Consider the following 55,726-nt stretch of genomic DNA (forward strand, 5'->3'; position numbering starts at 1 on the left):
GGCGCCTTGGCCGCGACGAGGCCGGCCAGCGGCTCGGTGAGGGTCGAGTTCGGGGTGAAGGTGCCGAACAGATATTTGAAGCCCTGGTCGTAGACCTCGACCGAGGAGGCGGTCGGCGCGATCATCGGGATCTTGTAGCGTTCGGCGATGGCGCTGCCGGCCTTGGCGGCTCCCGAGCCGAAGGGCGAGAACAGGAACTGCACCTTCTCCTGGGAGACCAGGAAGTCGCAGGCCTGCACGCCGCGCGGGGTCGCCGACTGGTAGTCGGAATAGATGATCTTCACCGGCAGCTTGCGGCCGCCGACATCGACGCCGCCCTGCTTGGTGACCTCGGCCGCCCACAGGTCGTAGCCGCGCTTCTGCTTGCGGCCTTCCGGCGCCAGCGGTCCGGTCAGCGGCAGCGGGGCGCCGATGCGGATCTCGCTCGCCGCCTGGCCGAAAGCGAAGCCGGAGCCGAGCGCCGCGGCCGACAGGCCTCCGACCACCGACCGCCTGTTCATGATGACATTGCTCATCTGCGCCCCTCTATTTGACCCCGACCTCGCCAGGCTGGGTTTCCGACGGGAGTGTGACAGCGTGAGCCTCGTCAGGAAGCCCAATCTTGTGCATGACGTGTTGCCGGAATGAGAACGCGGCCGATTTCGCCGTCTCCGCCCGGTTTCGCGCACCGGTCAGCGGGGGCGCGGGAACAGTGGCGGCTGCCGCCGGTTGGTCATCGGAAGCAAGGGAGCTCAGTCATGACCATGGCATCGCCGCATCGTTTCGACGCGAATCCGGGCCGCAGGGCGGTCGTCGCCGGGAGCGGGCGCGGCGCGGGCAAGCGGCGCGGCGGCGAGCCGGGGCAGGCGGAGGACCTGGGCAAGCTGTGGCCGGGCGACGGCCAGGCCGATGCGCCCGGCAACGGCAACGCCAATGGCGACACGCGCCCGCCGTCCTTGCCGAAACAGCCGACGATGCCCGATCCGCGCGAGCGCAAGGAGATCGGCGAGGCGGTCGCCGATCTCGACTATCCGCCGCTCGAGCCGTCCCGCACCGGCGGTCGCAAGAGCTGACCAAGCCAGCCCGCGCATCGCGGCGTGTCGCTCATTGGGACAGGCGAACGGCGCCGGGCGCGGGGCACGCAATCGCCAGCCGAGCCTTCGGCATCGTTGCGCAACATTGCGCCATCATCTCCGGGGTGCATTCCGCAGCGTCATCAGGTGCGGTCTGACATCAATCCGGAGAGAACGCTTGACCCGTCCCATTGCCTTGTCGTTTGCCGCCTGTCTCGCGGTGCTGACCTTCGCCACCACAGCCGGCGCCTCCGCTTCCCGCGAGGCCTCTCCCGCCGGGCGGCCACCCGCCCTGGCGGAGCGCTTCGTGCAATCCCAGCTGCCGCGCTGCGTGCTCTACTCGTCTACGCAGCTGACGCCGCAGGGGCTGATGCGCTGCTCCTACCAGTGCGGCGACCGCATCGTGATCCATTCCTCCTACAACAGCTGCCCGTCCAGCATCGCCCGCCCGTCCGGCGGCTGACGGCCGCTGCTCGGCCCGCGCGCCCCCGACCGGTCAGTCCCAGGGCGCGCGGGCGCGCCAGCGCCGGTCGATGGCATCGACGAAGAGGCGCACCTTGGGCGAGAGATGACGCCGGGTCGGATAGACGGCACAGACCGGCGGGCCCGGCCGGACGAAGTCCTCCAGCACCGGCACGAGCGTGCCGTGCCTGATATCGGTGCTCACCAGATAGGCGCCGAGCTGGACGAGGCCGACGCCAGCCAGGGCGGCGTCGCGCAGGGCCTCCGTGCTGCTCATGCGCATGCGACCGGCAACCGAAACGTCTTGATCGATGCCGTTCGTGGTGAAGCGCCAGGGCATCGGCAGGTGCGCATGCGTGAAGACGAGCGTGTCGTGCCCGGCGAGCATGTCGGGGGTCGCCGGCGTTCCGCGCCGCGCGAGATAGGCGGGCGACGCGCAGACGACCAGCCGGTGCGCGGCGAGCACGCGGCGTACCAGGCGGCTGTCGTCATCGCCGCCGACGCGGATGGCGAGATCGATGCCGTCGCGGACGAGATCGCTGAACCTGTCGGAATAGGTCACGTCGGCCTCGAGCTCGGGCCAGTCGCCGAGGAATTGCTGCAGGATCGGCAGAACATGCATCCGCCCGAGCGAGACCGGCAGATCGAGGCGGAGCCGGCCGCGAGGTTGCCCGTTGCGGCCGGCCAGCGCGGCTTCGGCGTCGTCGACCTCGGCGAGAATGCGCAGGGCATGCTCATAGAACAGGCGGCCTTCTTCGCTGAGGCTGACATGGCGCGTGGTGCGGTGCACGAGACGGGTCGACAGACGGGCTTCGAGCCGCGCGACGCTCTTGCCGACCGCCGAGCGCGACAGGTTCAGCCGCTCGGCGGCGAGGGTGAAGCTCTTGAGATCGGCGACCCGGACGAAGGCGAGGAGGTCGCCGATATGGTCGATCGGCCCTGCGATCTGATTGTCCACGATTCGTCCCCTGTAATGCGCCGGACATGCAGTTTATCTCCCGTCGGGACCCGATAGAACAGCGCCTCCACCGCGCCGGCGCGGCTCTGCCGCCCGGATACGCACAAGGAGAGCGCCGATGTCGACCACGACCAGCCCTTTGCCGGCGGAGACGTGCCAGAGCGGACCGGCGCGCCCCTGGTTCGCCGTTGCGGCGGCGGGAGTTTCGACCTTCTCGGTGGTGACGACGGAAATGCTGCCGGTGGGGCTCCTGACGCGGATCGCCGCCGACCTGCAGGCGAGCGCCGGCACGACGGGCCTCGCCATGTCGATCCCGGCGCTGATGGCCGCGCTGTTCGCCCCGGTCGCGGTCGTTGCCGCCGGCGCCCGCGACCGCCGGCGGGTTCTGATCGGCCTTCTGGCCCTGCTGGCGGCGGCCAACCTTGCGTCGGCCCTGGCGCCGGGCATTGCCTGGCTGCTTGCGGTCCGGATCCTCGTCGGCCTGTGCATGGGCGGCATATGGGCGATCGCCGGCGGCCTGGCGGCACGGCTCGTGCCGCCGGCGCGCATCGGCACCGCCACGGCGGTGATCTTCGGCGGCGTCGCCGCCGCCTCCGTCCTCGGCGTGCCGCTCGGCGCGCTCGTCGGCGATCTCCTGGGCTGGCGCAGCGCCTTCGCCGCCATGGCGCTGGTCTGCCTGGTCGTGCTGGCCGCCAACTGGCGGGCCTTGCCGGCCCTGCCGATGACGGGCTCGATCCGGCTGGCCGACATTGCCGGCCAACTGCGGGTGAGCCGCCTGCGCCTCGGTCTCGCCGTCACGCTGCTCATCGTCGCCGGGCATTTCATGGCCTTCACCTTCGTGCGCCCGATGCTGCAAAGCGTCTCGCATCTTGCCGCGATCTGGGTCGGCCCCTTGCTCTTCGCCTATGGCCTGGCCGGCATTGCCGGCAATTTTCTCGCCGGCACGCTGGCGCAGCGCGAGGCCGGACCGCCGCTCGCGACCATCGTCGTGGCGCTCGCCGGAAGCCTGCTGCTGGTCATCGGCGCCGGCGCCAGCCCGGCCGGCGGTGCGCTGGCGCTCATCCTCTGGGGCGGCGCCTATGGCGGCGTGTCGGTCTCGCTGCAGACCTGGATCATGCGGGCGGCGCCCGGGATGGTGGAAGCCGGCACGGCCTTGTTCGTCGCGGCCTTCAATCTCGGCATAGCGGCCGGCTCGGCGGCCGGCGGGCTGGTCGTCGACGGCCATGGCCTGACGGCCAACCTGATCCTGGCCGCCGGAGTGACGATCATGGCGCTGGTGCCGGCGTTGCTGATCCGGCCGTCCGCTACGCCGCCAGGTCCGTGAAACGGGCGAGGCTCCCTCGTTCGGCCGGGTGGCACGCAGCGCAGCGACCGCTACACTCGCATCGATCCCGCCGCGAGGCCCCCGGCGACAGTCACGTCGTTTCGCAAGGGATCATTGCAGACAGCCTGCCCAAGACCTCCTTCGGCCCGCTCCCTCCGGATGCGGGCCGTTTTTCGTCAGCTCTTCCCGAGTTCAGGCCTGCCGGCGAGCGCCTCGCGCGCCTGGATCAGCTCGGCGAGCGCGCGCTCCTGCGCGGCCATGCGGTCGGCCGCGGCTTCTTCCGCCGCGATGCCGGTGAGAGCGGCCGACTGGGCGATCAACTGGCGGATATTGTCGCGTGTCACAGCAATCCGCCGGTCGATCTCGGCGATCCTGGCTGCCTTGTCGATCATTTCGTCCTTGTCTCCCATCGTTCAGCTCATGGTGACAACGCGCAGGCCGCCGCGCCGCGCCAGGACGTCGGCGACCACTTCCGCGCCGGTGCGGCGCAAGGCCACCGCGACAGAGCCGTCATTGACGGTCAGGCCGCGCAGCGTCACCTCCTGAAGGAAGTCCGGCATGACCGGCTGCTCGAACAGGATGTGGCCGGCGCCGATGTCGAAACCGAGCCCGAGGCAGGACTGAAGCAGCGACAGCGGCGTCGCGGCCGCCCAGGCCTGCGGCGCGCAGGCGACCGGATAGAAGGTCGGTCCATGGCCGGCCTGGCGCGGAAAGCCGCAGAACAGCTCAGGCAGCCGATTGAGGTCCATATAGGTGGACGCGGCGAACAGCCCCTCGAAAATGCGTGCCGCTTCGCTGCGGAATCCGTAGCGCGCAAAGCCCGCGGCGATCAGGGCATTGTCATGCGGCCAGACCGAGCCGTTGTGATAGCTCATCGGGTTGTAGCGGGCTTCGTTCGCCGCCAGCGTGCGGATGCCCCAGCCGGAGAAGCAGGCATTGGATGTCAGCGTCGCGACCACCGACGGCGCGCGTGTCGGATCGGCAATGCCGGTGAACAGGGCATGGCCGGCATTGGAGGTGCGCACCCGGCACGGCCGCTTGTCGCCGTCGAGCGCCAGCACATAGGTGCCGAGTTCCTCGTCGAAGAAGGTCTGGTCGAAATGGCCGCGCAGGATCTCGGCACGCGCCTCGAAGTCGATGGCCAGCGCCGCCTTGCCGAGCATCAGCGCGATGTCGGCGGCAGCCACCCAGGCGCCATAGACATAGGCCTGGACCTCGACGAGCGCGATCGGACCTTCGGCGAGCCGGCCGTCGGCGTGGAAGATGCTGTCGTGGCTGTCCTTCCAGCCCTGATTGACCAGGCCCTCGTCCGTCCGCCGCGAATATTCGACGAAGCCGTCGCCATCGCGGTCGCCATGGTTTTCGATCCAGCCGATGGCGGCCTCGATCTGGGGCCAGAGCTGCTGAATGGTCTCGGCGTCGCCGGTGCGCTTGAGATAGGCGCCGGCAAGCATGACGAACAGGGGCGTGGAGTCGATGCTGCCATAGTAGCGGCGGAAGGGGACCTCCCCGAGCTCGGCCATTTCGCCCTGGCGCGTCTCGTGCAGGATCTTGCCTGGTTCGGCGTCGGCGGCCGGGTCGAACGCGGTTGCCTGGTTCGCTGCGAGATAGCCGAGCACGCCGCGTGCGATGGCCGGATCGAGCCAGAGTGTCTGCAGGGCGGTGATCAGCGCGTCGCGCCCGAAGGCCGTCGAGAACCAGGGGATTCCGGCATAGGGATAGGGGCCCTGGGGCGTATCGGTCACCAGCATGTAGAGGTCTGCGACGCTGCGCCGGGCGACCTGATTGAAGATGTCGTTCGAGGAGCTGATCGCGGCAGCGCGCGCGGTCGAGACGCGCAGCGCGCGGCGCGACTCGCGCAGCGTGGCGAAAAAGGCACGGGCGGGGGACGGCTGGGCGCCTTCGGGATCGCAACGAACGGCCACGAACAGCACCCTGGTTTCGTGCGGGGCGAGGTCGAAGTCGAAGACGGCGAGTTCCGCGTCGACGGCGGTCGGCGCCGGCTCGAAGCTGAGCGTGGTGCTGCGCCGGCGCGCGTCCAGGCCGGTATAGGCCAGGGTCACGCCATCGGCGGTGACGATCGGCCGATGCGCCCGGCCACGGCGCGGGCGCGGGCTGCCGCGGACCTCGAAAAGATCGGCGAAGTCGGCCGCGAAGGCCAGTGTGACGCGTACCGTGCGGGGATGAAGGTCGAAGTTGCGCAACGCCAGCCGCTCATAGGCCGCGGCGTTCCAAAGGAAGCGCGACCGGCGGATATGGATGAGGTCGTGCGGCAGGACCAGCCGGCCCTGATCGTCGAAGAGATCCGGATTGGTCAGATCGCAGGTCAGCCCGGCATTGTCGTCGCGCAGGGTCGAGGACAGCAGCATGGGCCTTGCGCCACCGATCGTCAGATAGAGATGCGAGAGGTAGCGCGTGTCGCGGCAATAGATGCCCTCGGGGCTGCCCGGCCCGGCGAGTGCATCGCCGTTGTGGTCGAACAGCGCGAAGGTGTCGCCATGTTTCAGGGTGCGCGGCCGCCGCTCCTGCAGCGAGGCGGCGGCCGGGATGAAGAATTGCGCCACTGCCTGGCCGGCCGGGCCGGCCGGTGCCGGGGCGTGGGGAGCGGCATCAGCGCTCACGATCGACATGGGTTGCAAAGCCTCCTGCCTATCGTCCGTGTCTTCTCGTCGCCGCATAGCCGCCCGGATCAGATCCGCATGCCGCCCGCCTGCACCAGGTGCAGGCCGGCGCCATCCCCGGCCTGCCGCCGCGGCCGGCCGGCCTCGGCGCGGACGCCCGGCAGCGACCGGTAGATGTCGACATAGTCGCGGGCCATGCGCTCGACCGTGAAGCGCTGCTCGAAGGTGGCGCGCACGGCGGCGCGGTCCAGTGCATAGGCGGACGGCACCACCGCCGCGGCTTCCGCGATGGTGTCGACGATGAAGCCGGTGCGGCCGTGGTCGATGACCTCGGGGACGGAGCCGGAACGGAATGCGATGACCGGCGTGCCGCAAGCCATCGCCTCGATCATGGCAAGGCCGAAAGGTTCTGGCCAGTCGATCGGGAACAGCAACGCCCGCGCATTGCCCAGGAATTCCGACTTCTCCTGTTCGCTTATTTCGCCGATATAGTCGATCGAGGGATTGGCGGCGACCATCGGCTCGACCACGGTCTCCCAGTAGGCCTGGTCGACCTTGTCGACCTTGGCGGCGATCTTCAGCGGAACGCCGGCGGCGAGGGCGATTTCGATCGCGCGGTCCGGTCGCTTCTCGGGCGAGATGCGGCCAAGAAAGGCGAGATAGTCGCCACCCGGCTCGGCCGTGAAGTCGAGGGTCTCGGGCGGCAGGCCGTGCTGGACCATGCCGGCCCAGTTGAGCCTCGGCGGCATCGGGTTGCGCTGCTGATGCGAGATCGACACCAGCGGCGCCTGCGGGAACGCGGCATAGAACGGCTTCATGTCGGGCAGGTCCAGCCGGCCGTGCAGGGTGGTCAGCGTCCGGTCGGAAAAGGCCCGCACCATCGGATAGTGCAGGATGTCGATATGGAAGTGCAGGACGTCGAACGCGTCGGCGCGGCGCGCCACCTCATCGAGCATGATGACATGATATGGCAGGTAGTCCTTGACCGAAGGATCCAGCCGGAGCGCCATGTCGGAGCAGGCGACCAACTCGGCCGAGGTCTCGGAATCGCCACTGGCGAAGAGCGTGACATCGTGCCCCTGGCGCACCAGCTCCTCGGTCAGGTAGGACACGATCCGTTCGGTTCCGCCGTAGAAACGCGGGGGCACGCGCTCACAGAGCGGCGCAATCTGGGCGATCTTCATCAGCATGGTCTCCGAGATGGTCTCCTGGCGAAGGCCTGCCGCAACATCACGTGCGCCGCGCCCCGGTTCCCCGGCAGAAGGCGCATCGGCGATGATGCGTCCTTCGAGGGGGATCGTGGACCAGGGCGGCCCCGATGGCTGGTGATCTCGATCTGTCGCGCGGACTCCGGCATTGCGTCCAAGGGGCAACCCGCGCGACCTCGATCGGTTCCCGTGGCACTTGCGGCGATATGGAGGCAGCATTCCGAAGCGACGAGCGGGCCCCCGGGACGCATTTTTCGACGCCGCCATCTATCGCGAGGCCCTGCGGTCGGGCATTCAACAGGCACACGGCGGAAAAGCGATCGCGGTCGCGGCTCCAAAGTTCGCCTCCGGTCGACGGCGGATGCGGCGCTCCGGCGCCGCGTGCGTTTCGGTCACGAATACCGTTCCCGGTCATGTGATTAATCGGCCGTGCCTGGATCCGCAGCTTGCTCCCGTCCCGGCTTCGGGCGGCGCGAATGTCCGGTCCGGGACACGGGACGCCAACCCGAACTTGCGTGGTGAGAGCCCATGTCGTCTCCCGGCCAGGATCCGAATGTCACCCGTATCGGCCTCGACGTTCACAGCGTCGAACAGCTGTTCTCGACCTTCGATCCTTCACCCTTCCATGAATTCAGCCTGAACAGCACGGCTGCCCAATATGTCGCCTCGGAAGCCTGGTATGCGCCGCGGCGCAACCGTTTCGTCATCGAGCTCGGCCTCCGCGGCAAGCCGGCCGACCGGCGCGCCGTCGCCCGGCTGGGCGAGGTCCTGCGCGAGCATTTCCGGCGGGCGGCCGCAACGGAGGCGCAAAACCTGCGCAAGCTCCTGCGCACGGGGCTGATCTCGCTGGCGATCGGACTGGTCATCCTGGCGATCTGCACGGCGCTGGCGCGCGCTGTCGACGGGGCGCCGCTGCCGGACGGCTGGCGCGAGGGCATTCGCGACGGGATTTCGGTGTTCGGCTGGGTCGCCAACTGGCGGCCGGCGGAGATCCTGTTCTATGATTGGTGGCCGTTGCGCCGGTCGCGCAATCTTTATCGGCGTCTCGCCGAGGCCGAGGTCGTGGCGGCACAGCCTTCGCCGCACAGTCCGACCGAGGAAGCTGCGGCGCTCGACACCATGCCGATCGAAGCGGGCGGCGGGTGAGGCACCGCCGGACGATGGAGCCGATGGAGAAATCCATGCTGTCGATCATTCCGGACCTGGAGAGCCGCGGGACTTTCACGCCCGACGAGATCTCCATGATGCAGGTCATCTATCTCTCGGTCTGCGCGGAGCGCCGTGTGGCTCTCGACGACCATGCGACGCGCGAGGCGATCGCTCACGCCATCCTGCACGAGGTCGAACTCGGCAATTGGGATGTCACGGCGATCAGCGAGGTCGCCCGCGCGGCGAAGCGGCCGGCGAGTTGACGGCGGCGCGGGAACTGCCGGAGCGGCTGAACGTTGATGGACCGAAGGCGGCCCGCGGTGCCCTACGCCGCGCGATCGCCTTTCCAGAAAGACCCGAAAGGCTGATCAACATGTTTGCGGCGTCCGATGTCGAGCGACTGGCGCGTAAGCTTTTCCTCCAGGAATGTCTGATGAACGTCACGTGGGACGAATTGTCCGAGGTGGCGCGCGAGGCCTATCGCGCCGAGGCCCGGCGCATTCTCTATCGGGAACGGCAGTTCGCGGCCTGAGCAGCGGAGCGGGCCGGATCAATCGTCCGGCGCCGCCTTCTGCCAAGGGGCCGAAAGCCCCGGCTCCGCCACGATGTAGCCGTTGTCGATCAGCCAGAGCCTCAGGATCATTTGCGCCGCTTCGGACTGGCTGAGGCGCGGACGATATTCCTCGCGGAACTTGTCGAGGCCAACGGCCAGATCTTCCGGCAGCGCTGCACCCGAAAACATGCGGTCGGTGTCGTCGGACATGACGCCCTGCTCCCCAAAAAAAGGGCGCAGCTCAAAGGCTGCGCGTCCAGACGAGCGTATAGAGGCCGAGAACCAGCACCGCCGCGGCGAGTCCAATGATGAGGACGGCCAGGACCGGACGGCCGAGCGGGGCCTGCCTTGCGGTATCGGCGGTCAATTGCTGTTCGCCGGGCGCCTTTTCCGACGGCGGCTTGCGGATATCGGTCGGCTCGACGAAGCGGCTGCCCATCAGGCCGTGGTCCTGGGGATCAGGCTCTTTCCGGCGCCGTTCGTCTTCGTGGTCCGTGCGGGTCATCACGATCTCCTGAAACGGGTTCGCAGGAGCGGAGCGCGGCGCGTCCCGAAGGTTCAGGACGAGCGTGCCGCGGCGTTGCGCTTGCGCGTTGCCGCGGCCTTGCGGGCGGATGCCGAACGCTCGGCTGCCGAGCGGGACGCCGCCGCGGCGCCGCCCTTGCGTCCTCCTTTGTGGGCTGCAGGACGGCCGGTATCACTGCCGCGGCCGGAGCCTGCCTTCTTGCCGCCGCCGTCGTCCTTGTTGACGGTGGCCCAGGCGCGCCTCTCGGCTTCCTTTTCGGAAACGCCGCGCTGTTCGTAGCTTTCGGCGATATGATCGGCCTTGCGTTCCTGCTTGGCCGTATATTTCGATTTGTCGCCACGGGGCATGGGAGGCCTCCTCTGGTGAGCAACCCGGCGCCTCACGCGATGGTTCCGGCGGGCTCGAAAGCCCGCCGGCATTTCTGCAACGCGACCGGGATCACTCGTCGTAGTCGACACCCGGATCACTGATCACCTGGACGACCCGCCGCGTCGAGGGATCGACCACCACGGTGCGATGGTTCACCACCGTGTAGTGATAGGGCTTCGTGCTGTATTCGCGCGGCACGCGGTAGGTCCGGATGCCGTCACGCGGCAATTCCGTCCCGACGACGACCCGTGACGAATAGCGGTAGGACGGCACATGCCGTTCCTCGACGTAGCGCCGGAAGCGCGGCTGGGCGGAATCGGCGATGCCGCCCACGACCGCACCGGCCGCGCCGCCGACAGCCGCCCCTACGGGGCCGCCGACAATGGCGCCGCCAATGGCGCCGGTTGCCGCGCCCGTGCCGAAGCCTGCGCCCGGTGCCGGAGCGCGTTCTTCCTCAATAATGCGGCTCTGGGCGAGGGCCATGCTTGGCATCACCACGATGCCCAGCGCCGCGATCTTGGCGAGAGTGCTGCGTTTCATGGCAAAGGTCTCCTTTGCTTGAGGCAACCGGTTCCGTCAGCCGAAGGGCCTTCAGATCGGTTTGCACTCTCATGTAACCCAACGGCTCGGTTTAGGGTTCGACGATGTCGCGAAAAGATCGTGCGCATCAACATCGTTTTTGAATTGAAAGGCGCTTGTGTCGCAATGGCCGTTCTGATGAAGAATTCGAATCGGAAGTGTCGAATACATGAGTTTTTGAGGAATTGGCTGTCATAAGCAGGCGTTTTATGCGGGTATTTCGCCGTTTGATCATTGTTATATTTTGAAGCTGAACGTGATGTCTGCCGGAGGCCGATTCAGCGTGGCGGCTTCGCTCCTTTGCCACCGCTTCCCGCAAAGGTCGGCCGGCGCGTCGCGTAGGCGTCGCAGAAGGACTGGCCACGCTGCGTGAGCCGAATGTGACGATCCCGCACGACGATCAGGCCATAGCCGGTCATGCGGTCGATGAACGATGCGTCGACTGCCCGGACGACGCCATCGGCGACGTCGCGCAGGAATTTCTTTTCGAATGCGCCGAGGTCTTCCGGCTGAACTGAGAGAGGTTCGAACAGGCTGTTCTCAATCATCGTCCCGTCCTGTTGCGAGGGGCATCGTATCGACACGAGAACCGGCGGTTGCGTCATCCGTTCCCGACGAGAGGCCTTTTTGTGGCGGTGCGGCCGGCGGCCGGATCACGGACCACGAGAACGGGCGCCAAATGCCGGTGCGCGCAGAAGATTCCACCCTTGGCGGCCGTCGGGTCCCGGTCCGGATGACGCCCGGGAACGCTCGCGATGCGAAAGCGTTGATTGCCTTGGACCACCTGCAGTGACCGCGGCGAGGGAGCGATGTCGACCATGTCCAAACGGGCAAACAAGGCGCAACGGGGAGAACCGGTGATCGGCCATGGCGTTGCGCAGCTCGCCTCGGTGACGGTGGATAGTTACAATCTCGAATTGCGCGACCGGAACGGTTTCATCGGCGACCGTGCAAGCAAGCGCGCCTTCTTCGACAAGCTCGACGATCTCCGGGGCAGGCTGGACAAGCTCGACGCAGATCCGATCGGCGATGTTGCAACCGAAGAAATTGGCAAGAAGCAACTCGATCTGCACATCATGGGCGAGGATGCCGAGGCGGCCGCGCTGGTCCATGCCGCGATCGAGGGTTTTGCGGCGGAACTCGCCGAGGTCATCAAGCGGTTCATGCGCACCAAGGGCTGGGATGCGATCGAGCGCATCGCGGTCGGCGGCGGCTTCAAGCAGGGGCGGGTCGGCGCGCTGGCGATCGCCAGGGCCGGCGTTGCGCTGAAGGCCGACGGCATCGACGTCGGGCTGCGGCCGATCAGTCATCACCCGGACGAAGCCGGACTCATCGGCGCGATCCATCTGGTTCCCGCCTGGATGTTCGCCGGCCATGAGGCGATCCTGGCGGTCGATATCGGTGGCAGCAACATCCGCGCGGGCATCGTCGTGCTGCATCAGAAGAAGAAGGCCGACCTGTCGAAGGCGGAGGTGTGGAAGTCCGAGCTGTGGCGGCACGCCGATGACGAGCCGTCCCGCACCGAGGCTGTCAAGGAGCTCGTCAAGATGCTGAAAGGCCAGATCAAAAAGGCAGGCGACGAAGGCTTCAAGCTGGCGCCGTTCATCGGCGTCGGCTGCCCGGGCATCATCGCGCCGGACGGCAGCATCACGCGTGGCGGCCAGAACCTGCCCGGTGGAAACTGGGAGAGCGGCACGTTCAACCTGCCCGCGGCGCTGGTCAAGGAGATTCCGGCCATCGGCGAGCACGAGACGCTGGTGATGATGCACAATGATGCCGTGGTGCAGGGGCTCGCCGAGGTGCCGTTCATGCAGGATGTCGACCGCTGGGGCGTGGTGACGATCGGCACCGGCCTCGGCAATGCGAGCTTCACCAACCGCCGCAAGGACTGAAACGCCGCGCGGCACCCGTGCTCAGCCGGTCCGGCGGGGTGATTGGATCGCCCGGCGGGATCGGCAGCGGCGGCGGTTCGGGCTGGTCCGGCTGCGGTGGAATGGGTTGCGGCGGGGGCGGCGGAAAAGGTTCTGGCGCCGGCGGCGGCGGCTCGGGCTGCCCGGCGCGCCACGGCGCGAATCCGTCGACATCATCGATATCAGAGGACATGGCTGCCTCCCGTTCTGCTCCAAGCCGAACCGGCGGCGCGCGCCTTCGTTCCTTCACGTTCGATTTCCGCGCCTGCGCAAGGCATGCACTCGAAGTGCCTTGCCGGCGCGACTCGTGTCTAACGGAGCCACGAAGCGCGCGGCGGCATGGGGAGGCGGCCTTGGAGACATCGCTCTATCTGCCGGTGAAACGGTTCCTCGAAGGCCTCGGCTTTGCGGTCAAGGGCGAGATCGCCGGCTGCGACCTGGTGGCGGTGAAGGGCGACGGCCCGCCGGTCGTCGTCATTTGCGAGCTGAAGCTGAGCTTCAATCTGGAACTGGTGCTGCAGGGTGTCGACCGGGCGACGGTGGCCGACGAGATCTGGCTCGCCGCCCGCCTGTCGAGCCGCGGCAAGGGCCGGGAGGGCGATGCCCGCTTCCGCAATCTGTGCCGGCGGCTCGGCTTTGGCCTCATCGGCGTGACGGAGGCTGGAAGCGTGCGCGTGCTTGCCAATCCGGAGGCGCCGGGGCTCAGGCGCAATGCGCGCCGGCGTTCGCGCATCATGGCCGAATATCACAAGCGCCAAGGCGATCCGGTGGCCGGGGGCAGCACGCGGCAGCCGATCATGACGGCCTATCGCCAGCAGGCCCTGAGCTGCGCCGCGCTTTTGAGCTCCGGACCGCTCCGGCCGCGCGACGTCAAGCTCGTCGTGCCGGACGCGCCGAAGATCCTCAAGAGCAATGTCTATGGCTGGTTCACCCGGCCGGAGCGCGGCATCTATGCCCTGAGCGAAGCCGGCCGCCAGGCGCTCCTGCGCTGGCCCCAGCCGGCGCCGATCGGGACCGTGAGGACCGACGCACGACGCGAACCGGAAAGCACTCGGAACGCTCCCGACGATGCCGGTGCCGCGGACATCGCGCGGCATCTCACGGCGGCAGGCCCTCGCGGCCGCCGGCGGACGGGGCTGCAACCCCGATGACGGTCAGCACGAGCGGCGCGCGGTGATGTCCGGTCTGGGCGCCGAATCCGTCGGTGCCGGCGACGGTGATCGTGCGGCCGATCAGGGCCCCGAGCTGATCGTAGGCAGGCCGGCTCGCGGCATTGCCCGGATCGAGGCGCAGATGGATCCGCGAGACGGACTGGCGGTCGAGATTCTCGTCGCCCTCCGCATTCACGCAGACCGGCCGGTCGAGCGTCAGGATATAGGCGGGCTCGCGGGCATCACCGCGCCTGACGTCCTCGTAGTTCGGCGGACCGGGAAAGACCGGACGGGTGAGGCGGCCGGTAAAGCGGGAAGTCGCTGTTCCGCCCACCTCGATGCAGGCCGGCGTCTGGGCGCGGGCCGGCGCGAGCTGGACGGACGAAGCGAGCAGAACCGCCGCGATGAGCTTCGAGACCATGCGAGCACCTCCCCGAAGGGGCCGCCGCTGGGGCAGGCGGCCTGTGCCTGGGGTTGTCCCGTATCGACGCGTGGTACGCAATTGCCGCGGCTTGAGGCGGCATGCGATGGCCGCGCGGTCGCGCGGTCCCGTTTCATTCGGCCGCTTCGCGCAGCGGCCGCGGATGGCCGAACAGCGTCTTCGGCGAGGCGTCGGCGACGGCATGGGTGAAGTGCAGCACGGCCTCGCCGAGCAGCTCGGCGGCGCCCGGGTCGAGGCCGAAGGCCTCCCCGCCGCGTCGCATCTGGCCGGCGGCGACGAAGGTGCCCTGGACGATGTGGCGGGCGCCCATCGACTGCAGCACGGGCCGGAGCGCATAGTCGAGCGCCAGGACATGGGCGAGGCTGCCGCCGGTCGCCAGCGGCAGCACCGTCCGGCCGGCGAGCCCGAATTGCGGCATCGCATCCAGGAACGCCTTCAGGAGTCCCGAATAGGCGGCCTTGTAGATCGGCGTCGCGATGACGAGGCCGTCGGCGGCCTCGACCTCGCGCATCGCGGCGGCGAGGCCGGCATCGTCGGTCCGGCCGCTCATGAGCGCCGCCGGATCGAGCTCGCGCAGGCGGATGTGACCGCCGATCGCGACGGCGGGCGCCAGCAGGCCGAGCACGTGATCGGCAAGCTCCGCCGTCGCCGAAGCCGGTGACGGACTGCCTGAAATCGCCACCACCACCGGCTTGCGCGCGAGCCGGGCGCCTTGACGCCGCACCATCGCTTTTCTCCTGTCTGCTTCGACCCCGGGCCGTTCCCGCACGTCTCAGGCCGCCGGGGGCGGCAGGAAGTCGACCTCGTGCAAGGCGGAAAGGCGCACGACCTCGCCGGGATCGGGCACGTTGTGGATGGCCTTGAACAGATCGAACAGCCGGCGTGTCGGCGACACCCAGAAGAGGCAGGTCACCGTCTCTCCTGACTTGTTGAAGATGCCGTGCGGGATGCCCATGGGCAGGCGCGCGAGGTCGGCCGGCCCGGCCTGGATCTCCTTGCCGTCGAGCCAGAAGTCGAGCTTGCCGGTCAGCACATAGACGAACTCGTCCTGGGTCGGGTGGGTGTGCGGGGGCACGAAAGTGCCCTCCGGAAAGGTCGCGTGCCAGGACATCGACTGGTCGGACAGCTGCTTCGGCACATAGGTCTGGCCGAGAATGTTCCAGGCAATGCCCTCGAGGCCTTCCTGGGCGCGGGTCAGGCCGGGTGTCATGGTGAAGGTCATGGATATGTCCTCGATCGGGAGCGGACGGAGAGGGCGGCCTATTCGGCGGCGACGCCGAGGGACTGACGGTTCGCCGCGGCCTGCCTCGCCTTCAGCATCGGGATCACCTCGTTGGCGAGGCCGGTCAGCGTGCGCACCACCTTCCAGTGCGGCATGTCGCCCCTGTGGATCTGGAAGATGATGCGGCTCGAGCCGGCCTCCTCGGCCCATTTCTCGATGGTGTCGGCAACCGTCTTGGCCGTGCCCGCGACCACCCGGAACTGCTGGCGGATCTGGTTCCAGTCGAAGGCCCCGCCATGGCTCGAGGGCAGCATGCGGCCGTTGCGCTTCCTGAACTCGTCCAGCGACAGGTAGCCGGGCGCGTCGATGAACCGGCCGGCCTTGGTGAGGGTCGTGAAGAAGTAGCGCACATGCGGTTCCATCTCGGCGAGCGCGCTCTCGTCGTCGTCGCCGATATAGACCATGCAGGTGATCGGGATCTGGTCCGGCGTGATCGTGTGGCCGTAATGGGCCGCGCGCTCCTTCAAGGTCTTCTGCGCGGCCAGCTGGCTCGCGATCGGGCTGAAGGTCGAGGAGTAGCCGAGGCCGCGCTGGGCCGCGAGCTCGATGGTGCCGGGGCTGCCCGAGCCGACGAGATAGACCTTGGGGTGGGGCTGCTGATAGGGCCGGGGCCAGATGTTGAGGTAGCGGTAGTTGTAGAAGCGGCCTTCATGGCGGATCGGGCCGTCCTCGGTCCAGGCCCGGAGGATGACGTCGAGGGCTTCCTGCTGGCGTTCGCGCGAGGTCACCGGGTTGACCGAGTTGGCCCAGTATTCCATCGGCGTGCCGAGCGGGAAGGCGACCTCCAGGCGGCCGCCCGACATGACGTCGAGCATGGCATAGGACTCGGCCAGGCGGTGCGGCTGGTCGAGGCCGGCGGGCGTTCCCATCACGCAGATCTTGGCGCGGCTCGTCTGGGGAATGAGCGCGGCGGCGACCACCGAGGCGATCGGCATCAGGCTGTAGGGCGTGTTGTGGTGCTCGTTGACGCAGACGCCGTCGAAGCCCAGCTTGTCGGCAAGCGCCAGCTCGGCGAGGTAGCGCCGATAGAAGGCGTGGCCGGCCTTCGGGTCGAAATATTTGTTCGGGAAATCGACCCAGAGCGAGTCGAAGTCGTCCACATTCGGCGGCAGGTCGGTATAGGGCATGAAATGCCAGGCGTAGAACTGGGTATCCGGCAGGATCGGCATAGCGGGTCTCCGTTGGGGCGGAACAGGATTGCTGGGCGCGCGGACGCGCCGATGGCTCAGTCGACGAGCGCCGGCCGGGCCGGCGGGGCGCTGGCTTCGGCGGGTCTTGCCGCTTCGGCCTGGAACCTGGCGATGGTCGCTGCCGGGTGGATCAGGGCCCAGGCGGCGAGCGCCGAGACCGCCTGCAGCAGGCCGAGCACGAGGAAGCCGAGGGCGTAGCCTTCGGCCGGGGTCGCGCCGCGCTCGACGACGAGCCCCATCAGGTAGGGCGCGAACGAGCCGGCCGCCGAGTTGGCGATGGTCGAGAACAGGCCGAGCATGGCGCCGCGCTGGGCGACCGGGGTGACCTCGGCGATGACCGCGGGGCTCAGCGTCCAGACCAGGGTCGGCAAGCCGAAGCCGATGGCGAGCAGCGTCAATTGCAGCGCGCCGGCCGGCAGGAAGGTCATGGCAGCGGTCGCCGCGCCGCCGGCCAGCAGGCAGAGGCAGAGAAGCCCGGCGCGGGCATGGCGGCTCGGCACGCCCGCCAGCACCAGGCGCTGGGACAGGTAGCCGCCCGCCAGGACCAGCGCGATGCTGGCGATCCAGGGCAGGGTGGTCAGCCAGCCCGTCTGGGTGGTGGAATAGCCGAGGCCCCGGGTCAGATAGGGCGGCAGCCAGGCCAGCATGATGGTGATGCCGCAGGCGACCGAGAAGCCGGCCAGCGTATTGCCGATGAAGGTGCGGTCGGCGAGCAGCACGCGATAGCTGATCGGCTTCAGATTGCCGGCGCCCGGGCTCGGCGTTGCGACCTTGCCCTCGCTGCCGAAGATCAGCCAGAGCACGACCCAGGCGGCCGTGATGGTGCCGAGCAGGCCGAAACCGAAACGCCAGCCGTGGGCGACGATGAAATAGGCGACGATCGGCGCGGCGAGGACGATGCCGAAGGCCGCGCCTTCCGAGACGATGCTGGTCGGCACGGCGCGCCGGTCGTCGTCGAACCACTTGAACACCGCGTGCAGCACCACGGCGAAGGCGGGGCCTTCGCCAAGCCCGAGCAGGACGCGCGCCGCGACGATCTCATTGAGGCTGGTCGCCCAGAGCATGGGAAATTGCGAGGCGGCCCAGATCGCGGCGAGGCCCGCCAGCACCCATTTGGTCGGGCAGCGGTTGACGAGGAAGCCGCCGGCGATGCCGGCGACCGGATAGACCCAGTACATGGCGCTGGCGGCGAGGCCGAACTGGCTCGGCGTCAGGCCGAGATCGCGCATCAGCGGCACCGCCGCAAAGCCCAGCACCGCCCGGTCGGCGAATGCCAGGATCATGAACAGCGTCAGCATGAGCACGATGAACCACGGCTCGATGCGTTCACGCGTCGTCGACATGTCTCCCTCCCGTCGCAGAGACGTCCCGTATTCTGGAATGCGGCTCTTGATCGGGCGCCGTCGTCGGCGCCGGCCGCTTGCTTCGACCGCTTGCCGGCCGGTCAGGCCGCGTCGAGGAAGGCGATGACGCGCTCGGCGGCGGCCGGCGTATCCTCGAACAGGAGATGGCCGGTCGCCGGCACGATCTCGATGCGCGCATCGGGCAGCAGCGACCGCCAGTGCTCGGCATGGGCCGCCGGCCGGACGCGGTCCTGGTCGCCCCAGAGCAGCAGGGTCGGCACGTTCACCCGGTGCAGCCACGGGGCGAGCTTGGGATTGCCGGAGGCGCGCTCCCAGATCAGCCGGGCGACCGCGGTGGTCTCGCGGTAGCGCAGGGTGAGGAATTCCAGATCGTGGCCTTCGGGCAGGAACGGGGCAAGCGCGGCCGGGTTGGTGGCGAGATAGCTCGGCAGCTCGGCCGGCGGGATGGTGAAGAGGTCGGTGGCGGGCGGGTCCTTGACCACCAGGCCGGCGGGGGCGACCAGCACCAGCTTGCCGATGCGGTGATGGTGCTGGACGGCGAATTCGGCCGCCATCCAGCCGCCGAACGAGAAGCCGACGAGATCGAACCGATCGAGCCCGAGCGCCTCGAACAGGTCGAGATAGTGCAGGACATAGTCCTGCATGGAATCGATGCGGTCGTCATCGGCGGATTCGCCGAAGCCGGGGTGATAGGCGATGATGACCCGGCGGGTCTCGGCCCAGCGGCGGGCGAAGGCGAAGCCCGGGAAGGTGCCCGAGCCGTGCAGGAAGACCAGCGGCCGGCCCTGGCCTGCGGCATAGACCACGGTCTTGACGCCGTTGATCACATGTTCCTGCCGGTCGAAGCCGTCGAGCGTCTCGCGGGTGCGTTCGAGGACGGATGCCATCTCAAGTTCTCCCCAGGGGCCGCAGCCGCAAGCCGGCCGCTTCTTGCTGTTGGGCGAAGTGTGGGGAGGACCGGCGATCGCCGTCACCTATCGAAAGATAGTGACCGGCACGGCGGCCGCGCGGCCGTGCCGAGCCGGCCGCGCGGATGGTTGATTCCTCCGCCCGGGCTGGCACTATGACGGCCTGATCGGCGCCAAGCCGACGGCCGCGCCGACAGGTGGCGCCCCCCGAGGATCGCCCCCGCTTCCCGAGATGACCGATCTCATCGCAGAGGACCTTTTCGTTCAGGATGGCGCGTCCGCCGGGATGATGAACCGGCAGGTCGTCACCGCGCATTGGCCGCCGGCGCGCGGCGACAGGGCGCTGGTGCCGCGGCCACGGCTTCTCGCCCTGCTCGATGCGGCCCGCGGCGCGCGCCTGATCCTGGTGCGGGCGCCGGCCGGCTACGGCAAGACCGCGCTGGCGGGCCAATGGCGCGACCAGCTCATGGCCGAGCGCCGCCATGTGGTGACGATCGCGATCACCGGCGACGGGGCGGTGGTGACCGACAGCGCCCGCAGGCCGGCGGTCGTCCGGCTCGACGACCACGCCCAGGTGGTCAGGATCGTGGCCGAGCGTCAGCGTCAGCGCAGCGAGAGCGTCCTGATCATCGACGACTGGCATCTGATGGCCGCCGGCGGCGCTGACGCGCTGATGGCGGGCATCGTCGCCGGACGGGATTCGAAGCTGACCGTCATGGTCGCCACGCGGCAGGCGCCGCGCACCGCCCTGGCCCGTGCCCGGGCGCTCGGCGACGTGGTGGACATCGACGTCCACGCCTTGCGTTTCACCCGCGAGGAGGCCGCCGCCCTGCTCGGCATCGATGCCGACAGGGCGGCCGACGGTGCCGTTCTCGGCGAGGCGATGCAGGCGAGCGAAGGCTGGCCTTTCGCGCTGCGGCTGGAGGCTGGCCGGCGTTCGGCCGGCCGGCGCGAGCGCCCGTCCCGTGTTGCGGCGGAGAACGGCCTGATCCAGGCCTTCTTCCAGGAAGAGGTGTTCGCCGCGCTGCCCGCCGATCTCGCCGCCTTCCTGGTCTCGACCGCGCTGATCGAGCGGCTCGACGCCGATCTCTGCGACACGGTGCTGGAGACCTCGGGCAGCGGCGATCGGCTCGAGGCGCTGGAACAGGCGGGGCTCTTCGTCGAGACGGTCGACGACCAGCGGGGCGGCTATCGCCATCACCCCCTGTTCGCCCGGTTCCTGCGGGCGCAGCTGCGGCGCCGACCGCCGGCCGAAGTGCAGCGGCTGGCGATCCGGGCCGCCGACTGGCTGGAGCTGAAGGGCTGGTTCGCCGATGCCGCCGGCCAGGCGATCGAGGCGGGCGCGTTCGAGCGCGCCGCCGACATCCTCGATACCCATTGCTTCACCGCCTATTGCAACGGCGTCGGCCACGGTTTCGCGGCGCTCATGCTGCGCCTGCCGCGCAGGGTGCTCGGGCGGCGCCCGAAACTGCTGCTCTATGCGGCCCAGGCGGCCTCGGTCAGCCGCGAGCTCCGCCTCGCGGAAGATCTGCTCGGACTGGTCGATGCGCATCGCCGCCCCGCCGAGGGCCGGCTGCCCGACGGCGCCGAGCTCGATCACCTCGTCCTGCATCGCCGGATGCTGATGGCCCAGGCGGAGGACGACCAGCCGAGCGCCGAGCGCAAATGCCAGGCACTGGTGCCCAATTGCGGCAGCCTCGACCCCTATACGCGGGGCACGATCTACGGCTCGCTGCTGCTCGCCCGGCGCGAGCAGTTCAAGCTGAGCGATGCCGTCGAGCTGGAAAATGCCGGCATTCGCGAGTTCAACCGCTGCAACAGTCCCTATGGCCTGGTCTGGCACCTGTCGGTGGTCGGGCCGACCCGCTTCCTGACCGGCGACGTTGCCGGCGCGGTGCGCCGGCTCGATCAGGCCGTGGCGCTGGCGACGACCTTCGAGGACCAGGACTGGCTCGCCGAGCTGCCCGGGCCGCTGCTCGCCGAGGTGCTGTACGAGCGCGACGAGCTCGACCGCAGCCGCGAACTGGTCGACCGGCATTTCCCGTCCACGAATCGCGGCTTCGTCGATCAGTATGTTGCCGGCTATATGACAGCGGCGCGGTTTCATGCCCTGAACGGCGACATGGCGGCGGCCGAGCGCCGGCTGGCCGACGGGCTGGCAGTTGCGGAACAGCGCAATCTCGACCGGCTGCGGCAGAACCTGGTGACCGAGCGCATCCGGCTGCTGCTGCGCTTCGGCGAACGCGAGGAGGCGCTGAGGCTCGGCCAGGAGGAAGGGCTCATCGGTTCGCCGGACGGCCTGAAGCCGCGTCTCGACGCCGCCTCGCGGGACGAGGCCCGGGCCTTCGGCTGGATGAGGCTGGCGATCGCCCGCGGTGCCAGCGTCGACGCCGCCACGCTCGGCCAGCGCTGGCTTCGCTTCGCCGTCCATGCGGGCGCGGTGCGCTCGGCGATCCGCTGGGAGATCCTGCTGACGCGGGCGCATCTGGCCGGCGAGGACGAGCGCCAGGCGCGGCGCGTCCTCCGCTCGGCGGTCGCACGGGCCGCTCCGGGCGGCTTCGTGCGCAGCTTCCTCGACGAGGGCGACGAGGTCATGGGCCTGCTGAAGAGCCAGTTCGAGGCTTCACCGATCTGCGAAACGCCGGCCGACCGTTTCCTGGCGCGCCTCGTGGCGACGCGCGCCGACATGCCCGAGCGCAGGTCGGGCACGGGGGCCGTGCCGGCGGGCGGCGAGGGCGCGTTGACCCCGCGCCAGGTGGACATTCTCCAGATGGCCGGCGCCGGCATGCGCAACAGCGAGATCGCCGAACGCGTCGGCATGACCGAGGGTTCGGTCAAATGGTATCTGCAGCAGATCTACGATCGGATCGGCGTGCGCCGCCGCTCCGGTGCGATCCAGCGGGCGCGCGAGCTCGGCCTGATCTCCTGACGGCGTCGCGACCGGCGGCGGCGATCGAAGCCGCCGCAGGCGCATCGGAAAGTCCAGGCCGCCGTCTGCATGGCAGCGGGGCGACATGACCGGTCGATGACGGGGCGGCATCTCGCCTATAAGGAGCGCGTTGCCAAAGGGCCGGAGGAGACCGCGGGCGGATGCAGGGAGCTGAACATCTGGGCGAACTGCTCGACGAGGCGCCGCCGGCGGTGTCGCTCGACGAGGCGGTGGCGCTGGCACGGGACCATTTCGGGCTCGTCGCCACGGCCCGGCCGCTGACCGGCGAGCGCGATCACAACTTCCAGCTCACCGACGCGGCGGGCGCCGTCTACGTGCTGAAGGTCGTGCATCCGGCCGAGCCGCCGGCGGTGACCGATTTCCAGAGCAGGGCGCTGATGCATGTCGCGGCAGCGGATCCCGAGCTTGCGACGCCGCGCGTCGTGCCGCCGCGCGGGGCCGGGGGCGGCGACGTCGTCTGGCGGGTGCAGGGGCGGTCCGACCGGCGCGTGCGCTGCCTGACCTATCTTGCCGGGCGGCCGCTGCACCTGACCGAGCGCAGCCCGGCCCAGCGCCGGCGGCTCGGCGCCTTCCTGGCCCGCCTCGACCGGGCGCTGGCAGGCTTCCGGCATCCGGCCGAGGACCATGACCTGCTGTGGGACCTGAAGAAGGCGGCGCGGGTGCGCGGCCTGCTGGCCGAGATCGCCGATGCCGAACGGCGGGGATTGCCGGAGCGGGCGCTCGACCGCTTCGCGCGCCACGTCCTTCCGGTCCTGCCGAGCCTCCGGGTGCAGGTCGTGCACAACGACTTCAACCCGCACAATGTGCTCGCCTCGGCCGAGGCCGACGACGAGATCGCCGGCGTCATCGATTTCGGCGACATGGTGCGGGCACCGCTGATCCAGGATCTTGCGACCGCCGCCGCCTACCAGGTGACGGGGGACGGCCATCCGCTGCAGGGCGTCGCGGAGATGGCCCAGGCGTTCCATCAGGTCCTGCCGCTTGCCGACGAGGAGATCGCGGTACTGCCCGAACTCGTCGCGACGCGGCTTGCGCTGACGATTGCGATCAGTTCCTGGCGCGCCGCCCGCCATCCCGACAACGCTCCCTACATCCTGCGCAATCAGGCCGCGGCCTGGACCGGTCTTGGCCGGCTCGATGCGCTCGACCGCGACGCCGCCGTCACCTTCCTCCGCGAGGCCATCGCCAAGGACACGCTGCCATGACCATGATCAATGCCTATGACCGGGCCGGGGCTGCCGGCATTGCCGACCGGGAGCGGCAGCTGATCGCCCGGCGCGAGCGCCTGCTCGGCCCCGCCTATCGGCTGTTCTATGCCAATCCCGTGCATTTCGTGCGCGGCGAGGGAGTCTGGCTCTACGATCCCGACGGCAAGGCCTATCTCGACGTCTACAACAACGTCGCCTCCGTCGGTCACTGCCATCCGCATGTCGTGGCGGCGCTGGCGCGCCAGTCGGCGGTGCTCAACACCCATACCCGCTACATCACCGACGGCATTCTCGACTATGCGGAGCGGCTGCTGGCGACCTTTCCGGCCGAGCTCGGCCACGTCATGTTCACCTGCACGGGCAGCGAGGCCAACGACCTGGCCTATCGCGCCGCCCGCACCTCCACCGGCGGCACGGGGTTCATCGTCACGGAGCTCGCCTATCACGGCGTGACGGTGGCGATTTCGGAACTGTCGCCCTCGCTCGGGGCGGGCATCACGCTCGGCCCGCATGTCCGCACCGTGCCGGCGCCCGATCTCTATCGGTCCGGCGGCGCCGACGTGGCCGAAACTTTCGCGCGCAACGTGAAGGCGGCGATCGCCGACATGCAGGCTCGGGGCATCAAGCCGGCGGCGCTGCTGGTCGATACGATCTTTTCGTCCGACGGCGTCTTTTCCGATCCGGCGGGGTTCCTGCAGCCGGCGGTCGCGGCGATCCGCGAGGCCGGCGGCCTGTTCATCGCCGACGAGGTGCAGCCGGGCTTCGGCCGCACCGGCGCGGGGCTGTGGGGGTTCGGCCGGCATGGCCTCGTCCCCGACATGGTCACCATGGGCAAGCCGATGGGCAATGGCCACCCGGTCGCCGCCATGGTGGCGAAGCCGGAGATCCTCCAGACCTTCGGCGAGAAGACGCGCTATTTCAACACGTTCGGCGGCAATCCCGTGTCCTGCGCGGTCGGCATGGCCGTGCTCGACGTGATCGAGGGCGAAGGCCTCGTCGCCAATGCCGCCACGGTCGGCGCGCATCTGATGGCAGGCCTCAAGGAGCTTGCCGGCCGCCATGCCCTGATCGGCGATGTCAGGGGCGCCGGCCTGTTCGTCGGCGCGGAGCTCGTCACCGACCGCGATACGAAGGCGCCGGCCACGGCGGAGACGGCCGCGCTCGTCAACGGCCTGCGCGAAAAGCGGGTGCTGATCAGCGCCGCCGGCCCCGCCGCCAACGTGCTGAAGATCCGCCCGCCGCTGGTCTTCTCGCGCGACAATGCCGACCTGTTCCTGACCGCGGTCGACGAGGTCCTGGCCGGCATGGCCAAGACCCGGCGGCTTTGAGGGGAGCATCCCGCATGGGGTTGCTGATATCCGATACGGTCGTCGTCACCTGTGACGAAAAACGGCGTGTCCTGGAGCATCACGCGATCGCGGTGGACGGCGGCCGGATCGTTGCGCTCGGGCCGACACATGAGCTCGAAGCGCTCTATCCGGCGTTCGAGCGCTTCGACGGCCGGCGGCTTGCCGTGCTGCCGGGACTGATCAACGCCCATACCCACACCGTCCTGATGGCGCTGCGCGGCACCGTCGAGGATTGGGCGGGCGATGCGATCTATCGCTACATGACGCCGGTCTCCTACGTGATGACCGCCGAGGAACGCCAGATCGTCGCGACGCTCGGTTGCCTCGAGGCGATCCGCAGCGGCACCACGACGCTGGTGGATCCGTTCCGTCATGTCGCGACCTATGCCGGCGCCATGGCGGCGACCGGCCTCAGGCTGTGGCTGTCGGAATCCTGCGCCGACATCGACACGCGCCGCATCCGCCATGGCGACTATGCCGTGGACGAGGCCTTCGGCGCCGCGTTCATCGAGCGGGCGAGCGCGCTCATCGAAACCATGCACGGCAGCCACGGCGACCGGGTGCGCTGCCAGGTGGCGGCCCATGCGCCGGACAATTGCTCGCCGGCCATGCTGGCCAAGCTCAACGCGCTGGCCGCCCGCCATGGCCTGACCCGGACGATCCATTTGTCGCAAAGCCCCGGGGAGGTCGCGGCGGTCAAGGCCCTTCACGGGCTGACCTCCGCCGCCTATCTCGACCGGGAGGGCTTCCTCGGTCCCGACCTCGTCGCGGCGCATTGGACCTTCTGCACGGAAAGGGACATCGCCTTGCTCGCGGAGCGCGGCGTGCAGATGGCCCACACGCCGGCGAGCATTTCCCGGCGCGGCGCACACAAGGCGCTGATCGGCCCGATCCGGGATGCCGGCGTGCGCATAGCCTTCGGCACGGACAATATGAGCGAGGACATGTTCCAGGCCATGGCCTTCGGCTCGATCATCCACCGCACCGGCCGCGGCCGGACGGAGGAGGGCGGTGTTTCACCGTCGCCGGACGAGGTGCTGGACGCGGTCACGCGGGCCGGCGCTCATTCGGTCGGCGCCGGCGCCGAGATCGGCTCGATCGCGATCGGCAAGAAGGCCGACCTCGCCGTCATCGACCTGAATGTCCCGGCGCTCCGGCCGCTGATCCGGCTCGTCTCCAACATCGTGCATTACGGCCATCCCGGCATCGTCCATTCGGTGATGGTCGACGGCGCCTTCGTCATGCGCGACCGCAAGGTGCTGACCATCGACGAGGATGCCCTGGTCGCCGAGGCCGACACGGTCGTCCGGCGTGTCTGGGAGCGCATGCAGGCCGACAATCCCGACATCGCCCGGCCGTCGGGCGAGCTCAATTGGCTCGGCGGCTGAACCGCGAAATCCGTTCCTTCCCCGCCTTCCACGGGCCTGGTCCGCGGGTGCCGCGCGGCCGCACGGCAATGCTGCTCCGCGCGCGCGATTCCTGCCGCTCACGGCCATAGCCGCCCGGCGGAATCCGCGCTAGCATCTGAGCATAGGAGCTTCCATGCAAGGAGGCCCGCAATCAGAGGATATGGGAGGAGCTCCATGAAAAGATTGATCTTTGCGACGCTGGCGGCGTGCCTTCTGGCCGCCGCCGGCCTGGCCGGCGGCGCCGGGGCGCAGACGGCAGCGGCGCCGGCCCAGGCCAACTGGCCGCAGCGTCAGGTGACGGTCATCGTGCCGTTCACGGCCGGCGGCACGACCGACCTGTTCGCGCGCATTTTCGCCCAGGCGATGCAGCAGAAGTTCGGCGTGCCCTTCGTGGTCGAGAACCGGGCGGGTGCGGGCGGCACCGTCGGCGCCGGCCATGCCGCGCGGCAGGCCAATGACGGCTATACGCTGTTCGTCGGCACGGCCAGCACCCATGCCATCGCGCCCTATGTCTACAAGTCGCTGCCCTACGATCCGGGCAAGGACTTCCAGACCGTCAGCCTGTTCGCGACGCTGCCGAACCTGCTGGTGATCAATCCACGCATTCCGGCACGCACGCTGCCCGAGCTGATCACCTATGTGCGGGCCAATTCCGGCAAGCTGAACTACGGCTCCTCCGGCATCGGCGCCTCCAACCATATCCCGGCTGAGATCTTCCAGAACATGACCGGGGCGAAGATGACGCATATCCCGTTCCGCAGCTCGAACGAGATCATGAACGCGCTGGCCGGCGGCCATCTCGACCTTGCCTTCGACAACATGACACTGGCCTGGCCGCAGGCGCAGGGCGGCACCGTCCGCGCCATCGCCGTCACCAGCCGCGAGCGCAGCCCGACGGCGCCCGACGTGCCGGCCATCGCCGAGACCCTGCCAGGCTTCGACGTCGCAACCTGGCACGGCCTGTTCGCACCCGCCGGCACGCCGCGGCCGGTCGTCGATCTGATCTCGGCCGAAGTGAAGCGCATCTATTCGCAGCCCGACGTGATCGCCAAGCTGAAGGAGATCGGAGCCGTGGCGGCGCCGAACTCGCCCGACGAATTCGCGGCCTTCAGCGCCGCCGAGCGCGACCGCTATCGTGACATCGTCAAGTCCGCGGGCATCGAGCCGCAATAGGGCCGACCGAGGTTTGGATGGCGCGGCAACGGTTCTATCATGGGTGGCATGATCCCGATTCCGCGCCGTTCAGACAGTCTTTCGCTCAAGCAGGCCCGGCGCATCGTGCTCGCCGCCCAGGGGTTCGGCGGCGAGCGTGGCGAACAGCCGGCCCGCCGGCGCGACCTCAAGGCCATGGTCGAGCGGCTCGGCGTCGTGCAGATCGATTCCGTCAATGTCGTCGCCCGCGCCCACACCTTGCCGGGCTTTTCCCGGCTCGGTCGCTACGACACCGACGATCTCGACCAGCTCGCCTATGGCGGGCGCAAGCGCAGCCTGTTCGAATATTGGGGGCATGAGGCTTCCTACATGCCGGTGGAGCTGCAGCCGGTGCTGCGCTGGCGCATGGCGCGCGCCGCGCGCGGCGAAGGCATCTATTCCGGGCTCGCCAAGTTCGGCCGGGAACGCGGCGAACTGATCGGCGAGGTGCGGCGCGAGATCGCCGATCGCGGCCCGCTGGCGGCGAGCGAGCTTTCGCACGACCATCGCGGCGAGGGCGGCTGGTGGGGCTGGTCCGACGGCAAGCGCGCCATCGAGTGGCTGTTCTGGGCCGGGGAGGTCACGACACGGACTCGCCGGGGCGCCTTCGAAAGGGTCTACGACCTGACCGAGCGCGTGCTGCCGCACCACGTCGTCGCAGCGCCGACGCCCGACGAGGCCGAAGCGCACCGGCACCTGGTCGGCATCGCCGCGCGCGCGATGGGCGTCGCTACCGAGCGCTGCCTGCGCGACTATTTCCGGCTGGAGGTGGCCGATGCCCGCGCGGCGGTAGCAAGCCTCGTCGACAGCGGCGAGCTGCAGCCGGTGACGGTCGAGGGCTGGTCGAAGCCCGGCTATCTCGCCCGCGGCGCGCGCATCCCGCGGCGCATCGAAGCGCGCGCTCTGCTGGCCCCGTTCGATCCGCTCGTCTGGCAGCGCGAGCGCACCGAGGCGCTGTTCGGCGCCCGGATCCGGCTGGAAATCTACGTGCCGGAGCACAAGCGCACCCATGGCTATTACGTGCTGCCCTTCCTGCTCGGCGACACGATCGTCGGCCGCGCCGATCTCAAGGCCGACCGCGCCCGCTCGGCCCTGGTCGTGCAGGCGGCGCATGCCGAGGCAGGCGTCGCGCCGGATACCGTGATCGAGCCCTTGATGGCGGAGCTGAAGCTGATGGCGACCTGGCTCGGCCTGGAGCAGGTCGAGATCAAGGGCCGCGGCGACCTGGCGGCAGCGCTACGGAGATAGGATGCGCCAGGCGCGGCCGCGCTCACCATGACGAATGGTGGGACTTGCGGACTGCCTGCTCACGCGGCGCCATGGACTGCGTCCCGATGACACAGTCAGACATGCAATACTCAACAAGCCTCGGCCTGAGGTGCCCGCGCCTTGGAGCCGCCCCCGAAGCGCGGCCGACTTCCGGGGAGGCGTATCAAAGAGCCTGCGCGCGTCGCAGCCTCCCTCAGCGCCCCTTCGCCTTGCGCCAGGCGGCGAAATCGACCTTCGACTGTTCGTCCGTCGGCGGGTAGAGGCCGAGGATCGAGCGGCCCTCCAGCACCTTCTCGGTGACGAAATCCTCGAAGGCGGTCATTTCCACTGCCTCGTCGGCGATCTCATCGGCGATTTCGGCGGGGATGATCACCACGCCCTCGCCGTCGCCGACGACGACGTCGCCGGGAAAGACCGGGGCGTCGCCGCAGCCGATCGGCACGTTGATGTCGAGGGCCTGGTGGCGGGTGAGGTTGGTCGGGGCCGAGGGCCTGTTGTGATAGGCGGGAATGGCGAGCCCGGCGATCTCGGGACTGTCGCGGAAGCCGCCGTCGGTGACGATGCCGGCAACCCCGCGCTTCATCAGGCGCGACACCAGGATGCCGCCGGCCGAGGCCGCGCGGGCATCCTTGCGGCTGTCGATGACCATGACCGCGCCCGGAGGGCATTCCTCAACCGCCTTGCGCTGGGGATGGCCGCGGTCGAGGAAGACGCTCAAGGGGTTGAGGTCCTCGCGCGCGGGAATGTAGCGCAGCGTATAGGCTTCGCCGACCATGGTGCCGAGCGCGGGATTGAGCGGGCGGACGTCCTGGATGAACTGGTTGCGCAGGCCGCGCTTGTAGAGCGCGGTGCAGATGGTGGCGGTGGAGACGCCCTTCAGCTTCGCCCGCGTCGTTTCGGCAAGAGCCATGGCCGGTCCTCAATAGATCGCCGGCTCGCCGACCGGCGCGCCGAACTGGGTTTCCAGGAAGTCGAAGTCGCAGCCGTCATGGGCCTGGCGGATGTGGCGGGTGAACATCCAGCCGTAGCCGCGCTCGTAGCGCCTGGGCGGTGCGACCCAGGCCGCGCGGCGGCGGGCGAGCTCGTCCTCGGCGACGTCGAGCGTGATGCTGCGCGCGGCGACGTCGAGCGAGATCATGTCGCCGGTCCGGACGAGCGCCAGCGGGCCGCCGATATAGGCTTCCGGCGAGACGTGCAGGATGCAGGCGCCGTAGCTGGTGCCGGACATGCGCGCATCGGAAATCCGGACCATGTCGCGGACACCCTGCTTCACCAGCTTTCTGGGGATCGGAAGCATGCCCCATTCCGGCATGCCCGGACCGCCGTGCGGGCCGGCATTGCGCAGCACCAGCACATGGTCCTCGGTCACCTCGAGGTCGTCGCGGTCGATATTGGCCTTCATCGACGGGTAGTCGTCGAAGACGAGGGCGGGGCCGGTATGCCTGAGGAAGCGCTGGGCGCAGGCGCTCGGCTTGATCACGCAGCCGTCGGGCGCGAGGTTGCCGCGCAGCACGGCCAGCGCGCCCTCGGCATAGATCGGATTGTCGATCGTCCGGATGACGTCGTCATTATAGACCTCGGCGCCCTCGAGCGCCGCGGCGAGCGTCTGCCCCGTCACGGTCACGGCGTCGAGGTGAAGGTGGTCCTTCAGCCGGCTCATCAGGCCGCGCAGGCCGCCGGCATAAAAGAAGTCCTCCATCAGATAGGTTTCGCCGCTCGGCCGCACATTGGCGATGACCGGCACGGTCCGGCTCATCCGGTCGAAATCGTCGAGGCTGATGTCGACGCCGGCACGCCGGGCCATGGCGATGACGTGGATGATCGCATTGGTCGAGCAGCCCATCGCCATGGCGACCGCAATGCCGTTCTCGTAGGCCTTGCGGGTCTGGACCTTCGGCGGCGTCAGGTCCTCCCAGACCATGTCGACGATGCGCCGGCCCGACTGCGTGCACATGCGGATATGGTTGGCGTCGGCGGCGGGGATCGCCGACGCGCCGGGCAGGGTCATGCCGATCGCCTCGGCGATCGCGGTCATGGTCGAGGCCGTGCCCATGGTCATGCACACGCCGTAGGAGCGGGCGATGCCGCCTTCGACCTCGGTCCATTCGGCGTCGCTGATCTTGCCGGCGCGGCGCTCGTCCCAGTATTTCCAGGCATCCGAGCCCGATCCCAGCACCTTGCCCTTCCAGTTGCCGCGCAGCATCGGGCCTGCCGGCACATAGATGGTTGGCAGGCCGGCGCTGGTCGCCCCCATGAGCAGGGCCGGGGTGGTCTTGTCGCAGCCGCCCATCAGCACCACGCCGTCGACCGAATGCGAGCGGATCAGCTCCTCGGCGTCCATGGCGAGCAGGTTGCGGTAGAGCATGGTGCTCGGCTTGACGTTGCTCTCGGAGAGCGACAGCGCCGGCAGCTCGATCGGAAAGCCGCCGGCCTGCAGCACGCCGCGTTTGACGTCCTCGACCCGCGTCTTGAAATGGGCATGGCAGGGCTGGGCGTCGGACCAGGTGTTGAGGATGGCGATCATCGGCTTGCCGGCCCAGTCCTCCGGATCGTAGCCCATCTGCATCCAGCGCGAGCGATGCCCGAAGCTGCGCAGGTCGTCGGCGGCGAACCAGCGGGCGCTGCGCAGGTCCGAAGGCGATTTGCGGGTCATGGACGCGTCTCTCCCGGAGGCTCGGTCTGGCTCGGGCGGTTTGGCGACAAGGCCGGCGCCGGCTTGGCCCCGCCTCGGACCTGGACCGATCCAAACGGGCAGGGGACCATGGCGAGCGAGTGTCGCGGAAAAGCACCGCCTCCTTTGCAGGGTTCGACAGAAACACTAATGCATTAGCGTGTCAACGACAGGCGATCGTGCTATGGGAGCGCCATGACGATCCTGGACGCGACGACCAGCGTGACGGAGCCCGGACGCGGCGCGCCCGGGCGGGTCGACCACTCCCGGCACGCCGCCGCGCGCGTCTTCGAGGCCTTGCGCGGCGAGATCGTCGGGCTTGTCCTGTTGCCCGGCGCTGCCTTGCCGCGGGCCGAACTGCAGGCGCGCTTCGCCGTGTCCTCCACGCCTCTTCGCGATGCCCTGCTGCGGCTGAGGGCCGAAGGCCTCGTCGACATCTTCCCGCAGCATGCGACGCGCGTCAGCCTGATCGACCTCGACGCGGCGCGCCAGGCCCATTTCCTGCGCCGCTCGATCGAGATCGAGATCGCCAGGGTGCTGGCGGAGGCGCCGCCCGCCGGGCTTGCGCAACGGTTGCGCGCAATCGCCGAGCAGCAGGATTGGCTGGTCGGCCGGGGCGAGCTCGATCCGTTCGCGGCGCTTGATCTCGCCTTCCACGAACTGCTCTACGAGGCGGCCGGCGTCGCGCATCTGTGGCAGCTGGTGCGGCGCGAGAGCGGCCAGATCGACCGGCTGCGCCGCCTGCACCTGCCGCTCGGCGGCAAGGCGCAGCAGGTCGTCGCCGACCATTTCTCCATCGCCGCGGCCATCGGGGCGGGCGACGCGGCGGCCGCACAGGCCGCGATCCGCGAGCATCTGTCGAAGTCGATCGCCTTCGGGCCGACCATCCGGGCGCGCCATCCGCATTATTTCCGCTGACGGGTGCGGCAATCTGGATCGCGCCGCCATCTTGAGCGGCGCTGGGGGCCTTGGCATCATGCGCGCCTTGCAACGGACAGGCGGGATCGGCCGCGGCGAATGCCGGACAGCGACAGCGAAGACCCATCCAGTCCCCAGCCACGAAGTCGGCTGGCACCGCGTCTCGTGGTGCCAGCGCCTGCTTCCCTGACCCAACCTTCTGACGATTTCACCCCGACGGCGCCGCAGCGCGCCGCCGGTCGCACGGCGTTGTGCCGGCCCGGCCGGACGCCGAAAGGACAATGCTGACCATGGAATGGATCGCCGACCCCAATGCCTGGATCGGTCTCGGCACGCTCGTCGCGCTGGAGATCGTGCTCGGGATCGACAATCTCGTGTTCATTGCCATCCTCGCCGACAAGCTGCCGCCGCATCAGCGCAACCGGGCCCGCCTCATCGGCCTGTCGCTGGCGCTGATCATGCGGCTCGGTCTCCTCGCCTCGATCGCCTGGATCGTCAGCCTCAGGCAGCCGCTCTTTTCGCTCGCCGGCTGGCCGTTTTCCGGCCGCGACATCATCCTGATCCTCGGCGGCGCCTTCCTGCTCGCCAAGGGCACGATGGAGCTGCACCATCGCCTGGAAGGGACGCAGGAGCACCATGGCGGCAAGGTCGCCCATGCGGTGTTCTGGCAGGTCATCGCGCAGATCGTGGTGCTCGACCTCGTCTTCTCGCTCGACAGCGTCATCACGGCGGTCGGCATGGTCGACGACGTGGCGGTCATGATGATCGCCGTCGTGATCGCGGTGGGCGTCATGCTGGCGGCCTCCGGGCCGCTGATGCGTTTCGTCAGCCGGCACCCGACCGTCATCATCCTCTGTCTCGGCTTCCTGATGATGATCGGTTTCAGCCTGGTGGTCGAAGGCTTCGGTTTCCACATTCCGAAGGGCTATCTCTATGCCGCCATCGGCTTCTCCGTGTTGATCGAGGCCGCCAACCAGGTGGCCCGGCGCAACCGCGTGCCGGCCATTTCCGCCATGGATCTGCGCGACCGGACGGCATCGGCCGTCCTGCGCCTGCTGGGCGGCGGCAAGGAGGCGGGGCCGCTCGGCGAGACTGCGGACGTGATCGCGGAGCAGACCGCGGCGGCCGACGTCTTCAAGCCCCAGGAAAAGGCGATGATCCGCGGCGTCCTCGATCTCGCCGAAAGGCCGATCCGCTCGGTCATGTCGCCGCGCCACAAGGTGGAATGGCTCGACCTCGACGATCCGCCGGAACGTCAGAAGGCCGATATTCGCGCGCTCGCCCATTCGCGCGTGGTCCTCGCGCGCCAGCGCATCGACGACTTCGTCGGGGTGGCGCTGGTCAAGGACCTGCTGGACGGGCTGATCGACAACGGCGCCATCGACTGGCAGCGGGTCATGCGCCAGCCGCTCGTGGTGCATGAAAGCGCCAAGGTGCTCTATGTCATGGAGCAGCTGCGCCATGCCCCGATCCAGATGGTGCTGATCGTCGACGAGCACGGCGCCTTCGAGGGCATCGCGACACCGGCCGACATGCTCGAGGCGATCGCGGGCGAGTTTCCCGACGAGGGCGAGGCGGTCGCGCAGGTCGAACGGACCGGGGACGGGGCCTGGCTGGTCGACGGGGCGATCGACATCCGCCGGCTGAGCGACCTCATCGGCACCAATCTCGTCGATCGCCACGACCGCTATGCGACGCTGGCAGGCTACCTGCTCTCGCGCCTCGGCCATCTGCCCGCGATCCACGAGCGCGTGGTCGACAGCGGGCTCGCCTTCGAGGTGGTCGAGCGCGACGACCGCAATATCGGCAAGGTGCGGATCTGGGTGCCGGAGGAGTTTCCCGAGGGTTCGTGACCGCGGCGCGCGGCCCGGCTCAGTCCGAGGTGCGGATCGTCCAGGTCGCGTGCATGACGAAGGGCTGGGCTTCGAGCTGAGCCGCCACCGCGTCGAGCTCGGCCGGCTCCACGGCCGTCGAGGACAGCCCCGCCACCACCTCCACGCGATCGTCGGCGCGGGTCACCGTGTCGATCTCGCGCGGCGGATAATGCGCCTTTTCGAGGAGTTCGGTGACGAGCTCGCGCGCCTGATCCAGCCGCTCGGCCGGCACGGTCACGCGCACTTCGTAGTTCGCCTCGGTCTGGGTTTCGTCGATCGGCCAGCGGTTGATGGCGTTCACCAGCGGCCGCAGCAGCGTATTGCCGGCGAGCACGATGATGGCGAGCAGCACCGCCTCCGCCGGCAGGTCGGCGCCGGCGAAGGCGCCGACCGCGGCCGAGCACCAGAGCGTCGCGGCCGTGTTGAGGCCGCGCACGTTCATGCCTTCCTTCATGATCACGCCGGCGCCCAGGAAGCCGATGCCGGAGACGACATAGGCGGTGACCTGGATGGCGCCGCGGGTGCCCTCCAGCCGCATGCCGAGATCGACGAAGGCGGCCGCGCCGACCGCCACCAGCACGGCGGTCCTGAGGCCGGCGGTGCGCTGGCGGTACTGCCGCTCGGCGCCGATCGCGGTGCCGAGCACGAAGGCGGTCGTCAGGCTGACCAGCGTATTGGCGAATTCGGCGAGATTGAAGGCGGTCAGGGCATTCATGACGGCTCGTGACGGCGCTGGGACTTCAGGCAGTGGTAGGCGGATGGCGGGCGCTGTTCAATCGCAATTCGAAGCGGCTAACATCGGGGCGGGCGTCCCCCCGCCGAGAGAACCGATCCGCCGCGGCGTCTCGGCCGGGCGACGATCGCGACCGGGCGAGCATTGACGAGGGAATTGATGCAGGACGATGACAAGCCCTTTCCGGCGCATGCGGCGATCGATCCGGAACCGCATGTCCTCGTCGTCGACGACGACGGCGCGATCCGGTCGCTCGTTTCCAAGTTCCTGCGCGACAATGGCTTTCGGGTCTCGGCCGCGCGCGACGGCCGGGAAATGCGCGAGGTTCTCGACAGCGCCGCAATCAACCTCGTCGTGCTCGACGTCATGCTGCCCGGCGCGAGCGGCCTCGACCTCGCCCGCGAGATCAGGCGCACCTCCTCGCTGCCGATCGTCATGCTCACCGCCAAGGGTGACGAGACGGACCGGATCGTCGGACTCGAGATCGGCGCCGACGACTATATCGCCAAGCCGTTCAGCCCGCGCGAGCTGCTGGCCCGGATCAAGGCTGTGCTGCGCCGCGTCAATGTCGGCGCCGCCGCGAGCGGCGCGCCGGCGCGGCTGTTCCGCTTCGAGGGCTGGGCGCTCGATCCGGCGCGGCGCGAGCTGACCGACCCCGGCGGCGTGGTGGTCGATCTGTCGACCGGCGAATACGACCTTCTGCTCGCCTTCATCGAGGGCCCGCAGCGTGTGCTGTCGCGGGACCAGCTCCTCGACCTCGCGCGCAACCGCGTCGCGACCGGCTTCGACCGCTCGATCGACGTGCAGATCAGCCGCCTGAGGCGCAAGATCGAGCCGACCGAGAGCTCGCCACCGATGATCAAGACAATCCGCGGAGCCGGCTACATGTTCGTGCCCAAGGTCGAACGGGCATGAAATGGCTCGTCGACACGATTGCCGGCCGCACCATCGTGGTGCTGCTGGTGGCGATGGGCGTCCTGCACCTGGCGAGCCTCTGGGCCTACCAGTCGTCGATCGAGCAGGAGGTCTCGCTGACCAACGAGGCGCTGGTCGCCGACCGGCTGGTCACCGTCGCCCGGGCGGTGGCGCGGGCCGCGCCGGCCGAGCGCGACGCCACGGCCCACGCCCTGTCAGGCGGGCCGCTGAATGCCCATTGGAGCACGGAGCGCCAGGCGATCCCGATCACGGCGTCGTCGCCGTTCCTCGCCGGGCTGCGTGCGCGCGTGCTGGAGACGGCACCGGATATCGGAACGGACGGGGTGGCAACCGGCGCCCATACCGCGGCCGAAAGCGATCCGCACGTCGCGCTCGTGTCGATCCGGCTGCCCGACGCGACCTGGGTGAACGTCAACCTGGTGCAGGTGCGCCCGCACAATCACTTCGATTCCGGTCACGGAACCGTGCTGTCGACCACCTTGATGGCCGTCGGCATCGTCATTGTCGGCATCCTCCTGGTCCGCTGGTTCACGCGGCCGCTCGCCACCTTCACCGCGGCGGCGCGCACGCTCTATGCGACCGCCGAGCCGAAACTGATCGCCGAAACCGGGCCACGCGAGGTGCGCGAGCTCGCCCACGCGTTCAACGAGATGCAGGATCGCATCCGCAAGCTCGTGGACGACCGCACCCAGACGCTCGCCGCCGTGTCGCATGATCTGAAGACGCCGATCACGCGGCTGCGCTTCCGGATCGAGGACCTGCCGGCCAGCCGGCGCCGGCTGATCGCCGCCGACCTCACCGAGATGGAGCGCATGCTGGAGGGCACGCTCGCCTTCCTCAAGGGCGACAGGGCCGACGAGGAGGTGCGATCGATCGATCTGGCGAGCCTCGTCGAGACGATCGTCGACGACCTCGCCGACCAGGGCGCCGTGGTCAGCTACGACGGCCCGCGCGCCGTCGTGATTCGCGGCCGCCGCCTGGCGCTGAAACGCGCCTTGTCCAACCTGGTCGACAACGCGGTCAAATATGGCGGCTGCGCCAGAGTGACGCTGGCGGTGGTCGGCACGGCGGCCCTGGCGACGATCGACGACGACGGGCCGGGCATTCCGGCCGATGCCGTCGAGGATGTGTTCCGGCCCTTCGTGCGCCTGGAAGCCTCGCGCAACGTCGAAACCGGCGGGGTTGGCCTTGGATTGACCGTCGCGCGCACGATCCTGCGCGGCCATGGCGGCGATGTGACCATGGCGAACCGCGGCGGCGGCGGCCTGCGCGTGACCGTCACCTTGCCTTTGCCTGCTGCAACAATCGGTAACAATCAAGCAATCGGGGCGTAACAGGAGCCACGCACATCGGGCGCACGATGACCCTTCAACCGGTTTCATGATGCCCTTGATGCGCCTGCCGATTGCCGGACTGCTGCTGTTCCTTGCCCTGATGACGACGCCCGCCGTCGCGCATCCCGGCCATGACGAGGCGGCTCCGCCGCCGCCGACCGCGCTCGCGCCGCGCGCCGATGCCGTCTCGGCCGGTTTCGAGCTGGTCGTGGTCCGGCGCGGCGAGACGCTGGAGATCACGCTCGACGATTTTCGGACCAACGAGCCGATCGCCGATGCGGAGATCGCGCTGGACGGTCCCGGCGGATCGGTCGTCGCCACCAAGACCGGCGCCGCGGCGGACACCTGGTCGGTGCCGGCGCCCTGGGCGCGGCAGGCCGGCTCGCACGAATTGCTGTTCACCGTGACGGCGCGCGGCGAGACCGAGATCATGACCGCGACCCTGGTCATCCCGGAAGGCGCGGCGGAAGCGCCGGCGGCCCAGGGCTCCTGGCTCGTCTCCTCGGCCTTCGCGGAGGGGCTCAGGGCGCGCATCGCCAGTCATGACGCCCCGCTCTACGTGATCGCCGGCGTGAGCTTTGCCGCCGGCATCCTCGTCGCCGTCATGTTCCGCCGCCGGCGGACCCGGGCTGCCGTCCTGCTGCTCGGTCTCGGCCTCGGACTTGCCACGACGGGCGAGGGGGCCCGGGCGCACGAGGGCCACGATCATGGTCATGACCACGGCCGGTCCTCGGCGGCCGCGCCGGAACGCGATGTCGCCGTGCGCCTGCCGGACGGCGCTGTCTTCGTGCCCAAGGCCAGCCAGCGCATCCTCGGCATCCGTACGCATTACGTCGAGACCGCGGCGCATGGCCGCTCGATCGAGCTGCCCGGCCGCGTCATTCCCGACCCGAATGCCTCGGGCAACGTCCAGGCAGCCGTTGCCGGGCGCCTGTCGCCGCCGCCGGGCGGCTTCCCGCGCCTCGGCACGCGCGTCGAGGCCGGCGACGTGCTCGGCTTCGTGACACCGCCCCTGACCGCGGCCGAAGCCTCCGACCAGCGCCAGCGCGCCGCCGAGCTCGACCAGCAGATCGCGCTCGCCGAGGCCCGGCTGACCAGGGCCATCCAGATGGGACCGGCGGCGCCGCGCGTCCAGGCAGACGAGCTGCGCCTGGAGATCCAGGGCCTGAAGGAGCGGCGCGCCCGGCTCGATCGGTTCAAGCGCGAGCCGGAGGCGCTGATCGCGCCGGTCGGCGGCGTCATCGCCGCGGCCAATGCCATGGCCGGCCAGATCGCCGATCCGGCGACGGTGGTGTTCCTGATCGTCGATCCCGCCAAGCTCTGGGTCGAGGCGCTGTCCTTCGACATTGCCGTCGGCGAGCGCGGTGCCGCCATGCGCACCGCCGAAGGACGCAGCGAGCAGCTCGCCTATCGCGGCGCCGGCTTCGCCGACCGCAACCAGGCCATTCCCGTGCATTTCCTGATCGAGGGCGACACGCAGGGCCTGAGGCTCGGCCAGCTCGTCACGGTGACCGCCTCGAGCGGCGCCGAGCGCTCAGGCCTCGCCGTGCCGCGCGCCGCGGTCATTCGGGGCCAGAACGGGCAGAACCTCGTCTATGTGAAGACGACGGGGGAACGCTTCGAGCCGCGCGAGATCCGCATCGAGCCGCTGGACGGCGAGCGTGTCATGGTGGTGGCCGGCCTGCAGCCGGAGACGCGGGTGGTGACCCGCGGCGCCGAGCTGCTGAACCAGATCCGGTAAGCCGGCATGTTCACCTTTCTCGTCACCCAGTCGCTGAAGAACCGGCTGTTCGTGCTGGTCTTCGCCGCCGTCGTCATCCTGTTCGGCGGGCTGACGGCCGCGCGCCTGCCGGTCGACGTGCTGCCCGACCTCAACCGGCCGACGGTCACCATCATGACCGAGGCGGAAGGGCTTGCCCCGCCCGAGGTCGAGCAGCTCGTCTCGTTCCCGATCGAAACCCAGATGAACGGCCTGCCGGGCGTCTCGCGCGTGCGGTCGGTCTCCGGCGTCGGCCTGTCGATCATCTATGTCGAATTCGACTGGAACACCGACATCTACCGCAACCGTCAGCTCGTCAACGAACGCCTGGCGCTGGTGCGCGACCAGCTGCCGCCGGCCGTGCGGCCGCAGATGGGCCCGATCAATTCGATCATGGGCCAGGTGCTGCTGGTCGGCCTGACCGCCGAGACCACCGGCCCGATGGAGCTGCGCGAGATCGCCGACTGGGTGATGCGGCCGCGCCTCCTGACCATCCCCGGCGTCGCCCAGGTGATCCCGATGGGCGGCGAGGTGCGCCAGTATCGTGTCGCGCCGAACCCGTCCGCCATGCGCGCGCTCGGCGTCACGCAGACCCAGCTCGAAACCGCGCTCGCCCAGTTCGGCGTCAACAGCGGCGGCGGCTTCACCGACCAGCATGCCCGCGAGTTCCTGATCCGCAACATCGGCCGCACCACCAGCCTCGACGACCTGCGCCAGGTGGTGGTCGCGACCGTCGGGAGCCGGCCGGTCTACCTGCACCAGATCGCGGACGTGTCGTTCGGGGCACGCCAGCGGCGCGGCGATGTCGGCTTCATGGGCCGGCCGGCGGTGGCGCTGTCGATCGAGAAGCAGCCCGGCGTCGACACGATCCGGCTGACCCGGGAGATCGAGGCGGCGCTGAAGGACATCGGCGCCAACCTGCCGCGCGACGTCGAGGCGGACCAGATCATGTTCCGCCAGGCCGATTTCGTCGAGACCTCGATCGCCAACCTGAAGAAGGTGCTGGGCGAGGCGATCATCGTCGTGGCCATCGTCCTGTTCGCCTTCCTGCTCAATGTCAGGACGACCTTCATCTCGCTCACCGCGATCCCGGTATCGCTGCTGGCGACGGCCATCATCTTCCATTTCGCCGGACTGTCGATCAACACGATGACGCTCGGCGGGCTGGCGATCGCCATCGGCGAGCTGGTCGACGATGCCGTCGTCGACGTCGAGAACATCTTCCGGCGCCTGCGGGAAAATCGCGAACAGGGCAATCCCCGGTCGGTGTTCCAGGTGGTGGTCGCGGCCTCGAACGAGGTGCGCTCGGGCATCGTCTACGCCACCGCCATCATCGTGCTCGTCTTCGTGCCGCTGTTCGCGCTGTCCGGCATCGAGGGGCGGCTGTTCGCGCCGCTCGGCGTCGCCTACATCGTGTCGATCCTGGCGAGCCTCGTCGTCTCGATCACGCTCACGCCGGTGCTGGCCTACTGGCTGCTGCCGGGCCTGAAGCGCCTCGACCACAAGGAGAGCGGCCTGATCCGGTTCCTCAAAGGGATCAACCGGCGGGTCCTCCTGTGGTTTTTCGACCGGCCGCGCCGTCTCATCGCGACCGTCGTGCTGGCGGTCACCGTGGCAGGCTTCGCCGCCATCCAGCTGCCGCGCGCCTTCCTGCCGCCGTTCAACGAGGGCACCTTCACCATCACCATGCAGTTCAATCCGGGCATTTCGCTCGCCGAAAGCAGCCGCGTGGGACTGGTGGCCGAGCGGTTGCTGCTCGACGTGCCGGAGGTGCGCACGGTCGGCCGGCGCACCGGCCGCGCCGAGCTCGACGAGCATGCCGAGGGCGTGCACGTGTCTGACCTCGAAGTGGCGCTGAAGCCCGGCGGCCGACCGAAGCCGGAGATCGTCGCCGACATCCGCCAGCGCCTCGCCGTGCTGCCGGTGACCACCAATGTCGGCCAGCCGATCTCGCACCGGCTCGACCACATGCTGTCGGGGGTGAGGGCGCAGATCGCGCTCAAGATCTTCGGCGAGGACCTCGACACGCTGCGCGCGATCGCCGAGGAGTTCCGCGTGAAGCTCGCGCGCATTCCGGGGCTCGCCGACCTGCAGGTCGAGAAGCAGGTGCGCATTCCCCAGCTCGAGATCGTCGTCGACCACCAGCGGGCGGCGCTCTACGGCATCCAGCCCTCGGCGGTGACCGAACAGCTCGAGCGGCTGTCGAATGGCCGCGTCGTGTCGCGCATCGTCGACGGCATCCGCCGGTTCGACCTGGTGGTGCGCCTCGCCGACCAGTCGCGCACGACGCAGGGCCTCGGTGACCTGCTGATCGAGACGCCGGTCGGCTGGGTGCCGGTGCGCCAGGTCGCCAGCGTCACCGAAACCGACGGGCCGAACCAGATCCTGCGCGAGAACGGCAAGCGCCGCGTCGTCGTGCTGGCCAATTCCGACGGCATCGCCGACATGGCGCGACTGATCGCCGAGATCCGCAAGGAGATCGACGCGACGCGCCTGCCGCCGGGCTTCTTCGCCAGCCTCGAAGGCACGTTCCAGGCCCAGGAGGAGGCGAGCCGGACCATCGGCCTGCTGTCGCTGCTCTCGCTCGGCATGATCTTCGCGATCCTCTATTCGCGCTATCGCTCGACCGTGCTGGCGCTGATCATCATGGGCTCGATCCCGCTGGCGCTGATCGGCTCGGTCGCGGCGCTGTGGATCGCCGGCCAGCCGCTGTCGGTCGCCTCCATGGTCGGCTTCATCACGCTGACCGGCATCGCCACCCGCAACGGCATCCTCAAGATCAGCCACACGGTCAATCTGGCGCTGCACGAAGGCCTGGCCTTCGGGCGGGATCTGGTGGTGCGCGGCAGCCTGGAGCGGCTGACGCCGGTGCTGATGACCGCGCTCTCGGCCGGCGTCGCCCTGGTGCCGCTGATGCTCGACCCGCATGCGCCGGGCAAGGAGATCCTGCACCCGGTGGCGGTGACGATTTTCGGCGGCCTGGTCACGGCGACGCTGCTCGACACCATCGTGACGCCGGTGCTGTTCCTCATGTTCGGGCGCAAGCCGCTGGAGCGGCTGAAGGCGCTCGCCACGTCCTCGGACGAAACCGCCGTGCCGCAGGGCGCCCGGGCCGAGACGTTCTGAAATCCCCAAGTCCTCATGCCGTCAGACGCCCGAAGGAGGCTCCTTGCATGAAACGTTTTCTGACCCCGGTCTTGGCGCTGATGCTGATGGCCGCGCCGGCTTTCGCCCACGACCCGCATCCCGGCCGCAACGGCGGCACGGTCTATGAAATGGCCGATACCTACCATGTCGAGGTGGTCGCCAAGGGCAGGACGCTCGACATCTACCTCAGCGACCACGACGACAAGACGGTGGCGTCCTCCGGCTTCCAGGGCGTTGCGATCCTTGTCGTCAACGGCCAGTCGGTGCGGGTGACGCTGGCCCCCGCAGGCGACAACCGGCTGACCGGCACGGCCGGCGTCGACCTGCCGCAGCGCCCGCGCGGGGCCATCCAGCTGACGCCGCCCGGCCGGCGGATGATGCAGGCGCAGGTGCGCTGAGGTTGCGAGCCGATGCGGGAGGCGGGCAGGGCTCGCCTCCCGGGATCCCCAATCCCGCGCGAGCACGGATCTCCTTGGCATCACGCGGCGTTAGGGGTAGAGTGGTAGAACTTTTGTTACTCTGGTAGAAAGGCGGTCTTCGTGAGCCTCAATATCAAGGATCCCGAAGCCCACCGTTTGGCGCGGGCCATATCCCGTGCGACGGGCGAGAGCATGACGCGTGTGGTCACCGAAGCCCTGCGTGAGCGATATGCCAGGCTCGAGCATCACAATAGCAAGGCCAGCGTGCAGGAGTTGCTGGCTATCGCCGATCGTGCGGCGCTGCATGTGAAGCAAGCATATATCGATCATGCCGAGCTCCTCTATGATGAGGATGGCTTGCCGAAATGATCATCGATACTTCGGCGATGATCGCGATCCTCTACCGTGAGCCGGAGGCTGAAGCTTTCGTGCAGATGATCCACGATGCCGATGCTTGTCGCATCAGCGTCGCGAGTTATGTCGAGATGTCGATCGTGATCGAAAGCCAGCTCGGCGCCGGAGGAATGCGACAGGCGGAAGCCTTCTTGCGCCGTGCCGGCATCGTGATCGAGCCCGTAACGGTCGAACATGGCGAATTGGCGCGGCAGGCCTTCCTCGATTTTGGCAAGGGGCGGCATAAGGCCGGCCTGAACTACGGGGATTGCTTTTCTTATGCTCTGGCGAGAGCCATGGGCGAGCCGCTCCTATTCAAGGGCAACGATTTCAGTCAGACCGATATCATGGTGGCATAGGCCGGTCGGCGCGTGGACGCGGACAGGGGGCCCGCCCCTTGTTCATTCATCCAATCAGGGCCTGGTCGTCGCCGGACGGCCGGGCCCTGACTTTTTGGTGATCAGCGCGTCCCAGGGCCCGCGCCCTGCGTTAACTTGACAGCCCTGCTCGGGTGAATTTAAAAAGTAATGACTTGGAAAAATGGTCGCCTTCCGGTCGAGGAGGCGGAGCCAAGCCGGCCCGGCATCGCGCCCGGCGATGCGGGCGGAACCGAAGAGGAGCCCACCATGGCCTTTGAACTTCCCGCCTTGCCCTATGCCGCCGACGCGCTCGCCGGCGCCGGAATGAGCGCCGAAACCCTGGAATTCCATCACGGCAAGCACCATCAGGCCTATGTCACGGCGCTCAACGGCTTCGTTGAGAAGAACGATGCGCTGAAGGGCAAGTCGCTGGACGAGATCGTGCTGCTGAGCAACGGCAAGGCGGATCTCGCGCCGGTCTTCAACAATGCCGGCCAGCACTGGAACCATATCCTGTTCTGGCAGGCCTTGTCGCCGAAGGGCGGGCGCCTTCCGGGCGCGCTGGAAGCCAAGATCGTCGGCGATTTCGGCAGCGTCGATGCCTTCAAGGAGGCGTTCAAGGCGCAGGCGGTCGGCCAGTTCGGCTCGGGCTGGGCCTGGCTGGTGCTCGGCTCCGACGGCAAGCTGAAGGTGACGAAGACCGCCAACGGGTCCAACCCGCTCGCCACGGGCGAGGGCAAGGCGCTGCTCGGCCTCGATGTCTGGGAACACAGCTACTACATCGATTTCCGCAACCGGCGGCCCGACTATGTCAGCAACTTCCTGGACAAGCTGGCCAATTACGAGTTCGCCGAGGCGCAGCTGAAGTCCGCCTGATTGCGTCTCATCGCGAGAGAGGCCGGAGCCGCCTGCCCCAAGGGGCGGCTCCGGCCGTCTTCGTCGCAAAGGGCCGATACCAACCGACATCTGCGATATCGGTTGGTTCCTTCTCGTAAATTGCTGCTCTCGTTCAGCAATTTGCGAGGCCTTCAACGGCCTGGCGCGTCAGCGCCCTGGGCCGTTGGCACTAAGCGGCCTTCGCCGCCGCCTCGCAGGCCGCGTAATGGGCGGCGATCTCGGCGCCGGTCGTGATCCAGACGTCGCCGTGGGCCTGGGCATAGGTCAGGAAGTCGCGCAGCAGCCGGAAGCGCATCGGCCGGCCGCTGACCTGCGGATGCAGCACCGTGGTGACCATGGCGCCCCAGTCGCGCACCTCGTCCAGCTCGTCCTTCCACATCGACAGGACGTGCTCCTTGGGAAAGATCGAGCGCGGCGAGAAGCGCGCGCTGAGACCATGCATCCAGTCGTCGTAGCTGGAGGTGGGCGGCAGTTCGATGACCCCCGGCGAACCATCCGGCAGCACCTGCCGATAGGGTCTGACATCGTCGCGCCAGGATGAGGAATAGAGAATGCCGCGCTGCTTGAGGCTGACGCGCAGTTCGTCGCAGCTTTCGCCGAAGGGCGCGCGGTAGCCGACCGGCACGACGCCCAGCCGGCGCTTGAGCGTCTCGAAGCCGCGCTCGAGCTCGTCCTGAATATAGGGATCGCCGGGATCGGGCAGCAGATGATGGTAGCCGTGATGGCCGATCTCGTGGCCGGCCTTCAGGATCGCCTCGGCCATGGCCGGATGCGCATCGACCGCCCAGCCGGTGATGAAGAAGGTCGCCTTCAGGCCGAGCTGGTCGAGAAGTTCAAGCAGCTTCGGCGTGCCGACGCGCGCTTCGTAGCCGCCGAAGGACATGGTCACGAGCCGATCGGCATGGGCCGGGTCCTTCGAGGTCCAGGCGCTCTCGGCATCGACGTCGAAGGAGAGGAACAGCGCGGCGCGATGGCCGTTCGGCCAGGGAAATTCGGGCGCCGGCGGCGCGAGATTGGCTGGCCGCGTCGGGATCACGTCCCATTTGTCATTCCCCGGCATTGATCGTCACCCTTTCAATCGCATTGGCCGACAGTTTCCACTTGTCGAGCAGCCGCCGATAGGTCCCGTCGGCCATCAGCGCGGTCAGCGCCTCGGCGATCGCCTGCTGCAGGCCGGTCGCGTCCTTGGCGACCGCAACGCCCATCAGCTGGGTGGCGATCGGCTGGCCGACGGGGTGATAGGTATTGGGTTCGAGACCCATGATGTAGGGCAGGGTTTCGTTGCCCTGCATGGCCGCATCGATCCGGCCCTGACGGAGCTGCGTGCGGGCGTCAGCCGAGCCTTCGGTGCCGACGAAATTGACCGGCGGCCGGCCGGCGGCCGTACAGGTCTCTTCGCTCCAGCGTGCGATTTCCCTCGGGTAGGAGGTGCGCCGGCTGGCGCCTACCGTCTTGCCGCAGAGCGAGGCCATGTCCGGGAATTCGGCGGCCCGCGCCGCGCGGACGAAGAATTGCGGCCCCGAGCGCAGATAGTCGACGAAGCTCACCGTGCCGCGCCGGCTCGGCAGGTCGCTCATCCCGGAGATCACCACGTCGACTCGGCCGGTGCCGACCGCCGAGACCATCTGCTCGAAGCTCGTCTCCTGCCATTGGATGCGCAGGCCGAGCTTCGCCGCGATGGCGGCGCCGAGCTCGACATCGAAACCGGTCAGCTCGTTGGTCGCCGGGTCCTTCAGGTCGAGCGGCGGGTAGTTCGGCACGATCGCCGCGATGAGCGTGCCGCGCGCGGTGATGGCGGCCGGCAGCTCGGCCGCGGCGGCCGGGCCTGCAAGCGCCGCCGCAAGGCCTGCCGTGACGGCCAGTCGGGCCAGGATCTTCATGGTCTTCGTTCCCCTGTTGATGACCTGTTCGGTCTTGTTCCGGATTGTCGGCCGCCAGCGGTTCAGGCGAGCACCGCCGACAGGAAGGCGCGCGTGCGCTCCTCGCGTGGCGAGCCCAGCACGGCCTCGGCCGGCCCCTGCTCGACGATGGCGCCGTGATCCATGAACACGACGCGGTCGGCGACCTCGCGGGCGAAACCGAGCTCGTGGGTCACCACGATCATGGTCATGCCGCTCCGCGCAAGCTCCTGCATGACCGCGAGCACCTCGCCGACCAGCTCCGGGTCGAGCGCCGATGTCGGCTCGTCGAACAGCATCAGCTTCGGCTGCATGGCGAGCGCCCGGGCGATGGCGACGCGCTGCTGCTGGCCGCCGGAGAGACTGGCGGGGAAGGCGTCGGCCTTGGCGGCGAGGCCGACCCGTTCGAGCAATGCGCGCGCCTCGCGCACCGCCTCGGCCTTGTCGCGCCCGAGCACCTGCACCGGCCCCTCGATGATGTTTTCGAGCGCGGTCATGTGCGGGAACAGGTTGAAGCGCTGGAACACCATGCCGGTCTTCAGCCGCTGGCGGGCGATCTCCGCCTCGGTCAGCGGGTACAACCTGTCGTCGACGCGCCTGTAGCCGACGAGCTCGCCATCGACCCAGATCGCGCCGGCATCGATCTCGACGAGCTGGTTGATGCAGCGCAGGAGCGTCGTCTTGCCCGAGCCGGACGCCCCGATGATGCACAGCACCTCGCCCTGCACGACGTCGAGCGAGACGCCGTTGAGCGCCTGGAACGCGCCGAAATGTTTGGAGACCTTGCGGATCGAAACGAGCGGCGTCGTCATGGATGGCACCGTCATGGCTCAGCGTCCGCGCGCGGCGCCGCGGGCGAAATAGCGCTCCAGCAGCATTTGCAGCGGCGTGAGCACCGAGACGATGGCGAGGTACCAGATCGCGGCGACGATCAGCAGCTCGATGACCCGCGAATTGGCGTAATAGATGTTCTGGGCATTGTGCAGGACCTCGGAATACTGGATCACGCTGGCGAGCGAGGTCAGCTTGATCATGCCGATGAACTCGTTGCCGAGCGGCGGAATGACGACGCGCATGGCCTGGGGGATGATGATCCGCTTCAGCGACTGCAGACGGGTCATGCCGATCGACTGCGCCGCCTCGTACTGGCCCTGATCCACCGAGATGAGGCCGGCGCGCACCACTTCAGACGTATAGGCGCCCTGGTTGATGCCGAGGCCGAGCAGGGCGGCGACGAATGGCGTCATCACCTCGACCGTGCGCACGCTGAACAGGCCGGGAATGCCGAGGGTCGGGAAGATCAGCGCCAGGTTGAACCAGAGCAGAAGCTGCAGGATGACCGGCGTGCCGCGGAAGAACCAGGCATAGCCGACCGAGACCGAGCGCAGCACCGGATTGGGCGACATGCGCATGATGGCGAAGACGACGCCGAGCACGATGCCGAGGGCCATGGCGAGCAGCGACATGGTCAGCGTGTTGACGACGCCGGCAAGGATCGAGGGCACGGTCAGGAACCGGCCGACATAGGCCCATTCGATCTGGCCCTGGGCAAAGGCGGCGCCGATCCAGGCGAGAACGGCGATGATCGCGCTCGCCGCCAGCCAGCGGCCCCAATGGGTGCGCCTGACGATCCTCAGGCCGGCAATGTCCGGAAAGGGATCGCCGGAGGCCGCCGGCAGGCCCTGGGTGGTGGCGAGCGTCATCGGCGCCCTCCGGCTGCCGCAGCGGTCCGCGGCCTCGCAAAAATCGGCTTGTTCATGCCGTCTGATCCCCTTGATCTGGACGAGGCGGTCTGGCGCCGCCTTCTTGTCGTCGGTGTCCTGGTCCTGGTGTCTGAATGCACTCCGCGTCCGCTATCGCATCGGACCGGCCACCGGCTCGGCCGTCAGCCGGCGGGTTCGACCACGCCGGTCTGGGCGGTGATCGGACCGTACCATTGCGGCCGCCGGTGAGCCTCGAAATTGAACATCTTGGACTTGCCCTGCTGGCACAGGTCGAAGTCGCAATCGGCGACGATGACCTCGTCGGCGAGCGTGGCCGCCTCGGCGACGATCCGCCCGTTGGGGTCGACGATGCAGGAACCACCGATCAGCCCGGCGCCGTCCTCCTCGCCCGCCTTGGCGACGGCGACGGCCCAGGTGGCGTTCATGTAGGCATTGGACTGGACGGCGAGCTTGGCATGGAAGGTGCGCAGCGCCGCATCCTCGCGATCCCCGCCATTCGGATCGTAGGCCGCCGAATTGTAGCCGACGCAGACGAGTTCGACGCCCTGCAGGCCGAGCACGCGCCAGGCTTCCGGCCAGCGCCGGTCGTTGCAGATCAGCATGCCGGTGATCGGCCCGCCCCAGCTCTTCGGGCCGCGGACCGCCGGAAAGCCGAGATCGCCATATTCGAAATAGCGCTTCTCGAGCTGCTGGTACTTTTCCCCGGCGCGCGGCTCGACCGAACCGGGCAGATGCACCTTGCGGTATTTCGACAGGATCGCGCCGTCGGGGCCGACCAGCACGGCGCTGTTGAAATGGCGCCCTTCGGGCGTCTTCTCGGCATAGCCGACATAGAAGCCGACCTGGAGCGCGCGGGCGCGGTCGAACAGGGGCTGGACTGCCGGGTTCGGCATGGCCGGCTCGAAATAGACGTCGAGCGCGTCCTGTTCGATCAGCCAGCGCGGGAAGAAGGTGGTGAAGGCCAGTTCGGGAAAGACCACGAGGCCCGCGCCCTGCGCCGCGCCCTGTTCCAGCAGGGCGATGAGGCGATCGAGCGTTGCCGCCCGGCTGTCGTTGCGCTGGGTCGGTCCCATTTGCGCGCCGGCGACACGAAGACTGCGCGGCATGGTCTTGGCCTTCTGCTGGACTGTTTCGATCGTGGCGGGCCGCCGGCCGAGGCGTCGGCGATCAGCCCGCCCGCCGGAACTGTGGCACCGCGCCGAGGGTGCAACAATAGTTTCGACTATGATATTTTGGCCTTGTCTATTCATCGGAGTGATAAAGCGTCGCGCCATGACCCTCCGTCAGCTGGAAATTCTCAGAGCCATCATCCGCCACCGCACGACCGTGGCCGCGGCGAACCAGCTCGGCCTGTCGCAGCCGGCGGTCAGCAATGCCATCAAGGCGATGGAGGCGCAGAGCGGCTTTCCACTGTTCGAGCGGATCAACAACAGGCTGTTCCCGACCCGCGAAGCGCAGATGCTGCATGACGAGGCCGAGGCCATCTTCACGATGCACACGCTCCTGGAGAACAAGCTTCGCGACCTCAAGGAGAGCAAGGCCGGGCATCTCAGGATCGTCGCGACGCCGCCGATCGGCTACGGCGTCATTCCGACCGCTCTCAGGCAGTTCCTCGACCAGCGGCCGCAGGTGCAGGTCTATTTCGACGTGCGGCGCTACGAGGGCGTGGTCGACAGCGTCGAAAGCAATCTGGTCGAGCTCGGCTTCGCGATCGGCCTCGAGGAGCGGCCGGGGCTGCATTGCGAGGCGGTCTTCACCGGCGACATGGTCTGCGTCGTCAAGCCGGGCCATCCCCTGGCCGGGCGCACCGTGGTGACCCCGGCGGATCTGGCCGACCATCCCTTCATCGCGCTCGAGCGCGGCACGCGCCTCGGCGAGGCGGTGCGCAACAGCTTCCGTCTTGCCGGCCAGCCGTTCCGGCACACGGTCGAGGTGCGCTACTGCAACACGGCGTGCGTGCTGGCCGAAAGCGGCGTCGGCGCGGCGGTGGTCGATCCCTTTTCGCCGCGTTATGGCGCCGGCGGCGACCTCGTGGTGCTGCCCTACGAGCCGGTGACGCGGGCGGTCGCCTCGGTCGGCTGGTCGAAGAGCCGGCCGCTGTCGCGGCTTGCGCAGGCCTTCCTCGCCGAAGTGCGCGCCGGCGCGGCGCGCATGGAGCGCGACTATCGCGAGCGGCGCGGCGGGCCGGTCTGACGACCGGCCCGGATCAGTCGAGGATCGCCTCGATCGCCGCCGCGATGGCGAGCAGCTTGCGGTCGGCCAGCCGCGGCGCGACGATCTGCAGGCCGATCGGCAGCCCGGCCGCGGTGACGCCGCAGGGCACGGAGATCGCCGGCTGCCGGGCGTGGTTGAACAGCGGCGTGAACACGGCATGGCCGCGCGGACCGACCGGCACGCCGGCGATCGTCTCGGGCCCGAGCTTCTCGATCGGCCAGGCCGGACAGGGCGTGGTCGGGCCGATCGCCGCATCGATCGCATGATCCCGGAAGAACCGGGCGGCGGCGACCGCCACTTCCTCCGACAGCAGCAGTGCCCGCCCGACATCCGGGCTCGACTGTTCGAAGCCGGCCTTGATCTGGATGCCGAGATCGGCATCGATCTGGTCAGGATCGTCCTGCCAGCGCGCGCCGTAGAGAGCGGCGAGGCCGGCCTGCTGGATCGGACCGAGGCCGGCTTCGGCAATGCCGTCCGGCCAGTCCGGATCCTTGTCCAGGATGGTCAGGCCGGCTGCGCGCAGCGCCTCGACCGCCCGGTCGGTCAGCGCGGCGATCTCCGGCTCCATCGGCACGTCGAGGCCCCATTTCGGCGAATAGGCGAGCGTCAGGGCGCCGAAGTCGAGACTTTCGCCGGGCGCGACGAAGGCCGAATGCGGGTCGCGCGGATCGGGGCCCGCCATCACGTCGAAGGCCAGCGCCGCCTCGGCGACCGTGCGGGTGATCGGGCAGTTGCAGGAAATGCCGAAGAACGGCTCGGCGAAGCCCGGTCCATAGGGAATGGCACCGAACGAGGGCTTGAAGCCGACGAGGCCGGTATGGGCCGGCGGGCGGCGGCTCGAGCCGCCGGCATCGGTGCCGAGGGCGAGGGGGACCATGCCGCTCGCAACCGATACGACCGCGCCGCCCGACGAGCCGCCCGGCGTCAGTGTCGGGTCCAGCGGGTGGCGCGTCGCGCCGTAGAGCCGATTGGTGGTCTGGCCCTTGGCGGCGAATTCCGGCGTGTTGGTGATGCCGAGAATGACCGCGCCGGCGGCCTCCAGACGCTCGACCGCGACTGCGCTCTCGGGCGCGACGAAATCCTTGAACAGATGCGAGCCCTGGGTGATCGGCCGGCCCTTGACCCAGATATTGTCCTTGATGGTGACCGGCACGCCGGCCAGCGGCAGGTTCTCGCCGCTCGCCACGCGCCGGTCGACGCTTGCCGCCCGCGCCCTGGCATCCTCCGGATCAAAGGCGATCACTGCATTGAGGCGAGGATTGAGCGCGGCGATCCGTGCGATCGCCCGCTCGGTTTCCGCGGCGGCGGTCGTGCGGCCGGCACGCACGGCCTCGGCGAGCGCCATGATGGATGGCCAGGGTTCGTCGGTGACGGGCAGGGACGGTGCGGACATCGGGACGATGCTCCCTCGGCATTTCGCGCAAATCATACCAAAGCGGCGGGGCAGGGCGCAGCCGGCGGCGAGAGCATCTGCCCTGCATCGATGGTTGCGATGCATGGAGCCTCGCCGGTGTGGAGGCATGACGGCGCCCGCAAGGCGTGCTAGCGGCAGAACCCGCCGCCGGTCAAACTGCCTTTGGCCGCGGTTCGAGAAAGGATCGCCGCTCGTGAGCACGCACGAACTGATCGTCGCCCTGGGCGAGACCCGCTATCGCGTCGAGCGTCCGTTCGGTGCCTGGCCGGCCAATGCCGGTTTCGTCAGCGACGTCGCCGTGGATGGCCGCGGCCATGTCTTCGTGCTGCTGCGCCATGACAGCCAGACCCAGCCGGACGATCCTCGCGTGATCGAGCTCGATGCGGAGGGGCGCCATCTCGGCGGCTGGGGCGGCGACACGATCGCCGACGGGCACATGCTGACCGTCGATGCCGAAGGGCGGGTGATCGTGGTCGATCGCGACATGCACGAGGTCATCTGGTTCTCGCCGCAAGGCGAGCGCCTCGGGCAGCTCGGCGCGCGGGGCGTGCCGCTTGCCCCGTTCAACCATCCGACCGACGTCTCGGTCTCGCCCTGGGGCGAGATCTATGTCGCCGACGGCTATGCCGCATCCCACGTGCACCGCTTTTCGGCCGATGGCGCGCTGATCGCGACCTGGGGCGAACTGGGCTTCGCACCTGGCGAATTCGGCGAGCCGCACGGCATCTGGACCTTTGCCGACGGCCGGGTCGTGGTGATCGACCGCACCCGCGACCGGGTGCAGGTTTTCGATCGCGACGGTGCGGTGCTGGACGTCTGGACCGGCTTCTACCGGCCGGTGGCGATCTGGGGCGATCCAGAGGGGCGGGCCTTCATCACCGACCAGGGGCCGAGCCTGCACCTGATCGGCGCCGATGGGGTCAGGATCGGCCGGGCGCGGCCCATGCTCAACGGCGCACATGGCATTTTCGGCACGCCCGGAGGCGACCTGTTCCTGGCCGAGAGCAGCCCGAGCCGGATCACGCGGCTGCGTCCGATCGGTTCCGGCGAGGTCTGAGCGTCCGCTCTGACGGGCGGGCGGCAGGCCCGCGGAACGCGGCCGGATGGCGTGAGCCGTGCCGCTGCATGCCACATAGGAACGGCCAGGTGACGGGCTGCCGGGGGCGGCCGGCCACGGTCGGCGACGGCTCCGTGCCGCGGCGTAAGGGCATGGATGAATTGGCGAAAAGCGGGAAAATGTTCGAGGTTGTGAAAATCACACCATGAAGTTGAGATGTCCCTACGAAACTCGACACAGCATAATGGTACCTTTGCCCCGCGAATGATAAGAAGGGCGGGACTGCAGCTGCGACGAGTGAAGTGAATGGCAAGCGCCGAGGCCCCGGGCGAGGATGCGGACATTGCGATCATCGACATCCCGCCCTGGACCGTGCTCATCGCCGACGATTCGACCTTCTGGCGCGGGCTGATCCGTTCGGGCATCGAAGCTTTCGACCGCGCCGTCACCATCATCGAGGTGAAGAACGGCCGGGAGGCGCTCGACGTCCTCTCGGAGCGGCCGGTCGACATTGCCTTCGTCGACCTCGCCATGCCGGAGATCGATGGCTCCGAGGTTGTCGAACGTGTGCGGCATCACGGCAAGATGCCGTTTTTTGTGGTGGTTTCGGTCACCGGCGATGCCGAAGCCATTGCCCGCATGCGGCGCCTGGCCGCCTATGACTACCTGGTGAAGCCATTCGGCGCCGAAGCGATCGCCCCGGTGCTGCAGACCTTCGAACGGGTCAGTCAGCGCACGCGCATCCTGATCGTCGACGATTCGGGCACCGCGCGCGGCATCGTCAGGCGCATCCTGTCCCACTCGATCTTCAATCTTGACGTCTATCAGGCCGGCGACGGCATCTCGGCGCTGGAGAACTATGCGAGCGAAGGGGCCGACATCGTTTTTCTGGACATGAACATGCCCTGGATCGACGGCGCCAGCACGCTGCGGTTGCTGCGGGCGGTCAACCGTCATGTGCGCGTCGTGCTGATGTCGGCGAGCGCCGATATCGCCGAGCGCGCCCAGGAGCTCGGCGCGGCCGCCTATCTGAAAAAGCCATTCTTCGCCCAGGATCTCGACCGGACGGTGCATCAGCTGTTCGGGCTGCGGCAGCCCTATTCGGAGTAGCCGCCCGCGCGCCGGCTAGACACGCTCCAGCGCGCGGAACGGCGGCGCCGGCAGGGTGACGCCGATCGGATCGCCGGGCGTGACCATGCCGCCGGCGCGCACGATGCCCATGATGCCCGCCTTGCGTATCAGCTTGCCGGCCGCGTCGCGGCCGAGCACGGCCTGGGTGAGGCCCGGCCGGAAGCGATCGAGTTGGATGCAGGGATTGCGCAGCCCCGTCACCTCGATCGCGGCCGTGCCGATCGTGAGCAGCGCGCCGGTCGGCAAGCCGAGGAGATCGATGCCCTCGGTCGTGACGTTCTCGCCGATGTCGCCCGGCCCGATCTCGAAGCCCTTCTGGCGGAGCTCGTCGAACAGCTCGGCATGGACGAGATGGATTTGGCGCAGATTGGGCTGGCTCGGGTCGAGCGCGACGCGCGAGCGGTGCTTGACGGTGACCCCGGCATGAGCGTCGCCCTCGACGCCGAGCCCGGCGATCAGCGTGATGAAGAGCGCGCGCTTCTTGCTGAACGTGTGGCCGGCGCTGCGGCTGACGGCAAGGACCGAGCCGGGCATGGGGGAACCTCCGGGGCCGATGCGGGGAAAGGGCCTTGTTGCCCGAGCAGGCCGACAAAGTCACGGGTGCGGCCCTGCGGACGAGCGATGCGGCCGGGCGCGTGGCGGAACGGCCCGATCCGGGCTAGACGGGCCGGATGTCCCTGACCGTTCTCTTCGATCTCGACGGCACGCTGACCGATCCCGCGCCAGGCATCGTCGGCTGCTTCCGCCAGGCGCTCATCGATACCGGCCACGAAGCGCCGGCTTTCGAGACGCTGAAATGGATCATCGGGCCGTCGCTGCGCTCGTCCTTTGCCCGGTTCATGCCGGAGGGCGAGGCGGTCGAGGCGGCGCTGGCGCGCTACCGGCTGCACTATGGCGGCGGTGGCCTCTATGACCTTGCGCTCTATCCCGGCATGATGGAGGCGGTCGAGACGATCCGTGGCGAGGCTGCGGCCATGTTCGTCTGCACCGCGAAGCCGGAGCCTTTCGCCCAGCCGATCATCGAGCGGTTCGGCTATGCGCCCCTGTTCGACCGGGTCTATGGCACGACACTGGACGGCAGCCTCGACGACAAGGGCGACCTGATGGCCAAGATCATCGCCGAGCAGGGCTTCGATCCGTCGCGCGCGATCATGGTGGGCGACCGCAAGCACGATGTCGCGGCGGCGCGCCGCCACGGCGTCACGGCCATCGGCGTCACCTGGGGCTATGGCGGCGAGGCCGAGCTCACCGAGAGCGGCGCGACGCATCTTTGCGCGCAGCCGTCGGCGCTGCCCGGCCTGATCGCCGCCATCGCCGCCGGCCGGATCTGAACGACGGCCGGGCGGCCGGGCGCCCGGACCTTGCATTGTCGGCCGGTTTGGTATATCGCCCCGCCCATTCCACACGCGGACCCGCGGCGGAAGACGCTCGTCTTTTCGCCGCTCCGGTGGTGTCGGGCCCATTCTGGGCCGGCCCATATCCGCGGAGGCTTAACCGGAGAAGACCATGGCGCTGCCCGATTTCAGCATGCGTCAGCTTTTGGAAGCTGGCTGCCACTTTGGCCATCAGGCCCACCGTTGGAACCCGAAGATGAACCAGTTCATCTTCGGCGTGCGCAACAACATCCACATCATCGACCTCGCCCAGTCCGTGCCGATGCTGCACCGCGCCCTCGTCGCGGTCTCCGACACGGTGGCCAAGGGCGGCCGCGTGCTGTTCGTCGGCACCAAGCGCCAGGCCCAGGAGGCGATCTCCGACGCCGCCAAGCGTTCGGCCCAGTACTACGTCAATTCGCGCTGGCTCGGCGGCACGCTGACCAACTGGAAGACCGTCTCGCAGTCGATCTCGCGCCTGCGCAAGCTGGACGAATCGCTCGGCCACGGCGGCACCGGCTACACCAAGAAGGAAGCCCTGACGCTGACGCGCGAGCGCGACAAGCTCGAGCGCGCGCTGGGCGGCATCAAGGACATGGGCGGCACGCCGGACCTGATGTTCGTGATCGACACCAACAAGGAGGCGATCGCCATCCTGGAGGCCCGTCGCCTGGGCATTCCGGTCGCCGCCATCGTCGACACCAACTGCGACCCCGACGGCATCACCTATCCGATCCCGGGCAATGACGATGCCGGCCGCGCGCTGACGCTCTATTGCGACCTGATCGCCCGCGCCGCCATCGACGGCCTCGCCCGCGCCCAGGGCTCGGCGGGCGTCGACCTCGGCGCCTCGGAGAAGCCGATGGAGGAGGACCTGCCGTCCGCTCCCGCCGGCTTCGAGCGGCTGGCCGGTCCGCGCGGCATCGCCGACGAGCTGACCAAGCTCACCGGCGTGTCGGCGGCCATCGAGAAGCAGCTCAACGATCTCGGCGTGTTCCACTTCTGGCAGATCGCCTCGTTCACCCCGGCCGATGCCGCGGAGATCGGCGAC

Annotated in this window: 54 protein-coding genes (2 of these 54 running past the window's edge); 28 read left to right on the forward strand and 26 right to left on the reverse strand. The window is 68.8% G+C overall.

The annotated features are described in order from the left end of the window. Positions 1-515, reverse strand: partial view of an amino acid ABC transporter substrate-binding protein gene (locus OZ671_RS04515; protein WP_268859618.1) — the 5' end (the start) only. The gene continues 700 nt to the left of window position 1, outside the view; the window shows 515 of its 1,215 coding nt (coding positions 1-515); it begins with the start codon at positions 513-515; the stop codon falls past the left edge of the window. Positions 516-737: 222 nt separating this feature from the next. Here OZ671_RS04515 and OZ671_RS04520 point away from each other — a divergent pair, with 222 nt between their 5' ends. Both OZ671_RS04520 and OZ671_RS04525 read left to right on the forward strand, forming a co-directional pair. After that, complete coding sequence (locus OZ671_RS04520; RefSeq protein WP_268859619.1) at positions 738-1,052, forward strand: hypothetical protein; 315 nt, start codon at positions 738-740, stop codon at positions 1,050-1,052. Between the two features lie 178 nt (positions 1,053-1,230). Then, positions 1,231-1,515 carry a hypothetical protein gene (locus tag OZ671_RS04525; protein WP_268859620.1) on the forward strand — a complete coding sequence of 95 codons (285 nt, stop codon included), beginning with the start codon at positions 1,231-1,233 and terminating at the stop codon, positions 1,513-1,515. Positions 1,516-1,548: 33 nt separating this feature from the next. On the opposite strand, the gene OZ671_RS04530 is transcribed toward OZ671_RS04525, so the two are convergent. After that, complete coding sequence (locus OZ671_RS04530; RefSeq protein WP_268859621.1) at positions 1,549-2,472, reverse strand: LysR family transcriptional regulator; 924 nt, start codon at positions 2,470-2,472, stop codon at positions 1,549-1,551. Between the two features lie 118 nt (positions 2,473-2,590). On the opposite strand from OZ671_RS04530, the gene OZ671_RS04535 reads away from it, so the two are divergent. Further along, a complete protein-coding gene (locus OZ671_RS04535; protein ID WP_268859622.1) occupies positions 2,591-3,796 on the forward strand; it encodes an MFS transporter in 1,206 nt (401 codons plus the stop codon). Between the two features lie 176 nt (positions 3,797-3,972). On the opposite strand, the gene OZ671_RS04540 is transcribed toward OZ671_RS04535, so the two are convergent. The 3 genes from OZ671_RS04540 to OZ671_RS04550 are packed head-to-tail and all read right to left on the reverse strand — an operon-like array spanning position 3,973 to position 7,601. Beyond that, the gene (locus tag OZ671_RS04540) at positions 3,973-4,206 is read right to left on the reverse strand and encodes a hypothetical protein (protein WP_268859623.1); all 234 of its coding nucleotides are present in this window, start codon (positions 4,204-4,206) and stop codon (positions 3,973-3,975) included. A gap of 3 nt (positions 4,207-4,209) precedes the next feature. Further along, positions 4,210-6,426 (reverse strand): amylo-alpha-1,6-glucosidase, encoded by a 2,217-nt coding sequence (locus OZ671_RS04545; protein ID WP_268859624.1) that lies wholly within the window; start codon positions 6,424-6,426, stop codon positions 4,210-4,212. 59 nt (positions 6,427-6,485) lie between these two features. After that, entirely contained in the window at positions 6,486-7,601 is a 1,116-nt protein-coding gene (locus tag OZ671_RS04550) for a glycosyltransferase family 4 protein (protein WP_268859625.1), read from the reverse strand. 552 nt (positions 7,602-8,153) lie between these two features. Between OZ671_RS04550 and OZ671_RS04555 the strand changes: the two genes are divergently transcribed. Together OZ671_RS04555 and OZ671_RS04560 are read left to right on the forward strand one after the other, a co-directional pair. After that, positions 8,154-8,771 (forward strand): hypothetical protein, encoded by a 618-nt coding sequence (locus OZ671_RS04555; RefSeq protein ID WP_268859626.1) that lies wholly within the window; start codon positions 8,154-8,156, stop codon positions 8,769-8,771. Between the two features lie 35 nt (positions 8,772-8,806). After that, complete coding sequence (locus OZ671_RS04560; RefSeq protein WP_268859627.1) at positions 8,807-9,037, forward strand: hypothetical protein; 231 nt, start codon at positions 8,807-8,809, stop codon at positions 9,035-9,037. A 287-nt stretch (positions 9,038-9,324) separates the two neighbouring features. Here the strand turns inward: OZ671_RS04560 and OZ671_RS04565 are convergent, their stop codons facing one another. The 5 genes from OZ671_RS04565 to OZ671_RS04585 all read right to left on the reverse strand — a co-directional run bounded on the left by OZ671_RS04565 (position 9,325) and on the right by OZ671_RS04585 (position 11,349). Then, on the reverse strand, positions 9,325-9,537 hold the full coding sequence (locus OZ671_RS04565) for a hypothetical protein (RefSeq protein ID WP_268859628.1): 213 nt from the start codon (positions 9,535-9,537) through the stop codon (positions 9,325-9,327). 31 nt (positions 9,538-9,568) lie between these two features. Further along, positions 9,569-9,832, reverse strand: a complete 264-nt coding sequence (locus OZ671_RS04570; protein ID WP_268859629.1) for a hypothetical protein — start codon at positions 9,830-9,832, stop codon at positions 9,569-9,571. A 53-nt stretch (positions 9,833-9,885) separates the two neighbouring features. Beyond that, a complete protein-coding gene (locus OZ671_RS04575; RefSeq protein ID WP_268859630.1) occupies positions 9,886-10,200 on the reverse strand; it encodes a plasmid stabilization protein in 315 nt (104 codons plus the stop codon). 91 nt (positions 10,201-10,291) lie between these two features. Continuing rightward, the gene (locus OZ671_RS04580) at positions 10,292-10,762 is read right to left on the reverse strand and encodes a DUF1236 domain-containing protein (protein ID WP_268859631.1); all 471 of its coding nucleotides are present in this window, start codon (positions 10,760-10,762) and stop codon (positions 10,292-10,294) included. A gap of 317 nt (positions 10,763-11,079) precedes the next feature. Beyond that, complete coding sequence (locus OZ671_RS04585) at positions 11,080-11,349, reverse strand: hypothetical protein (protein ID WP_268859632.1); 270 nt, start codon at positions 11,347-11,349, stop codon at positions 11,080-11,082. A 270-nt stretch (positions 11,350-11,619) separates the two neighbouring features. Here OZ671_RS04585 and OZ671_RS04590 point away from each other — a divergent pair, with 270 nt between their 5' ends. Continuing rightward, a complete protein-coding gene (locus tag OZ671_RS04590) occupies positions 11,620-12,693 on the forward strand; it encodes an ROK family protein (protein WP_268859633.1) in 1,074 nt (357 codons plus the stop codon). A gap of 371 nt (positions 12,694-13,064) precedes the next feature. Further along, positions 13,065-13,862: a DUF2161 domain-containing phosphodiesterase gene (locus OZ671_RS04595; RefSeq protein WP_268859634.1), complete on the forward strand. Its 798-nt coding sequence runs from the start codon at positions 13,065-13,067 to the stop codon at positions 13,860-13,862. Here the strand turns inward: OZ671_RS04595 and OZ671_RS04600 are convergent. The 6 genes from OZ671_RS04600 to OZ671_RS04625 all read right to left on the reverse strand — a co-directional run bounded on the left by OZ671_RS04600 (position 13,810) and on the right by OZ671_RS04625 (position 19,027). Beyond that, a complete protein-coding gene (locus tag OZ671_RS04600) occupies positions 13,810-14,283 on the reverse strand; it encodes a hypothetical protein (protein ID WP_268859635.1) in 474 nt (157 codons plus the stop codon). The two genes, OZ671_RS04595 and OZ671_RS04600, sit on opposite strands and share 53 nt — an antisense overlap. Before the next feature lie 133 nt (positions 14,284-14,416). Continuing rightward, the gene (ssuE, locus tag OZ671_RS04605) at positions 14,417-15,031 is read right to left on the reverse strand and encodes an NADPH-dependent FMN reductase (RefSeq protein ID WP_268859636.1); all 615 of its coding nucleotides are present in this window, start codon (positions 15,029-15,031) and stop codon (positions 14,417-14,419) included. Positions 15,032-15,076: 45 nt separating this feature from the next. Beyond that, positions 15,077-15,526: a cupin domain-containing protein gene (locus OZ671_RS04610; RefSeq protein ID WP_268859637.1), complete on the reverse strand. Its 450-nt coding sequence runs from the start codon at positions 15,524-15,526 to the stop codon at positions 15,077-15,079. A gap of 38 nt (positions 15,527-15,564) precedes the next feature. Beyond that, positions 15,565-16,755, reverse strand: a complete 1,191-nt coding sequence (locus OZ671_RS04615; protein WP_268859638.1) for an LLM class flavin-dependent oxidoreductase — start codon at positions 16,753-16,755, stop codon at positions 15,565-15,567. A gap of 56 nt (positions 16,756-16,811) precedes the next feature. After that, positions 16,812-18,119: an MFS transporter gene (locus OZ671_RS04620; RefSeq protein ID WP_268859639.1), complete on the reverse strand. Its 1,308-nt coding sequence runs from the start codon at positions 18,117-18,119 to the stop codon at positions 16,812-16,814. A 101-nt stretch (positions 18,120-18,220) separates the two neighbouring features. Beyond that, complete coding sequence (locus OZ671_RS04625) at positions 18,221-19,027, reverse strand: alpha/beta fold hydrolase (protein ID WP_268859640.1); 807 nt, start codon at positions 19,025-19,027, stop codon at positions 18,221-18,223. Between the two features lie 253 nt (positions 19,028-19,280). Between OZ671_RS04625 and OZ671_RS04630 the strand changes: the two genes are divergently transcribed. From OZ671_RS04630 to OZ671_RS04655, 6 genes are all read left to right on the forward strand, one after another. After that, a complete protein-coding gene (locus tag OZ671_RS04630) occupies positions 19,281-21,977 on the forward strand; it encodes a LuxR C-terminal-related transcriptional regulator (protein WP_268859641.1) in 2,697 nt (898 codons plus the stop codon). Between the two features lie 161 nt (positions 21,978-22,138). Then, positions 22,139-23,203, forward strand: coding sequence for a phosphotransferase (locus OZ671_RS04635; RefSeq protein WP_268859642.1), 1,065 nt, complete (start codon positions 22,139-22,141; stop codon positions 23,201-23,203). Continuing rightward, positions 23,200-24,534, forward strand: coding sequence for an aspartate aminotransferase family protein (locus OZ671_RS04640; protein ID WP_268859643.1), 1,335 nt, complete (start codon positions 23,200-23,202; stop codon positions 24,532-24,534). The genes OZ671_RS04635 and OZ671_RS04640 overlap by 4 nt, the downstream gene beginning before the upstream one ends. Positions 24,535-24,548: 14 nt before the next feature. Continuing rightward, positions 24,549-25,943, forward strand: coding sequence for an amidohydrolase family protein (locus tag OZ671_RS04645; protein WP_268859644.1), 1,395 nt, complete (start codon positions 24,549-24,551; stop codon positions 25,941-25,943). A 195-nt stretch (positions 25,944-26,138) separates the two neighbouring features. Beyond that, on the forward strand, positions 26,139-27,137 hold the full coding sequence (locus OZ671_RS04650; protein WP_268859645.1) for a Bug family tripartite tricarboxylate transporter substrate binding protein: 999 nt from the start codon (positions 26,139-26,141) through the stop codon (positions 27,135-27,137). A 48-nt stretch (positions 27,138-27,185) separates the two neighbouring features. Beyond that, entirely contained in the window at positions 27,186-28,403 is a 1,218-nt protein-coding gene (locus OZ671_RS04655) for a winged helix-turn-helix domain-containing protein (RefSeq protein WP_268859646.1), read from the forward strand. 214 nt (positions 28,404-28,617) lie between these two features. Here OZ671_RS04655 and OZ671_RS04660 read toward each other — a convergent pair whose 3' ends face one another. Beyond that, positions 28,618-29,334 (reverse strand): ribonuclease activity regulator RraA, encoded by a 717-nt coding sequence (locus OZ671_RS04660; RefSeq protein ID WP_268859647.1) that lies wholly within the window; start codon positions 29,332-29,334, stop codon positions 28,618-28,620. Positions 29,335-29,343: 9 nt separating this feature from the next. Further along, positions 29,344-31,077: an L-arabinonate dehydratase gene (gene araD, locus OZ671_RS04665; RefSeq protein ID WP_268859648.1), complete on the reverse strand. Its 1,734-nt coding sequence runs from the start codon at positions 31,075-31,077 to the stop codon at positions 29,344-29,346. Positions 31,078-31,290: 213 nt separating this feature from the next. On the opposite strand from araD, the gene OZ671_RS04670 reads away from it, so the two are divergent. Beyond that, entirely contained in the window at positions 31,291-32,013 is a 723-nt protein-coding gene (locus tag OZ671_RS04670) for a GntR family transcriptional regulator (protein ID WP_268859649.1), read from the forward strand. A 281-nt stretch (positions 32,014-32,294) separates the two neighbouring features. Further along, positions 32,295-33,866, forward strand: a complete 1,572-nt coding sequence (locus OZ671_RS04675) for a TerC family protein (RefSeq protein WP_268859650.1) — start codon at positions 32,295-32,297, stop codon at positions 33,864-33,866. Positions 33,867-33,885: 19 nt separating this feature from the next. Here the strand turns inward: OZ671_RS04675 and OZ671_RS04680 are convergent, their stop codons facing one another. Then, complete coding sequence (locus OZ671_RS04680; RefSeq protein WP_038312798.1) at positions 33,886-34,602, reverse strand: MgtC/SapB family protein; 717 nt, start codon at positions 34,600-34,602, stop codon at positions 33,886-33,888. A gap of 177 nt (positions 34,603-34,779) precedes the next feature. Here OZ671_RS04680 and OZ671_RS04685 point away from each other — a divergent pair, with 177 nt between their 5' ends. The 8 genes from OZ671_RS04685 (at position 34,780) to OZ671_RS04720 (ending at position 43,843) form a co-directional block, all read left to right on the forward strand. Then, positions 34,780-35,535: a response regulator gene (locus OZ671_RS04685; RefSeq protein WP_328286339.1), complete on the forward strand. Its 756-nt coding sequence runs from the start codon at positions 34,780-34,782 to the stop codon at positions 35,533-35,535. After that, positions 35,532-36,890 (forward strand): ATP-binding protein, encoded by a 1,359-nt coding sequence (locus tag OZ671_RS04690; RefSeq protein ID WP_268859651.1) that lies wholly within the window; start codon positions 35,532-35,534, stop codon positions 36,888-36,890. The genes OZ671_RS04685 and OZ671_RS04690 overlap by 4 nt, the downstream gene beginning before the upstream one ends. A 58-nt stretch (positions 36,891-36,948) precedes the next feature. Then, positions 36,949-38,631 carry an efflux RND transporter periplasmic adaptor subunit gene (locus OZ671_RS04695; protein WP_268859652.1) on the forward strand — a complete coding sequence of 561 codons (1,683 nt, stop codon included), beginning with the start codon at positions 36,949-36,951 and terminating at the stop codon, positions 38,629-38,631. A gap of 6 nt (positions 38,632-38,637) precedes the next feature. Further along, complete coding sequence (locus OZ671_RS04700) at positions 38,638-41,775, forward strand: efflux RND transporter permease subunit (RefSeq protein ID WP_268859653.1); 3,138 nt, start codon at positions 38,638-38,640, stop codon at positions 41,773-41,775. A 47-nt stretch (positions 41,776-41,822) separates the two neighbouring features. Continuing rightward, positions 41,823-42,194 carry a hypothetical protein gene (locus OZ671_RS04705; protein ID WP_038312807.1) on the forward strand — a complete coding sequence of 124 codons (372 nt, stop codon included), beginning with the start codon at positions 41,823-41,825 and terminating at the stop codon, positions 42,192-42,194. A 141-nt stretch (positions 42,195-42,335) separates the two neighbouring features. Continuing rightward, positions 42,336-42,584 carry a type II toxin-antitoxin system VapB family antitoxin gene (locus OZ671_RS04710; RefSeq protein ID WP_038312810.1) on the forward strand — a complete coding sequence of 83 codons (249 nt, stop codon included), beginning with the start codon at positions 42,336-42,338 and terminating at the stop codon, positions 42,582-42,584. After that, on the forward strand, positions 42,581-42,967 hold the full coding sequence (locus tag OZ671_RS04715; RefSeq protein WP_038312813.1) for a type II toxin-antitoxin system VapC family toxin: 387 nt from the start codon (positions 42,581-42,583) through the stop codon (positions 42,965-42,967). Before OZ671_RS04710 ends, OZ671_RS04715 begins: the two co-directional genes overlap by 4 nt. Positions 42,968-43,234: 267 nt before the next feature. Continuing rightward, positions 43,235-43,843, forward strand: a complete 609-nt coding sequence (locus OZ671_RS04720) for a superoxide dismutase (protein ID WP_268859654.1) — start codon at positions 43,235-43,237, stop codon at positions 43,841-43,843. Between the two features lie 190 nt (positions 43,844-44,033). On the opposite strand, the gene OZ671_RS04725 is transcribed toward OZ671_RS04720, so the two are convergent. The 5 genes from OZ671_RS04725 to OZ671_RS04745 all read right to left on the reverse strand — a co-directional run bounded on the left by OZ671_RS04725 (position 44,034) and on the right by OZ671_RS04745 (position 48,592). After that, positions 44,034-44,924: a polysaccharide deacetylase family protein gene (locus OZ671_RS04725; protein ID WP_268859655.1), complete on the reverse strand. Its 891-nt coding sequence runs from the start codon at positions 44,922-44,924 to the stop codon at positions 44,034-44,036. After that, the gene (locus tag OZ671_RS04730) at positions 44,911-45,744 is read right to left on the reverse strand and encodes an ABC transporter substrate-binding protein (RefSeq protein WP_268859656.1); all 834 of its coding nucleotides are present in this window, start codon (positions 45,742-45,744) and stop codon (positions 44,911-44,913) included. The genes OZ671_RS04725 and OZ671_RS04730 overlap by 14 nt, the downstream gene beginning before the upstream one ends. Positions 45,745-45,806: 62 nt before the next feature. Continuing rightward, a complete protein-coding gene (locus tag OZ671_RS04735) occupies positions 45,807-46,574 on the reverse strand; it encodes an amino acid ABC transporter ATP-binding protein (protein WP_268859704.1) in 768 nt (255 codons plus the stop codon). A gap of 18 nt (positions 46,575-46,592) precedes the next feature. Continuing rightward, the gene (locus tag OZ671_RS04740; protein WP_268859657.1) at positions 46,593-47,465 is read right to left on the reverse strand and encodes an amino acid ABC transporter permease; all 873 of its coding nucleotides are present in this window, start codon (positions 47,463-47,465) and stop codon (positions 46,593-46,595) included. 182 nt (positions 47,466-47,647) lie between these two features. Then, positions 47,648-48,592, reverse strand: coding sequence for an N-carbamoyl-D-amino-acid hydrolase (locus OZ671_RS04745; RefSeq protein WP_268859658.1), 945 nt, complete (start codon positions 48,590-48,592; stop codon positions 47,648-47,650). Between the two features lie 166 nt (positions 48,593-48,758). Between OZ671_RS04745 and OZ671_RS04750 the strand changes: the two genes are divergently transcribed. Further along, positions 48,759-49,679, forward strand: a complete 921-nt coding sequence (locus tag OZ671_RS04750) for a LysR family transcriptional regulator (RefSeq protein WP_268859659.1) — start codon at positions 48,759-48,761, stop codon at positions 49,677-49,679. 13 nt (positions 49,680-49,692) lie between these two features. Here the strand turns inward: OZ671_RS04750 and OZ671_RS04755 are convergent, their stop codons facing one another. Then, on the reverse strand, positions 49,693-51,093 hold the full coding sequence (locus tag OZ671_RS04755; protein WP_268859660.1) for an amidase: 1,401 nt from the start codon (positions 51,091-51,093) through the stop codon (positions 49,693-49,695). Between the two features lie 214 nt (positions 51,094-51,307). Here OZ671_RS04755 and OZ671_RS04760 point away from each other — a divergent pair, with 214 nt between their 5' ends. Together OZ671_RS04760 and OZ671_RS04765 are read left to right on the forward strand one after the other, a co-directional pair. Then, positions 51,308-52,171, forward strand: coding sequence for a peptidase (locus OZ671_RS04760; RefSeq protein WP_038312831.1), 864 nt, complete (start codon positions 51,308-51,310; stop codon positions 52,169-52,171). Positions 52,172-52,477: 306 nt separating this feature from the next. Further along, the gene (locus tag OZ671_RS04765; protein ID WP_268859661.1) at positions 52,478-53,281 is read left to right on the forward strand and encodes a response regulator; all 804 of its coding nucleotides are present in this window, start codon (positions 52,478-52,480) and stop codon (positions 53,279-53,281) included. 15 nt (positions 53,282-53,296) lie between these two features. On the opposite strand, the gene OZ671_RS04770 is transcribed toward OZ671_RS04765, so the two are convergent. Beyond that, positions 53,297-53,836, reverse strand: a complete 540-nt coding sequence (locus tag OZ671_RS04770) for an MOSC domain-containing protein (protein WP_038312837.1) — start codon at positions 53,834-53,836, stop codon at positions 53,297-53,299. A 137-nt stretch (positions 53,837-53,973) separates the two neighbouring features. Here OZ671_RS04770 and OZ671_RS04775 point away from each other — a divergent pair, with 137 nt between their 5' ends. Then, the gene (locus OZ671_RS04775; protein WP_268859662.1) at positions 53,974-54,633 is read left to right on the forward strand and encodes an HAD hydrolase-like protein; all 660 of its coding nucleotides are present in this window, start codon (positions 53,974-53,976) and stop codon (positions 54,631-54,633) included. Between the two features lie 175 nt (positions 54,634-54,808). Further along, positions 54,809-55,726 carry the 5' portion of a 30S ribosomal protein S2 gene (locus OZ671_RS04780; protein ID WP_268859663.1) on the forward strand. The gene runs 75 nt beyond the window's last position, so the window shows 918 of its 993 coding nt (coding positions 1-918); its start codon is at positions 54,809-54,811; its stop codon lies off the right edge, out of view.

The organism is Phreatobacter sp. AB_2022a (assembly GCF_026847585.1).
Lineage (GTDB): Bacteria > Pseudomonadota > Alphaproteobacteria > Rhizobiales > Phreatobacteraceae > Phreatobacter.

Bases quoted from the DNA above. Each gene is read 5' to 3' on its own strand.
- OZ671_RS04690 (WP_268859651.1), top strand. From the start codon at position 35,532: ATGAAATGGCTCGTCGACACGATTGCCGGCCGCACCATCGTGGTGCTG.
- OZ671_RS04650 (WP_268859645.1), top strand. From the start codon at position 26,139: ATGAAAAGATTGATCTTTGCGACGCTGGCGGCGTGCCTTCTGGCCGCC.
- OZ671_RS04560 (WP_268859627.1), top strand. From the start codon at position 8,807: ATGCTGTCGATCATTCCGGACCTGGAGAGCCGCGGGACTTTCACGCCC.
- araD (WP_268859648.1), bottom strand. From the start codon at position 31,077: ATGACCCGCAAATCGCCTTCGGACCTGCGCAGCGCCCGCTGGTTCGCC.
- OZ671_RS04545 (WP_268859624.1), bottom strand. From the start codon at position 6,426: ATGTCGATCGTGAGCGCTGATGCCGCTCCCCACGCCCCGGCACCGGCC.
- OZ671_RS04720 (WP_268859654.1), top strand. From the start codon at position 43,235: ATGGCCTTTGAACTTCCCGCCTTGCCCTATGCCGCCGACGCGCTCGCC.
- OZ671_RS04645 (WP_268859644.1), top strand. From the start codon at position 24,549: ATGGGGTTGCTGATATCCGATACGGTCGTCGTCACCTGTGACGAAAAA.
- OZ671_RS04520 (WP_268859619.1), top strand. From the start codon at position 738: ATGACCATGGCATCGCCGCATCGTTTCGACGCGAATCCGGGCCGCAGG.
- OZ671_RS04775 (WP_268859662.1), top strand. From the start codon at position 53,974: ATGTCCCTGACCGTTCTCTTCGATCTCGACGGCACGCTGACCGATCCC.
- OZ671_RS04685 (WP_328286339.1), top strand. From the start codon at position 34,780: ATGCAGGACGATGACAAGCCCTTTCCGGCGCATGCGGCGATCGATCCG.
- OZ671_RS04600 (WP_268859635.1), bottom strand. From the start codon at position 14,283: ATGGTCTCGAAGCTCATCGCGGCGGTTCTGCTCGCTTCGTCCGTCCAG.
- OZ671_RS04550 (WP_268859625.1), bottom strand. From the start codon at position 7,601: ATGAAGATCGCCCAGATTGCGCCGCTCTGTGAGCGCGTGCCCCCGCGT.
- OZ671_RS04735 (WP_268859704.1), bottom strand. From the start codon at position 46,574: ATGACGACGCCGCTCGTTTCGATCCGCAAGGTCTCCAAACATTTCGGC.
- OZ671_RS04640 (WP_268859643.1), top strand. From the start codon at position 23,200: ATGACCATGATCAATGCCTATGACCGGGCCGGGGCTGCCGGCATTGCC.
- OZ671_RS04740 (WP_268859657.1), bottom strand. From the start codon at position 47,465: ATGACGCTCGCCACCACCCAGGGCCTGCCGGCGGCCTCCGGCGATCCC.
- OZ671_RS04765 (WP_268859661.1), top strand. From the start codon at position 52,478: ATGGCAAGCGCCGAGGCCCCGGGCGAGGATGCGGACATTGCGATCATC.
- OZ671_RS04580 (WP_268859631.1), bottom strand. From the start codon at position 10,762: ATGAAACGCAGCACTCTCGCCAAGATCGCGGCGCTGGGCATCGTGGTG.
- OZ671_RS04660 (WP_268859647.1), bottom strand. From the start codon at position 29,334: ATGGCTCTTGCCGAAACGACGCGGGCGAAGCTGAAGGGCGTCTCCACC.
- OZ671_RS04680 (WP_038312798.1), bottom strand. From the start codon at position 34,602: ATGAATGCCCTGACCGCCTTCAATCTCGCCGAATTCGCCAATACGCTG.
- OZ671_RS04590 (WP_268859633.1), top strand. From the start codon at position 11,620: ATGTCCAAACGGGCAAACAAGGCGCAACGGGGAGAACCGGTGATCGGC.
- OZ671_RS04630 (WP_268859641.1), top strand. From the start codon at position 19,281: ATGACCGATCTCATCGCAGAGGACCTTTTCGTTCAGGATGGCGCGTCC.
- OZ671_RS04535 (WP_268859622.1), top strand. From the start codon at position 2,591: ATGTCGACCACGACCAGCCCTTTGCCGGCGGAGACGTGCCAGAGCGGA.
- OZ671_RS04700 (WP_268859653.1), top strand. From the start codon at position 38,638: ATGTTCACCTTTCTCGTCACCCAGTCGCTGAAGAACCGGCTGTTCGTG.
- OZ671_RS04670 (WP_268859649.1), top strand. From the start codon at position 31,291: ATGACGATCCTGGACGCGACGACCAGCGTGACGGAGCCCGGACGCGGC.
- OZ671_RS04705 (WP_038312807.1), top strand. From the start codon at position 41,823: ATGAAACGTTTTCTGACCCCGGTCTTGGCGCTGATGCTGATGGCCGCG.
- OZ671_RS04610 (WP_268859637.1), bottom strand. From the start codon at position 15,526: ATGACCTTCACCATGACACCCGGCCTGACCCGCGCCCAGGAAGGCCTC.
- OZ671_RS04770 (WP_038312837.1), bottom strand. From the start codon at position 53,836: ATGCCCGGCTCGGTCCTTGCCGTCAGCCGCAGCGCCGGCCACACGTTC.
- OZ671_RS04565 (WP_268859628.1), bottom strand. From the start codon at position 9,537: ATGTCCGACGACACCGACCGCATGTTTTCGGGTGCAGCGCTGCCGGAA.
- OZ671_RS04625 (WP_268859640.1), bottom strand. From the start codon at position 19,027: ATGGCATCCGTCCTCGAACGCACCCGCGAGACGCTCGACGGCTTCGAC.
- OZ671_RS04540 (WP_268859623.1), bottom strand. From the start codon at position 4,206: ATGGGAGACAAGGACGAAATGATCGACAAGGCAGCCAGGATCGCCGAG.
- OZ671_RS04725 (WP_268859655.1), bottom strand. From the start codon at position 44,924: ATGCCGGGGAATGACAAATGGGACGTGATCCCGACGCGGCCAGCCAAT.
- OZ671_RS04615 (WP_268859638.1), bottom strand. From the start codon at position 16,755: ATGCCGATCCTGCCGGATACCCAGTTCTACGCCTGGCATTTCATGCCC.
- OZ671_RS04695 (WP_268859652.1), top strand. From the start codon at position 36,949: ATGCGCCTGCCGATTGCCGGACTGCTGCTGTTCCTTGCCCTGATGACG.
- OZ671_RS04635 (WP_268859642.1), top strand. From the start codon at position 22,139: ATGCAGGGAGCTGAACATCTGGGCGAACTGCTCGACGAGGCGCCGCCG.
- OZ671_RS04715 (WP_038312813.1), top strand. From the start codon at position 42,581: ATGATCATCGATACTTCGGCGATGATCGCGATCCTCTACCGTGAGCCG.
- OZ671_RS04555 (WP_268859626.1), top strand. From the start codon at position 8,154: ATGTCGTCTCCCGGCCAGGATCCGAATGTCACCCGTATCGGCCTCGAC.
- OZ671_RS04730 (WP_268859656.1), bottom strand. From the start codon at position 45,744: ATGAAGATCCTGGCCCGACTGGCCGTCACGGCAGGCCTTGCGGCGGCG.
- OZ671_RS04570 (WP_268859629.1), bottom strand. From the start codon at position 9,832: ATGACCCGCACGGACCACGAAGACGAACGGCGCCGGAAAGAGCCTGAT.
- OZ671_RS04675 (WP_268859650.1), top strand. From the start codon at position 32,295: ATGCTGACCATGGAATGGATCGCCGACCCCAATGCCTGGATCGGTCTC.
- OZ671_RS04620 (WP_268859639.1), bottom strand. From the start codon at position 18,119: ATGTCGACGACGCGTGAACGCATCGAGCCGTGGTTCATCGTGCTCATG.
- OZ671_RS04745 (WP_268859658.1), bottom strand. From the start codon at position 48,592: ATGCCGCGCAGTCTTCGTGTCGCCGGCGCGCAAATGGGACCGACCCAG.
- OZ671_RS04655 (WP_268859646.1), top strand. From the start codon at position 27,186: ATGATCCCGATTCCGCGCCGTTCAGACAGTCTTTCGCTCAAGCAGGCC.
- OZ671_RS04585 (WP_268859632.1), bottom strand. From the start codon at position 11,349: ATGATTGAGAACAGCCTGTTCGAACCTCTCTCAGTTCAGCCGGAAGAC.
- OZ671_RS04750 (WP_268859659.1), top strand. From the start codon at position 48,759: ATGACCCTCCGTCAGCTGGAAATTCTCAGAGCCATCATCCGCCACCGC.
- OZ671_RS04575 (WP_268859630.1), bottom strand. From the start codon at position 10,200: ATGCCCCGTGGCGACAAATCGAAATATACGGCCAAGCAGGAACGCAAG.
- ssuE (WP_268859636.1), bottom strand. From the start codon at position 15,031: ATGGTGCGGCGTCAAGGCGCCCGGCTCGCGCGCAAGCCGGTGGTGGTG.
- OZ671_RS04755 (WP_268859660.1), bottom strand. From the start codon at position 51,093: ATGTCCGCACCGTCCCTGCCCGTCACCGACGAACCCTGGCCATCCATC.